The sequence below is a fragment of the Microbacterium sp. LB12 genome (genome assembly GCF_037150835.1).
GTDB lineage: Bacteria > Actinomycetota > Actinomycetes > Actinomycetales > Microbacteriaceae > Microbacterium.
Genome location: NZ_JBBCPF010000006.1, coordinates 224423 through 281385 on the forward strand (window position 1 = coordinate 224423; position 56963 = coordinate 281385).

Annotated in this window: 53 protein-coding genes and 2 tRNA genes (2 of these 55 running past the window's edge); 9 read left to right on the plus strand and 46 right to left on the minus strand. The window is 68.8% G+C overall.

Features of this window, described 5'->3' with window-relative positions:
- The 3 genes in view from WFM69_RS12680 to ileS are tightly spaced (each overlapping or abutting the next) and all read right to left on the minus strand, a layout consistent with a single transcriptional unit that may run on beyond the window.
- Positions 1–256, minus strand: partial view of a DUF4233 domain-containing protein gene (locus tag WFM69_RS12680; RefSeq protein WP_337005188.1) — the 5' portion only. 185 nt of this gene lie to the left of the window's left edge; 256 of the gene's 441 nt are visible here — the first part of the coding sequence; the start codon lies at positions 254–256; its stop codon lies off the left edge, out of view.
- Positions 253–1605, minus strand: coding sequence for a bifunctional folylpolyglutamate synthase/dihydrofolate synthase (locus tag WFM69_RS12685; RefSeq protein ID WP_337005190.1), 1353 nt, complete (start codon positions 1603–1605; stop codon positions 253–255). The genes WFM69_RS12680 and WFM69_RS12685 overlap by 4 nt, the downstream gene beginning before the upstream one ends.
- Positions 1602–4952, minus strand: coding sequence for an isoleucine--tRNA ligase (gene ileS, locus WFM69_RS12690; protein ID WP_337005193.1), 3351 nt, complete (start codon positions 4950–4952; stop codon positions 1602–1604). The genes WFM69_RS12685 and ileS overlap by 4 nt, the downstream gene beginning before the upstream one ends.
- A gap of 285 nt (positions 4953–5237) precedes the next feature.
- Here ileS and WFM69_RS12695 point away from each other — a divergent pair, with 285 nt between their 5' ends.
- Positions 5238–5888 carry a pentapeptide repeat-containing protein gene (locus WFM69_RS12695; RefSeq protein ID WP_337005195.1) on the plus strand — a complete coding sequence of 217 codons (651 nt, stop codon included), beginning with the start codon at positions 5238–5240 and terminating at the stop codon, positions 5886–5888.
- Here WFM69_RS12695 and WFM69_RS12700 read toward each other — a convergent pair.
- Genes WFM69_RS12700 through WFM69_RS12715 form a run of 4 tightly spaced genes read right to left on the minus strand, consistent with a single transcriptional unit; the run spans position 5878 to position 10775 of the window.
- Positions 5878–7386 carry an ABC transporter ATP-binding protein gene (locus WFM69_RS12700; RefSeq protein ID WP_337005197.1) on the minus strand — a complete coding sequence of 503 codons (1509 nt, stop codon included), beginning with the start codon at positions 7384–7386 and terminating at the stop codon, positions 5878–5880. The genes WFM69_RS12695 and WFM69_RS12700 overlap by 11 nt on opposite strands.
- Entirely contained in the window at positions 7383–8195 is an 813-nt protein-coding gene (locus WFM69_RS12705; protein WP_337005199.1) for an ABC transporter permease, read from the minus strand. Before WFM69_RS12705 ends, WFM69_RS12700 begins: the two co-directional genes overlap by 4 nt.
- Positions 8192–9142 carry an ABC transporter permease gene (locus WFM69_RS12710; RefSeq protein WP_337005201.1) on the minus strand — a complete coding sequence of 317 codons (951 nt, stop codon included), beginning with the start codon at positions 9140–9142 and terminating at the stop codon, positions 8192–8194. The genes WFM69_RS12705 and WFM69_RS12710 overlap by 4 nt, the downstream gene beginning before the upstream one ends.
- A gap of 25 nt (positions 9143–9167) precedes the next feature.
- Positions 9168–10775, minus strand: coding sequence for an ABC transporter substrate-binding protein (locus WFM69_RS12715; protein WP_337005203.1), 1608 nt, complete (start codon positions 10773–10775; stop codon positions 9168–9170).
- A 169-nt stretch (positions 10776–10944) separates the two neighbouring features.
- On the opposite strand from WFM69_RS12715, the gene valS reads away from it, so the two are divergent.
- Positions 10945–13548: a valine--tRNA ligase gene (gene valS / locus WFM69_RS12720; protein ID WP_337005205.1), complete on the plus strand. Its 2604-nt coding sequence runs from the start codon at positions 10945–10947 to the stop codon at positions 13546–13548.
- On the plus strand, positions 13548–13763 hold the full coding sequence (locus WFM69_RS12725) for a hypothetical protein (protein ID WP_337005207.1): 216 nt from the start codon (positions 13548–13550) through the stop codon (positions 13761–13763). The genes valS and WFM69_RS12725 overlap by 1 nt, the downstream gene beginning before the upstream one ends.
- 89 nt (positions 13764–13852) lie before the next feature.
- Here WFM69_RS12725 and WFM69_RS12730 read toward each other — a convergent pair whose 3' ends face one another.
- From WFM69_RS12730 to tdh, 4 genes are read right to left on the minus strand one after another with little or no spacing between them, the layout of a single operon-like run.
- Positions 13853–14071 (minus strand): hypothetical protein, encoded by a 219-nt coding sequence (locus WFM69_RS12730; protein WP_337005209.1) that lies wholly within the window; start codon positions 14069–14071, stop codon positions 13853–13855.
- A complete protein-coding gene (locus WFM69_RS12735) occupies positions 14068–14691 on the minus strand; it encodes an ArsR/SmtB family transcription factor (RefSeq protein ID WP_337005211.1) in 624 nt (207 codons plus the stop codon). Before WFM69_RS12735 ends, WFM69_RS12730 begins: the two co-directional genes overlap by 4 nt.
- A gap of 58 nt (positions 14692–14749) precedes the next feature.
- The gene (locus WFM69_RS12740; protein ID WP_337005213.1) at positions 14750–15928 is read right to left on the minus strand and encodes a glycine C-acetyltransferase; all 1179 of its coding nucleotides are present in this window, start codon (positions 15926–15928) and stop codon (positions 14750–14752) included.
- Positions 15928–16971 (minus strand): L-threonine 3-dehydrogenase, encoded by a 1044-nt coding sequence (gene tdh, locus WFM69_RS12745; RefSeq protein ID WP_337005215.1) that lies wholly within the window; start codon positions 16969–16971, stop codon positions 15928–15930. The genes WFM69_RS12740 and tdh overlap by 1 nt, the downstream gene beginning before the upstream one ends.
- Before the next feature lie 81 nt (positions 16972–17052).
- Between tdh and WFM69_RS12750 the strand changes: the two genes are divergently transcribed.
- From WFM69_RS12750 to WFM69_RS12760, 3 genes are read left to right on the plus strand one after another with little or no spacing between them, the layout of a single operon-like run.
- Entirely contained in the window at positions 17053–17970 is a 918-nt protein-coding gene (locus WFM69_RS12750) for a LysR family transcriptional regulator (protein ID WP_337005217.1), read from the plus strand.
- 32 nt (positions 17971–18002) lie between these two features.
- A complete protein-coding gene (locus WFM69_RS12755; RefSeq protein WP_337005219.1) occupies positions 18003–20054 on the plus strand; it encodes a M3 family metallopeptidase in 2052 nt (683 codons plus the stop codon).
- A 19-nt stretch (positions 20055–20073) separates the two neighbouring features.
- Positions 20074–20571, plus strand: coding sequence for a GyrI-like domain-containing protein (locus WFM69_RS12760; protein WP_337005221.1), 498 nt, complete (start codon positions 20074–20076; stop codon positions 20569–20571).
- Between the two features lie 36 nt (positions 20572–20607).
- Here WFM69_RS12760 and clpX read toward each other — a convergent pair whose 3' ends face one another.
- The 11 genes from clpX to WFM69_RS12815 form a co-directional block, all read right to left on the minus strand.
- Complete coding sequence (clpX, locus tag WFM69_RS12765) at positions 20608–21876, minus strand: ATP-dependent Clp protease ATP-binding subunit ClpX (RefSeq protein ID WP_337005223.1); 1269 nt, start codon at positions 21874–21876, stop codon at positions 20608–20610.
- Between the two features lie 130 nt (positions 21877–22006).
- Positions 22007–22540, minus strand: coding sequence for a hypothetical protein (locus WFM69_RS12770; RefSeq protein ID WP_337005225.1), 534 nt, complete (start codon positions 22538–22540; stop codon positions 22007–22009).
- Positions 22541–22640: 100 nt separating this feature from the next.
- On the minus strand, positions 22641–23492 hold the full coding sequence (locus WFM69_RS12775) for an aldehyde dehydrogenase family protein (protein WP_337005227.1): 852 nt from the start codon (positions 23490–23492) through the stop codon (positions 22641–22643).
- On the minus strand, positions 23489–24931 hold the full coding sequence (locus tag WFM69_RS12780) for an aldehyde dehydrogenase family protein (protein WP_337005229.1): 1443 nt from the start codon (positions 24929–24931) through the stop codon (positions 23489–23491). The genes WFM69_RS12775 and WFM69_RS12780 overlap by 4 nt, the downstream gene beginning before the upstream one ends.
- A gap of 13 nt (positions 24932–24944) precedes the next feature.
- Positions 24945–25913, minus strand: a complete 969-nt coding sequence (gene deoC, locus WFM69_RS12785; protein ID WP_442928391.1) for a deoxyribose-phosphate aldolase — start codon at positions 25911–25913, stop codon at positions 24945–24947.
- Positions 25914–25942: 29 nt separating this feature from the next.
- Positions 25943–26878 carry a sugar-binding transcriptional regulator gene (locus tag WFM69_RS12790; protein ID WP_337005234.1) on the minus strand — a complete coding sequence of 312 codons (936 nt, stop codon included), beginning with the start codon at positions 26876–26878 and terminating at the stop codon, positions 25943–25945.
- Between the two features lie 155 nt (positions 26879–27033).
- A complete protein-coding gene (locus WFM69_RS12795; RefSeq protein ID WP_337005236.1) occupies positions 27034–27675 on the minus strand; it encodes an ATP-dependent Clp protease proteolytic subunit in 642 nt (213 codons plus the stop codon).
- Between the two features lie 20 nt (positions 27676–27695).
- Positions 27696–28292 (minus strand): ATP-dependent Clp protease proteolytic subunit, encoded by a 597-nt coding sequence (locus WFM69_RS12800; RefSeq protein WP_337005237.1) that lies wholly within the window; start codon positions 28290–28292, stop codon positions 27696–27698.
- An 81-nt stretch (positions 28293–28373) separates the two neighbouring features.
- Positions 28374–28868, minus strand: a complete 495-nt coding sequence (locus tag WFM69_RS12805) for a tetratricopeptide repeat protein (RefSeq protein ID WP_337005238.1) — start codon at positions 28866–28868, stop codon at positions 28374–28376.
- A gap of 69 nt (positions 28869–28937) precedes the next feature.
- Positions 28938–30401, minus strand: a complete 1464-nt coding sequence (gene tig, locus WFM69_RS12810; protein ID WP_337005239.1) for a trigger factor — start codon at positions 30399–30401, stop codon at positions 28938–28940.
- Positions 30402–30464: 63 nt separating this feature from the next.
- Positions 30465–30538: transfer RNA gene (locus WFM69_RS12815), tRNA-Pro, on the minus strand.
- A gap of 123 nt (positions 30539–30661) precedes the next feature.
- Between WFM69_RS12815 and WFM69_RS12820 the strand changes: the two genes are divergently transcribed.
- Both WFM69_RS12820 and WFM69_RS12825 read left to right on the plus strand, forming a co-directional pair.
- Positions 30662–30732: transfer RNA gene (locus tag WFM69_RS12820), tRNA-Gly, on the plus strand.
- A gap of 123 nt (positions 30733–30855) precedes the next feature.
- The gene (locus WFM69_RS12825) at positions 30856–32091 is read left to right on the plus strand and encodes a hypothetical protein (protein ID WP_337005240.1); all 1236 of its coding nucleotides are present in this window, start codon (positions 30856–30858) and stop codon (positions 32089–32091) included.
- Positions 32092–32154: 63 nt separating this feature from the next.
- Here WFM69_RS12825 and WFM69_RS12830 read toward each other — a convergent pair whose 3' ends face one another.
- The 16 genes from WFM69_RS12830 to WFM69_RS12905 all read right to left on the minus strand — a co-directional run bounded on the left by WFM69_RS12830 (position 32155) and on the right by WFM69_RS12905 (position 48134).
- Entirely contained in the window at positions 32155–32508 is a 354-nt protein-coding gene (locus WFM69_RS12830; RefSeq protein WP_337005241.1) for an RNA polymerase-binding protein RbpA, read from the minus strand.
- Positions 32508–32756 (minus strand): preprotein translocase subunit SecG, encoded by a 249-nt coding sequence (gene secG, locus WFM69_RS12835; protein ID WP_337005242.1) that lies wholly within the window; start codon positions 32754–32756, stop codon positions 32508–32510. The genes WFM69_RS12830 and secG overlap by 1 nt, the downstream gene beginning before the upstream one ends.
- 81 nt (positions 32757–32837) lie before the next feature.
- Positions 32838–33629 (minus strand): triose-phosphate isomerase, encoded by a 792-nt coding sequence (tpiA, locus tag WFM69_RS12840; protein ID WP_337005243.1) that lies wholly within the window; start codon positions 33627–33629, stop codon positions 32838–32840.
- A complete protein-coding gene (locus tag WFM69_RS12845) occupies positions 33620–34834 on the minus strand; it encodes a phosphoglycerate kinase (RefSeq protein ID WP_337005244.1) in 1215 nt (404 codons plus the stop codon). Before WFM69_RS12845 ends, tpiA begins: the two co-directional genes overlap by 10 nt.
- A gap of 10 nt (positions 34835–34844) precedes the next feature.
- Positions 34845–35855 (minus strand): type I glyceraldehyde-3-phosphate dehydrogenase, encoded by a 1011-nt coding sequence (gene gap / locus WFM69_RS12850; RefSeq protein WP_337005245.1) that lies wholly within the window; start codon positions 35853–35855, stop codon positions 34845–34847.
- Positions 35856–35969: 114 nt separating this feature from the next.
- Complete coding sequence (locus WFM69_RS12855) at positions 35970–36596, minus strand: superoxide dismutase (protein WP_337005246.1); 627 nt, start codon at positions 36594–36596, stop codon at positions 35970–35972.
- Between the two features lie 186 nt (positions 36597–36782).
- Positions 36783–37760: a DNA-binding protein WhiA gene (gene whiA, locus WFM69_RS12860; protein ID WP_337005248.1), complete on the minus strand. Its 978-nt coding sequence runs from the start codon at positions 37758–37760 to the stop codon at positions 36783–36785.
- Positions 37761–37827: 67 nt separating this feature from the next.
- Positions 37828–38700: an RNase adapter RapZ gene (gene rapZ / locus WFM69_RS12865; protein ID WP_337005250.1), complete on the minus strand. Its 873-nt coding sequence runs from the start codon at positions 38698–38700 to the stop codon at positions 37828–37830.
- Positions 38701–38736: 36 nt separating this feature from the next.
- A complete protein-coding gene (gene uvrC / locus WFM69_RS12870; protein WP_337005252.1) occupies positions 38737–40641 on the minus strand; it encodes an excinuclease ABC subunit UvrC in 1905 nt (634 codons plus the stop codon).
- Positions 40641–43529 carry an excinuclease ABC subunit UvrA gene (gene uvrA, locus WFM69_RS12875; protein WP_337005253.1) on the minus strand — a complete coding sequence of 963 codons (2889 nt, stop codon included), beginning with the start codon at positions 43527–43529 and terminating at the stop codon, positions 40641–40643. Before uvrA ends, uvrC begins: the two co-directional genes overlap by 1 nt.
- 9 nt (positions 43530–43538) lie before the next feature.
- Positions 43539–44135, minus strand: a complete 597-nt coding sequence (locus WFM69_RS12880; RefSeq protein WP_337005255.1) for a hypothetical protein — start codon at positions 44133–44135, stop codon at positions 43539–43541.
- Positions 44132–45445: a DUF58 domain-containing protein gene (locus WFM69_RS12885; protein WP_337005257.1), complete on the minus strand. Its 1314-nt coding sequence runs from the start codon at positions 45443–45445 to the stop codon at positions 44132–44134. The genes WFM69_RS12880 and WFM69_RS12885 overlap by 4 nt, the downstream gene beginning before the upstream one ends.
- Positions 45442–46413 (minus strand): AAA family ATPase, encoded by a 972-nt coding sequence (locus WFM69_RS12890; RefSeq protein WP_337005259.1) that lies wholly within the window; start codon positions 46411–46413, stop codon positions 45442–45444. The genes WFM69_RS12885 and WFM69_RS12890 overlap by 4 nt, the downstream gene beginning before the upstream one ends.
- Positions 46410–46883, minus strand: a complete 474-nt coding sequence (locus WFM69_RS12895) for a hypothetical protein (RefSeq protein WP_337005261.1) — start codon at positions 46881–46883, stop codon at positions 46410–46412. Before WFM69_RS12895 ends, WFM69_RS12890 begins: the two co-directional genes overlap by 4 nt.
- On the minus strand, positions 46880–47629 hold the full coding sequence (locus WFM69_RS12900; RefSeq protein ID WP_337005263.1) for a DUF4129 domain-containing protein: 750 nt from the start codon (positions 47627–47629) through the stop codon (positions 46880–46882). The genes WFM69_RS12895 and WFM69_RS12900 overlap by 4 nt, the downstream gene beginning before the upstream one ends.
- 61 nt (positions 47630–47690) lie before the next feature.
- On the minus strand, positions 47691–48134 hold the full coding sequence (locus tag WFM69_RS12905) for a MarR family winged helix-turn-helix transcriptional regulator (protein WP_337005265.1): 444 nt from the start codon (positions 48132–48134) through the stop codon (positions 47691–47693).
- 45 nt (positions 48135–48179) lie between these two features.
- Between WFM69_RS12905 and WFM69_RS12910 the strand changes: the two genes are divergently transcribed.
- Positions 48180–48422, plus strand: coding sequence for a hypothetical protein (locus WFM69_RS12910; protein ID WP_337005267.1), 243 nt, complete (start codon positions 48180–48182; stop codon positions 48420–48422).
- 3 nt (positions 48423–48425) lie between these two features.
- Here WFM69_RS12910 and WFM69_RS12915 read toward each other — a convergent pair whose 3' ends face one another.
- From WFM69_RS12915 to WFM69_RS12950, 8 genes are all read right to left on the minus strand, one after another.
- A complete protein-coding gene (locus WFM69_RS12915; protein ID WP_337005269.1) occupies positions 48426–48776 on the minus strand; it encodes a TfoX/Sxy family protein in 351 nt (116 codons plus the stop codon).
- A gap of 15 nt (positions 48777–48791) precedes the next feature.
- Complete coding sequence (uvrB, locus tag WFM69_RS12920) at positions 48792–50864, minus strand: excinuclease ABC subunit UvrB (protein WP_337005271.1); 2073 nt, start codon at positions 50862–50864, stop codon at positions 48792–48794.
- Positions 50865–50946: 82 nt separating this feature from the next.
- A complete protein-coding gene (locus tag WFM69_RS12925) occupies positions 50947–52158 on the minus strand; it encodes an MFS transporter (protein WP_337005273.1) in 1212 nt (403 codons plus the stop codon).
- A complete protein-coding gene (gene coaE, locus WFM69_RS12930; protein WP_337005275.1) occupies positions 52155–52754 on the minus strand; it encodes a dephospho-CoA kinase in 600 nt (199 codons plus the stop codon). The genes WFM69_RS12925 and coaE overlap by 4 nt, the downstream gene beginning before the upstream one ends.
- Positions 52755–52786: 32 nt before the next feature.
- Positions 52787–53365: a CoA-binding protein gene (locus tag WFM69_RS12935; RefSeq protein ID WP_337005277.1), complete on the minus strand. Its 579-nt coding sequence runs from the start codon at positions 53363–53365 to the stop codon at positions 52787–52789.
- Positions 53362–54666: an O-acetylhomoserine aminocarboxypropyltransferase/cysteine synthase family protein gene (locus tag WFM69_RS12940; protein WP_337005279.1), complete on the minus strand. Its 1305-nt coding sequence runs from the start codon at positions 54664–54666 to the stop codon at positions 53362–53364. The genes WFM69_RS12935 and WFM69_RS12940 overlap by 4 nt, the downstream gene beginning before the upstream one ends.
- A gap of 7 nt (positions 54667–54673) precedes the next feature.
- A complete protein-coding gene (gene acs / locus WFM69_RS12945) occupies positions 54674–56686 on the minus strand; it encodes an acetate--CoA ligase (protein WP_337005280.1) in 2013 nt (670 codons plus the stop codon).
- A protein-coding gene (locus WFM69_RS12950) for an ABC transporter permease (protein ID WP_337005282.1) crosses the window boundary here: on the minus strand, positions 56677–56963 show its 3' portion. The gene runs 574 nt beyond the window's last position; 287 of the gene's 861 nt are visible here — the last part of the coding sequence; the start codon falls outside the window, past its right edge; it ends in the stop codon at positions 56677–56679. The genes acs and WFM69_RS12950 overlap by 10 nt, the downstream gene beginning before the upstream one ends.

Below are 56963 nucleotides of genomic sequence, written 5' to 3' on the forward strand. Positions count from 1 at the left end.
ATCCGGCCGTGATCGCCCACGGCTTCGTGATCATCCCGGCGATCGCGATGCACGCCAGGGCGAGGACCGCTCCGCCGACGATGCCCCACCACTGCTCGATGCCGTCGGGGAGCTGGCGCAGCCCGAAGATCGTGAGCCCGACGAGGAACACCACGATCGCCTCGAAGCCGAGCACGACCGGTGCGAGCTTCTGCACGAGGGTGCGCGGAGGTCGCGGAGGGCGCGGAGCACGCGCGGGGGTGGCATCGGCGCTCATGCGCGCCACCCCGCCTTCCAGTCCTCCTCTTCGGACAGCGCGATCGCCTCACCGGCGAGCACCACCGAACCCGCGATGATCACGGCACGACGATCGGAGGATGCCGCCCACTCGCGCGCCGCATCGGCAGCGTCCGCGAGCGAGTCGTGCACGGTGGCGCGCTGGCCGGTCTGCTCGACGAGGTCGGCGATCACGTCGGCGTCGCTCGCACGATCCGAATCCGGCGACGTGGCGAACACATGCGCGGCCGCGGGTGCGAGCGCGGCCACGATGCCCGCGGCGTCCTTGTCTGCGAGCACTCCCAGCACCAGACCCCACTCGTCGAAGTCGAAGCTGTCGTCGAGCGCCTGCCCGAGCGCCTTCGCGCCGTGCGGGTTGTGTGCGGCGTCGACGACCACGGTGGGCGCGATGCCGAGCAGCTGCAGCCGACCCGGTGATGTGCTCTCCTGCAGCCCCGCGGTGACGATGTCCGCGGCGATGGGCTGCGTGGCTCCGCCGATGAGCGATTCCACCGCGGCGACCGCGAGTGCGGCGTTGTGGCCCTGGTGCGCGCCGTACAGCGGCAGATACTCCTCGGTGTACTCCCCCGCGAGCCCACGGATCGTGAGCAGCTGCCCGCCGACCGCGAGCTTCTGCTCGGTGAGCCCGAACTCCTCGCCCTCGAACGCGATCGTCGCGTGGCGCTCGGCCGCGACACGACGCAGCACCTCCGCGGCCTCGGCGGGCTGCTGGGCCGAGACGACCGCGGCGCCCTCCTTGATGATGCCCGCCTTGACCTGGGCGATCTCGGCGATCGTGCTGCCGAGCCGGTCCGCGTGATCGATGTCGATGGGAGCGAACACCGCGACGTCGCCGTCGGCCGTGTTCGTGGAGTCCCACTCCCCGCCCATGCCCACTTCGAGCACGAGCACGTCGATCGGCGCGTCGGCCACCGCGACGAACGCCAGCACCGTGAGCAGTTCGAAGAACGTCAGCGGGGCATCGCCCGCCGCCTCGAGTTCGGCGTCGACGATGTCGACGAACGGCTCGATCTCATCCCAGGCGTCCGCCACGGCCTCGTCGGCGATCGGCTCGCCGTCGATCATGATGCGCTCGGTGAAGCGCTCCAGGTGCGGGCTGGTGAACAGCCCCGTGCGCAGGTCGTGCGCCCGCAGCAGGCTCTCGATCATGCGCGCCGTCGACGTCTTGCCGTTGGTGCCCGTGATGTGCACGACGCGGTAGGTGCGCTGCGGGTTGTCGAGGAATGCCAGGAAGCGCGCGGTGCGCTCCTTGCGAGGCTGCACCCAGCGCTCCCCTGCGCGACTCAGGAGAGTCTCGTAGACGGCGTCCGCCCGGTCCTTGTCGCTCATGCTCCGGCTCCGATCCTGGTGACGGCGATCGTGAAGGCCGCGCGGTTCGCGTACGTGCCCTTCGGGATGTCGGCGATGAACTCCGCACCGGCGACCGGCCGGTCCTCTCGGTGCAGCGAGTGCTCCACCGCCAGGGTCTCCCCCGCGACGTCGGCGACGTCGAACGCGGCGGCGACGGCGTCGGCATCCTCCTCGCTGGCGAACCGGAGATCGAGGCGGATGCGGTCGCTCACGTCGAAGCCGGCGTTCTTGCGGGTCTCCTGCACGGCGCGGATGACGTCGCGGGCAAGCCCCTCGGCCTCCAGCTCCGGCGTGGTGTTCGTATCGAGCAGCACGAAGCCGCCGGTCGGGACGATCGCCAGCGCCTCGCCCTCCGGACGCCCGGTGGTCTCGAGCACGAGCTCGTATTCCGCCGGCTCCAGGGCGATGCCGCCCGCGGTGACCACGCCATCCACCTCGCTCCAGTCGCCCGAGCGTGCGGCCTGGATCGCCTTCTGCACGTCCTTGCCCAGACGCGGACCCGCGGCACGGGCGTTCACGCTGAGCCGGTGGTCGATGCCGTAGTCCACCGCGGTGGACTCCGTGAGCGGCACGAGCTCGACCGACTTGACGTTGAGCTCCTCGCGCAGGATGTCCTCGAACTGCCCGAGGGACGCCGCGAGCGGAGAGACCACCGTGAGGAGCGCGAGGGGCAGCCGCACGCGCAGCTTCTCCTTCTTGCGCAGGGCGTTGCCGACGCTGGACAGCTCGCGGACCGCATCCATCGCATCGCGGATCTCGTCCGCCGTGGGGAACTGCGCGTCATCCGGCCAGTCGGTCAGGTGCACGCTGCGTCCGCCCGTGAGTCCCTGCCACACGCGCTCGCTGATCAGCGGCACCAGGGGTGCGGCGACGCGGGTGAGGGTCTCCAGAACCGTGTAGAGCGTGTCGAACGCCTCGCGGCTCTTCGGGTCGTCGGTCACACCGGTCCAGAAGCGGTCGCGCGAGCGACGGATGTACCAGTTCGTCAGCACCTCGGCGAAGTCGCGCAGGCGCGCGGACGCGGTGGTGGAGTCGAGGCCTTCGAGATCGGCGCGCACCTCGCGGACGAGATCGCCGAGGCGAGCCAGGATGTAGCGGTCGAGCACGTCGGTGGAGTCCGTGCGCCACTGCGCCTCGTACCCGTCGGCGCCCGAGGCGTTCGCGTAGGTCGCGAAGAAGTACCAGGAGTTCCACAGCGGCAGCAGGAACTCGCGCACCCCCGAGCGGATGCCCTCCTCGGTCACGGCGAGGTTGCCGCCGCGCAGCACCGAGCTCGACATGAGGAACCAGCGCATCGCGTCGGAGCCGTCGCGGTCGAGCACCTCCGACACGTCAGGGTAGTTGCGCAGCGACTTCGACATCTTGTAGCCGTCGCTGCCGAGCACGATGCCATGGCAGCTCACTCCCGTGAACGCCGGGCGGTCGAACAGCGCGGTCGACAGCACGTGCATGACGTAGAACCAGCCGCGGGTCTGACCGATGTACTCGACGATGAAGTCGGCGGGGGCGTGCGAATCGAACCACTCCTGGTTCTCGAACGGGTAGTGCACCTGCGCGTAGGGCATCGATCCCGAGTCGAACCACACGTCGAAGACGTCCTCGATGCGGCGCATCGTGCTCTTGCCGGTGGGGTCGTCGGGGTTGGGGCGCGTGAGGTCGTCGATGTACGGCCGGTGCAGGTCGATCTCGCCCTCGGGGTTGCGCGGCAGCGTGCCGAAGTCGCGCTCCAGGTCCTCCAGCGAGCCGTAGGCGTCGACGCGCGGGTACTCCGGGTCGTCGCTCTTCCAGATCGGGATGGGCGAGCCCCAATAGCGGTTGCGGCTGATCGACCAGTCGCGCGCGCCCTCCAGCCACTTGCCGAACTGGCCGTGCTTGACGTTCTCCGGCACCCACGTGATCTGCTCGTTGTTCGCGAGCATGTCGTCCTTGATGTCCGTCACGCGGATGAACCAGCTCGAGACGGCCTTGTAGATCAGGGGGTTCCGGCAGCGCCAGCAGTGCGGGTAGGAGTGCTCGTAGCTCTGCAGCCGGATCAGCCGGCCGTTCTCGCGGACCAGGCGCACGAGCGGCGTGTTCGCGTCCATCCACAGCATGCCCGCCACATCGGTGACGTTGGGGAGGAACTTGCCGCCGTCGTCGAGCGAGAGGATCGTCGGGATACCGGCGCCGCCGGCCACCCGCTGGTCGTCCTCGCCGTAGGCCGGAGCCTGGTGGACGATACCCGTGCCGTCGCTCACCGTGACGTAGTCGTCGACCAGGATGCGCCAGGCGTTCTCGGTGCCGTACGTCTCGGTGTCGGCGTAATAGTCGAACAAGCGGTCGTAGGTGACGTCCTGCAGCTCGGAACCGAGGACCGTGGCGTCGACCGCGGCGAGCGCGTCCTCGGTGCTCTCGTAGCCGAGATCCTTGGCATAGCCGCCGAGCAGATCACGGGCGAGCAGGTAGCGGTGCGCGGAGGCCTCGATCGCGGCATCCGCGGTACCGGCGGCCTGGTGCACGTCCGCGGCGCCGTTCGGTCCGGCCGGGAGCACCACGTACTCGATCGCAGGTCCCACGGCGAGCGCGAGGTTGGTCGGCAGGGTCCAGGGCGTGGTCGTCCAGGCGAGGGCGCGGACGCCGGTGAGCCCGAGGGCTTCCGCCTTGGCACCGGTCAGCGGGAAGGTGACCGTGACCGACGGGTCCTGGCGCGTCTGGTACACGTCGTCGTCCATGCGCAGCTCGTGCGCGCTGAGCGGCGTCTCGTCACGCCAGCAGTACGGCAGCACCCGGTAGCCCTCGTACGCCAGGCCCTTGTCGTACAGGGTCTTGAACGCCCACAGCACGCTCTCCATGTACCCGAGGTCGAGCGTCTTGTAGCCGCGATCGAAGTCGACCCAGCGCGCCTGACGCGTGACGTAGTCCTGCCACTCGTGCGTGTAGGCGAGCACCGAGCTCTTCGCCTTCGCGTTGAAGACGTCGATGCCCATCTCCTCGATCTCGGCCTTCTCGGTGATCCCGAGCTGCTTCATGGCCTCGAGCTCGGCGGGGAGGCCGTGCGTGTCCCAGCCGAAGACGCGGTCCACCTTGTGGCCGGTCATCGTCTGGAATCGGGGGAACACGTCCTTGGCGTAGCCCGTGAGCAGGTGGCCGTAGTGCGGGAGGCCGTTCGCGAACGGCGGGCCGTCGTAGAACACCCACTCGGGTGCGCCTTCGCGCTGCTCGATCGAGGCGCGGAAGGTGTCGTCCTGCTCCCAGAACGCCAGCACCTCCTCCTCGATCCGCGGGAAGCGCGGGCTGGGCGCGACGGAGTCGGCGGCGGGTCCGAAGGAGGAACGGGGGTAGGTCATCGTGTCTCGCAGTGGTCGTGGTGGCGGATGCTCCTGCGAGGACGATCCTCGCGGACCGCGGTACCACCTCGCGTGCCGCGCCCTGCGACGCGACCACTCTCACTGCGGCTGTGACGGGCCTGCCCCGCTCGGTTCTACTGACCGCGTCCCGAGGGATGCGGTGTTCTTCCGAGAGCTCCCCGGTGATAGCGGATCGATGCTCGTGCGTCCATTGTACGCGTGCGCGCAGGCCACCGTCGCGGGTGCGCTCGCGCGACTGTCGGCGGTGCGCCGTACTCTCGGAGCATGGTCCGCACTCCCGACTCCCCTGCCGCCCCTCGTGTCTCCGCTCCGGACCTCCCACCGACCTTCGAAGCTGCCGCTCCGGGGCGCAGCATCGACCTCATCGCGGCACGCCTCGATCTGCACGGCGCGGTCGATCTCGCGTACTCGACTCTCGAGCAGTGCACCGTGGTCGCCGAAGCCGAGACCGTCGACCTCACGGGCGCGACCGTGCTCGACGTCGAGATGACGGCGGTGCGCATCGCCTCCCTGCGCCTGCGTGATGCGGGAGTGCGGCGGCTGCGCATCAGCGGCGGCCGGATCGGCACACTCGACCTCAGCGAGGCCCGTATCTCCGAACTCGAACTGCGCGATGTGCGCGTCGACTACCTCAACCTCGGCGCCGCGCGGGCCACCGATGTCGAGATCGCCGACTGCACGGTCCGCACGATCGACATGCCGCAGGCGGAACTCACCCGCGTGCGCTTCACCGGCACCACGAGCGACGAGGTCGACCCGCGCGGCATGCGGGCGAAAGACGTCGATCTGCGCGGCCTCGACGCCCTCGCCTTCCTCGACGCGAACAGCCTGCGCGGCACCACGCTCACCTCGTTCCAGGTGCAGCAGCTGGCGCCGGTGATCGCGGCGAGCCTGGGCATCCAGATCAGGGACTGACCGGTCCGTTCGCGGCCAACAGCTCCCGCGTGAACGGGTGCTGCGGTGCGGCGAACACCGCCGCCGTGGCGCCCTGCTCCACGATACTGCCGTCCTGCATCACGAGCACCTCGTCGGCGACCGCCCCGACCACGTCGAGGTCGTGCGACACGAGGATCATCGTCAGCCGTCGTTCCTCCTGCACGTGCGCGAGCAGCCGCAGCACCCGCTCGCGCACGGAAGGGTCGAGCGCCGAGACCGGCTCGTCGAGCACCAGCACGTCCGGATCGGCGGCGAGCGCCCGCGCGATCGCCGCGCGCTGACGCTGTCCTCCGGACAGAGCGCTCGGACGCCGGTCGGCCGTCTCGGGCGCGAGGCCGACCTCGGCGAGGAGTTCGGCGACCCGCACGGCTCGCTGTGCCCGCGGTACCCCGCCGGCTTCGAGTCCTTCGCGGAGGGATCGGCCGATGCTCCAGCGCGGGTCGAACGCCCCGAGCGGGTTCTGGTGCACGAGCTGCACCCGATGCGTGCCCGCCCAGCGCAGCGCACCCGTGTCCGGGGCATCCACTCCCACGATCATGCGCGCGAGTGTCGTCTTGCCCGACCCCGACTCCCCCACGATGCCGAGCGTGCGCCCCGCCGGGACGGTGAACTCGGCCCGGACCACCGCGGCCGTGTCGCCGAAGCTCTTCGAGACCTCGGTGGCGACCAGGATCGGGGCGGCCTCGTTCGCCGCGACGGCCTTGGGCTCGTGGATGGTCGCGGCGATCAGCTGCTTCGTGTACTCGTGCCGCGGATCCCCCAGGACCTCGGCCACCGGCCCGGACTCGACGACCGCTCCGGCCTTCATCACGAGCACCCGATCGGCGAGCCGCCGCACGGCCGCGAAATCGTGGCTGATGAAGACCACCGCGGTTCCGGCGTCGGCGATCTCGCGCAGCAGCCCGAGGATGCGCGCCTGCACGGTGGCGTCGAGCGCTGTCGTGGGCTCGTCCGCCACCAGCACGGCGGGGTTCGCGGCGATGGCCGACGCGATCAGGGCCCGCTGCCGCAACCCGCCGGAGAGCTCGTGCGGGTGCTGCCGGGCACGCCGCACGACGTCCGGCATCCACACCCGCTGCAGCAGCTCCTGGACGCGTGCCTCTCGCGCGTCGCGCCCACGGACCGTGCGGTGCAGGAGCAGGGGCTCCGCGACCTCCGCCCCGATCCGTCGCAGCGGGTCGAGTGAGACCAGCGCGTCTTGCGAGACGAGGGCGATGCCCGCGCCGCGGAGTGCACGCCACCCGTGCTCCGAGAGTCCGGCCGCATCGGTGCCGTCGATCAGGAGCCGTTCGACCGTGACCGTCGCATCCGCCGGCGCGAGTCCCAGCAGGGCGCGGGCGGTGAGGGACTTGCCCGCACCGGACTCTCCCACGATCGCGACGCATTCGCCCCGGTCTACCGTGAACGAGACGCCGTCCACGACGGTGCGCGTGCCGAACGCGACCCCCAGCCCACGGACCTCGAGTGCCGCGTTCATGCCGTGCGTCCCTCCGCGCGTGCCCGGAGGATCCGGCCGACCACGGTCGCGGCCACCACCGTCAGCGTGATCGCGATTCCGGGGAAGAGCGAGATCCACCAGGCCTGGCCCAGCACGTTGCGTCCGCCGGCGAGCATGAGCCCCCACTCCGGCGTCGGCTCCGACGGTCCGAGCCCGAGGAAGCTGAGCCCGGCCGCGGCGAGGATGCTCGAGCCGATGCCGATGGTGGCCAGCACGCTCAACGCCCCCAGCACCCCCGGGAGCACGTGCCGTCGGAAGGCGCGCAGCGTCGGGACACCGAGGATACGGGCGGCCTCCACGTGCTCGGCGACCCGCAGCGTCTGGGTCTGCACCCTTGCGAGGCGGATGTACACGGGCACGGCGGCCAGCGTGACCGCGATGGCGATGTTCACAGGGCCAGGTCCGAGAACGGCGACGACCACGAGCGCCACGAGGAACTCCGGGAACGCCATGAGCACGTCGTTCACACGCATGACCGTGGTGTCGACGCCGCGCGGCGCCACCCCGGCCAGCGCACCGATCAGCAACCCGACCACGAGCGCGACCCCGGTGGCGAGCAGCCCGATTCCGAGGGAGCGCCCCGCGCCGAAGATGACGCGCGAGTACACGTCGCGCCCGCTCTGGTCGGTCCCGAACAGGTGTGCGGACGACGGTGGCAGCAGGGCCGATCGCACGTCCGTCTGCAGCGGATCGTGGGTCGCGAGCACGCCGGGCCAGAGCCCCGCGAAGACGATCACGGCGAGCACGACGATCGCCGCCGCCAGCAGCACCCGCTGCGCGCGCCTCACCGGACGCTCCGTGAACGGGCGGCGGCGGCAACCCGCGGGTCGATCAGCGGATGGACGAGCTCGACCACGAGGTTCACGGCGACGAACACGAGGGCACTCAGGAGGATGATCCCGGTGATGACCGGGAGGTCGCGGTCGCTGATCGCCGCGAGCGTGACACGCCCCAGACCAGGGCGGGCGAACACGGTCTCCACGAGCACGGCCCCGCCGAGCACCGACCCGGTGAGATACGCGGCCAGGGTGACCGCCGACGCGGCACCGTGGCGAAGGCCGTGGCGGAGTGTGAACCACGAGGGGCTCGCACCGCGCGCACGGACGGTCTCGGCGAACGGCATCCGCTCGGCCTGCACCAGTCCGTCGCGCAGCACCTGGCTGAGCAGGGCCGCGACGGGAAGAGCGAGCGTGATGGCAGGGAGGACGAGCGTGGCGGGGTTGCGCGCCCCCGACACGGGGAACCAGCCGAGCCCGAACGCGAACACGCTGAGCAGCACCAGTCCGATCCAGAACACCGGCGACGAGAGCACGACGAGCTCGATCCCCGCCGCCACCGCGCGACCGGCCTGCCCTCGCACGAACACCGCCACGGCGAGCGCGAGCACCACGGCGATCAGGAGCGCCAGCAGTGAGAGCTGCAGTGTCGCCCCGAGCTGTCGTCCGATCACCTCGGCCACCGGCATCCGGAGTTGATACGACTCCCCCAGGTCGCCACGCGCGAGCTGGCCGATGAAGCCGACGTACTGCTCGAATGGCGGCCGGTCCAGCCCGAGCTCGGCTCGGATCCCGTCCTTGACCGCCTCGCTCACCTGCGCCTGCGGACCGAGCATCACCGACACCGGGTCGCCGGGTATCACCCGGAACGCGAGGAACGCGACGGTCGCCGCACCCCACAGCACGATGATGACGGAGGCGAGGAGGCCGAGGATGCGGACGAGCGCAGCCTTCACCACTCGTGCCCTCCGCTCCGTCGGCGGTTCAGCCGACGGTCACATCGTAGAACAGCGGTCGTCCGTACAGGTCGTACTGGAGTCCGCCGACGCGCTCGCCGACGGCGGTGATCGCCGACGGGCTGTAGAGCGGCACGATGGCCGTGTACTGCGCGTTCCACTGCTGCAGCTCGGTGTAGAGCGCGTTCCGCTGCTCCTGGTCGCTGGTCGCGACGGCCTGCTCCAGCAGCGCGTCGATCGCGGGGTCGCTCACCTGCGAGGCGTTCTGGAAGCCGTCGGTGTGCAGGTGGGCGCGCAGCAGGTCGGGGTCGACTCCGGAGAAGCCCCAGTCCGTCAGATCGAACGTCTTCGGCTCGTACTGCTCGTTGTACGCCCCGGGCTCGAGCACGTCACGCTCGACCTCGAAGCCGATGGCCTTGAGGTCGGACTGGATCGCGTTGGCGAGGGCGGCACGATCGTCGGGGACGGGCGTCCAGGCGATCCATCGCACCGACAGGCGCTTGCCGTCCTTCATGCGGATGCCGTCCGCGTCGCGCGCGGTCCAGCCGGCCTCGTCGAGCAGGGCGTTCGCGGCGGCGGGGTCGAAGGGCCAGCTGCCCTCCAGCGACGCGTCGTATCCGGGCGTCGTCGAGCCGAGGATGCTCCATGCCCGCGGGAACTGGCCGAAGTAGATCTCCTCGACGGCCGCGTCGATGTCGACGCCGCGGGCGAACGCCTGGCGCACCTTCTCATCGGCGAAGACGCCGTACTTCTCGTTGAGGTACAGCGAGTACGGCAGACCGGGGTACTCGATCGAGTCGACCGTGACACCGTCGCCGAGGTCCTTGGCGAGGTTCGGCGGGATGTTGCTCGCGAGGTCGGCCTCGCCGCTCGTGACGACCCCGGTGCGCACCGAGGCCTCGGGCTGGATCTCGACGCGCAGGGTCTCGACCTTCGGGGCCTTCTCGCCGTGCGGGCCCCAGGCGTAGTCGTCGTTGCGGGTGTAGACGAGCTCCTGGTCGGGCGTGTACTCGGTGAGTTCGAACGGACCGGTGCCGACGGTGATCCCCGGACCGCCGGCCTTGAGCTTGTCGGCCGACTCCTTCAGCACCGCCGGCGAGTAGAAGCCGAGCTGCGGCGTGCTCGCCGCCTGCAGGAACGGGGCGTAGGGCTGCGTGAACGTGACCTTGACCGTGTGGTCGTCGATCACCTCGGTGCCCTTGTAGAAGTCGGCGCCGAGCATGCTCGCGGCCTGTGCGGACGCCGTGTCGGGGTCGACGATCCGGTCGAAGTTGGCCTTGACCGCGGCAGCATCGAACTTCTCACCGTCGGTGAAGGTCACATCGTCGCGGAGCGTGAACGTGTACTCGGTGCTGTCCGGCGACACGTCCCACTTCTTCGCGAGCCACGGCGTGAATGAACCGTCCGCCTCCTGGAACACGAGCGAGTCGAGCACCGCGCGCTGCACCATGCCCGAGACGTCGAGCTGGCTGACCTGGGGGTCCATGTGTCCGGCCGAGAGGTTCGCGCCCTCGATCGACCAGACCAGTTCGCCGTCGCTGCCGGACGACGGGGCGGAGCAGGCGCTCAGCACCAGTGCGGTGGCGGCGGCGAGCGCGGCGAAGGGCAGGAGGCGACGCACGGGTTTTGCGGGCATGACGATTCCTCAGGACGATCGGGTCGGGATGAATCCATCCTAGATCCGATTGTTGGACGGGGTCGATCTGTGACGACAGCCGCTGCCCGGAGCTCTCGGTAGACTGGTCGCACAACCCACACTCAGGCACGCTCACACGGTGCCGCATACATCGCTCGAGGAGACCTCCATGCCTGCGCAGAATCAGATTCCCGACAAGCCCGCACTCGAAGGCCTCGAAGCGAAGTGGGACGCCGCATGGGCGGAGCAGGGCACCTACCTGTTCGACCGCCTCCGTGCCGCGCAGTCCGGCCGTGAGGGCGTGTACTCGATCGACACCCCGCCGCCCACGGCCTCCGGCAGCCTCCACATCGGCCACGTGTTCTCATACACGCACACCGACGTGAAGGCGCGATACGAGCGCATGCGCGGCAAGACCGTGTTCTACCCGATGGGCTGGGACGACAACGGGCTGCCCACCGAGCGCCGCGTGCAGAACTACTACGGGGTGCGCTGCGACCCCTCACTCCCCTACACGCCCGACTTCACTCCCCCCTTCGAGGGCGGCGACAACAAGTCGAGCCGTGCCGCGGACCAGCTCCCCATCAGCCGTCGCAACTTCATCGAGCTGTGCGAACGCCTCACGATCGAGGACGAGAAGCAGTTCGAGGCGCTGTTCCGTCAGCTCGGTCTGAGCGTGGACTGGACGCAGACCTACCGCACCATCTCGGACGACACCATCCGTCAGAGCCAGCTCGCGTTCCTGCGCAACATCGAGCGCGGCGAGGCCTACCAGGCGCTGGCGCCGACGCTGTGGGACATCGACTTCCGCTCCGCGATCGCGCAGGCCGAACTCGAGGACCGCGACCAGCAGGCCGCGTACCACACGCTCGAGTTCCCCTTCGCGGACGGTTCCGGATCGATCGCGATCGACACCACGCGCCCCGAACTGCTGCCCGCGTGCATCGCGATCGTGACGCACCCGGAGGGCCCGCACAAGCACCTCATCGGCACCAAGGTCCGCACGCCGTTCTTCGGCGCCGAGATCGAGATCCTCCCGCACCACCTCGCACAGCCCGACAAGGGCACGGGAGCGGCGATGGTGTGCACCTTCGGCGACGTGACCGACATCATCTGGTGGCGCGAGCTGCGCGACTCCCTGGGGCGGTCGCTGCCCAACATGACCACGATCGGGCTCGACGGCCGGTTCCTCCCCGAGGCGCCGGACACGGTGGCCAACGCCGAGGCCCGCGCCTGGTATGCCGAGGAGCTGGCCGGCAAGACCGTTTTCAGCGCACGCAAGGCGGTCGTCGAGAAGCTGCAGGAGACCGGCGACCTGACCGCGGTCGGCAAGCCGTTCCAGCACGCGGTGAAGTTCTTCGAGAAGGGCGACCGTCCTCTCGAGATCGTCTCCACGCGTCAGTGGTACATCCGTAACGGCGCCCGTGACGGCGAGTTGCGCGACAAGCTCCTCGCCCACGGCACCGAGCTGGCATGGCACCCCGACTTCATGCGGGTGCGGTACGAGAACTGGGTGGGCGGTCTCACGGGCGACTGGCTCGTGTCGCGCCAGCGGTTCTTCGGCGTGCCGATCCCGCTCTGGTACGCCCTCGACGAGAACGGCGAGCGCGACTACGACCGCGTGCTGACGCCGGACGCCGCTTCCCTGCCGATCGATCCCACCACCGACGTACCGGCCGGGTACACCGAGGAGCAGCGCGGTGTGGCCGGAGGCTTCGACGCCGAGGCCGACATCCTCGACACCTGGGCCACCTCGTCGCTGACGCCGCAGCTGGCAGGTGGATGGCAGCGCGACGAGGAGCTGTGGCAGCTCACCGCACCGTTCGACCTGCGTCCGCAGGGCCAGGACATCATCCGCACCTGGCTGTTCTCCACCATGCTGCGCTCGACGCTCGAAGACGACCGCACCCCGTGGCGCAACGCCGCGATCTCCGGCTTCATCGTCGACCCCGACCGCAAGAAGATGTCGAAGTCGAAGGGCAACGTGGTCACCCCGGCCGACGTGCTCGACACCCACGGCTCGGACGCGGTCCGCTACTGGGCGGCATCGAGCCGCCTCGGCATGGACGCCGCGTTCGACCCACAGAACCCGACGCAGGTGAAGATCGGCCGCCGCCTGGCGATCAAGGTCCTCAACGCGGCGAAGTTCGTGTTGTCGTTCCCGGTGCCCGAGGGCGCGCAGGTCACCCACGCCCTGGATGCGTCGATGCTCACCGCCCTCGACGGCGTGGTGGTCGAGGCGACGAAGGCCTTCGACCGCTACGACGCCGCGCGTGCCCTGGAGCTGACCGAGGCGTTCTTCTGGACGTTCTGCGACGACTACCTCGAGCTCGTGAAGGAGCGCGCCTACAACCAGGCCGACGTGGGCCAGGCATCCGCCGCGCTCTCGCTCCGCCTTGCGCTGTCGACGCTGCTCCGACTGCTTGCACCGGTGCTCTCCTTCGCCGCGGAGGAGTCCTGGTCCTGGTTCGAGGAGGGCTCTGTGCACACGGCCGCCTGGCCGACGCCGCTCGACATCGACGGCGACCCCGCAGTGCTGGCCGCGGCGAGCGAGGCGCTGATCGGCATCCGCCGGGCGAAGACCGAGGCGAAGGCGTCGCAGAAGACCCCGGTCTCGCGCGCCGCGATCGCCGCACCGACCGCGAAGCTCGACGCCCTGCGCGCGGCCGCCGACGACCTGCGCGCTGTCGGACGCATCGCGGAGCTCGAGTTCAGCGAGGCCGAGGAGTTCGCGGTCACCGCGATCGAGCTCGCGCCGGTCGAGGCGTCCTGATGCAGCTCGGCACGCGCTGGGCCACCGGCTCCGAGCCGCCCGCGTCGGTTCCCGCCGCTCTGCGACCCGCCATCGCCGAGGTCGAGGCGAAGGGACTCGCCGGGCATTGGACGCTCACCTGGCTCGAGGGCCGCGCGATCGCGGAACTCGATGCCGGCTGGGAGGTCTTCCAGTCCGTGACGGGCGACGTGACCGCCCGCCCCTTCGACGACTGATCCGCGAGACCCCGCTTCACCGTCGAGACCCCCTGGTGCCGGCAACGGCAACAGGGGGTCTCAGCGTAAGACCGGGGTCTCGGCAGCGTCTAGAAGCGCGGGATGTCGAGCTGCGCCAGGGCCCGCGTGAGCTCGCGCGGATCCTGCGTCGGGGTCTGCTGCATCCGCAGCATCTCCAGTGACTGTGTGCGCTTCTCGGCACGACGAGCCACCCGGTGCTCGACGTATGCGGTGATGCGGTCCGCGAGCAGGAGCAGCGTGCGCTCGGTCTGCGTCGGTGCCGCGAGGCGAAGGGTCGCACTCGTCATGATTCCTCCTCGATGCCATCGGTGGGTCCCGACTTCGTCGTGTGCGGAGTCGGCAGGTCGAAGATCTCGGTCCGCAGCGAGACGCGCCGCACGTCGGGACCGGTCTGCCCCCGGTAGCGCTCCATGGCGCGCTCGACGATCCCCTCGAGCTCCTCGCGGAGCGACACCACCTGCTCCGGTGTCATGTCGAGGTGGGTCGTGACGATGCTGCCGGTGTCACGCCAGGCCTCGGGCACCTCCGACTGCGGACGGTTGATGTAGGCCATCAGGGTCTCGTGGCGCAGCCGGAAGAACTCCGAGTTCACGATCTGCGCGGCGGCACGGTTCGCCGGTGACGTCATGTCGTCGGGGCCGGGCACGTCGATGCGCCCCTTCGGACGCTCCCACCACCGCTCGCGTGCGGTACCCCGGCCCTCGACCTCACGGATGAGATCGTGGGCGGCGAGGGCGCGGAGGTGATAGCTGGTCGACCCCGAGGTCTCCCCCACGAGGGCGGCCAGCGAACTCGCGGTCTGCGGGCCTTGCGACGCGAGCAGGTCGAAGATCCTCACGCGCAGGGGATGCGCCAGCGCCTTGAGTGCGCCGGCGTCGAGCGTGCGGATCTGCGTCTCGTTCGTCATGCATGCAAAGATACCTCTGCAAAGACTTCTTTGCAAGCATTTCTTTGCAAGGAGGGTCTCACGCCACGGCGGCACGCGCCTCGACGAATGCCTGCACGCAGCGCTCCACCTGCTCCGGCGTATGCGCGGCCGAGAGCTGCACGCGGATCCTCGCCAGACCACGAGGCACGACGGGGAAGCTGAAGGCCGTCACATACACCCCGCGCTCCTGCATCTCCCGCGCGATCCGCGCCGTCTTCGCGGCATCGCCGAACATGACCGGCACGATCGGGTGCTCGCCGGGGAGCAGATCGAAGCCCTCGGCGGTCATCCGCTCCCGGAACGATGCGGCGTTGCGACGAAGGCGCGCACGCAGGTCGGCCGATCCCTCGACCAGGTCGAGGGCAGTCAACGTGCCCGCGACGATCGCCGGAGCGAGCGTGTTCGAGAAGAGGTAGGGCCGGGAACGCTGACGCAGGAGCGCGACGATCTCGGCGTGCGAGGCGACGTACCCGCCGGATGCACCGCCCAGCGCCTTGCCGAACGTCCCGGTGTAGATGTCGACCCGGTCCGAGACCCCGCAAAACTCGGGCGTCCCTCGACCGTGCTCGCCGACGAAGCCGACCGCATGGGAGTCGTCCACGAACACGAGAGCGTCATAGCGCTCGGCGAGGTCGCAGATCTCGGCGAGCGGCGCGATGTAGCCGTCCATCGAGAAGACGCCGTCCGTGACGACGACCCGGAACCGCGCATCCGCCGCCGACTGCAGCTGTGCCTCCAGGTCGGCCATGTCGCGGTTGCGGTAGCGCAGTCTCCGCGCCTTGGAGAGACGGATGCCGTCGATGATCGACGCGTGGTTCAACTCGTCCGAGATGATGGCGTCCTCCGCAGAGAACAGCGTCTCGAACACTCCCCCGTTCGCGTCGAAGCACGACGAGTAGAGGATGGCCTCGTCGGTGTCGAGGAAGTCGGCCAGCCGCCGCTCGAGCTCCAGGTGCTGCTCCTGCGTGCCGCAGATGAAGCGCACGCTCGCGAGGCCGTATCCCCACTCCTGCAGCGCGGAACTCGCGGCATCCAGGATGCGGGGGTCGTCGGCGAGCCCGAGGTAGTTGTTCGCGCAGAAGTTGAGCACCTCTGCGCCGTCCGCGGTGATCTCGGCGCTCTGCGGTCCGCGGATGCCGCGCTCGTGCTTGGTGAGCCCGGCCTCCTCGATTCCCGCCAGCTCCGCCGCCACATGCTTCTGAAAAGTCCCGTACATCACAGCTCCGTCCAGTCGAGGATGATCTTTCCCGTGCCCGCGGACTCCGCCGCAGCGAATCCGCGCTCCCAGTCGCGTGCCGGGATGACTTCGGCGATCACGCGGCCGATGGCATCCCGCAGGGTCGCGCTGGTCTGCAGCATCGCCCCCATGGCATTCCACGTCTCGAACATCTCGCGCCCGTAGATGCCCTTGATCGTGAGCATGTGGGTGACGAGCTTGCCCCAGTCGATGCCGAAGCCGGCGCTCGGCAGTCCCAGCATGGCGATACGTCCGCCGTGGTTCATGTTGTCGATCATGGCGGGCAGCGCGGAAGCGGCGCCGCTCATCTCGAACCCGATGTCGAAACCCTCGCGCATGCCGAGGGAGTGCTGCGCGTCGCGGATGTCGCTCACGGAGACGTCGACCACCTCGTCCGCGCCCATCCGACGCGCCATCTCGAGCCGGGGGGCGCTGACATCCGTGGCGACGATGAAGCGCGCACCCGCATGCCGGGCCACGGCGATGGCCATCAGTCCGATCGGACCGCAGCCCGTGACGAGCACGTCTTCTCCGACGAGCGGGTAGGTGAGTGCGGTGTGGACGGCGTTCCCGAGCGGATCGAATATCGCTCCGAGCTCCGGGGTGACCTCTGCGTGGTGCACCCACACGTTGGTCGCCGGGAGCGAGAGGTACTCGGCGAACGCGCCGTCGCGCTGGAGTCCGAGTCCGACGGTGCGGATGCACATCTGGCGGCGACCGGCACGGCAGTTGCGACACGTGCCGCACACGATGTGCCCTTCGCCCGACACCCGATCGCCTACGGCGATGTCGCGCACGCCGGGGCCGACCTCGACGACCTCTCCGTAGAACTCGTGTCCGGGGATCAGCGGTGCAGAGATCGCCGATGCCGCCCAGTCGTCCCAACGAAGGATGTGCAGGTCCGTGCCGCAGATGCCGGTGCGGAGCACACGGATCACGACCTCATCGGGGCCGGCTGTGGGGTCGGGGCGATCGACGAGCTCGAGACCGGAGCCGGGTGCGCCTTTGAACAGTGCCTTCATGCTTCGATCCCACCGCATCCAACTCTGTAGAACAATCGGGATCATCTGCATCATCCATGTAGCCACAGCTACACTTATCGAGTGGAGCTCCATCAACTGCAGATCCTTCGGGAACTGGGCACCCTCGGCAGTGTGACCGCGGTCGCCGACGCTCTCGCTGTGACCCCGTCGGCGGTGTCACAGCAGCTCGCGGCCCTGCAGCGTTCCTTTCCTACGCCTCTCACGCGACGCGTCGGGCGCACCCTGGCGCTCACCCCCGCCGGGGAGGTGCTGGCTGCCGCAGGTTCGGAGGCCATCGATGCGATGGCGGCCGCACGGCACGCCCTCGACGAGTTCGAAGGCGCCGCCACCGGCGTGGTCACCATCAGCGGGTTCCACAGCGTCGGCCAGGCGCTGTTCGGCCCTTTGCTGCGCGAACTGTCGCAGCTGTCCGACTCGCCCACCGTGCAGCTCACCGACGAGGACGTCGCCCAGAGCGAGTTCCCCGCACTCACCGCGCGCTACGACCTCGTGCTCGCACATCGCATGGAGCACACCGAGCCCTGGCCGACGCACGGCGTGCGCAGCCTCACGCTCGTCCGCGAGCCGCTGGATGTCGCCCTCTCACGATCGCACCCCCTCGCGACGCGCACGAGCCTCACGCCCGCCGAGGTCGCCGCCGAACGCTGGGCGACCAGTCGCATCGGCTACTCCCCCGACGATGTGCTGCGTGCCGTCTCGGCCGTCGCGAACCGCCCCATCGAGATCCTCCACCGCCTCAACGACTACGGCGCCGTGTCGGCCGTCGTCGCCGCCGGCGGCGTGCTGGGGATGCTGCCGCGGTTCACGTCACGCAGCGTCGACGATCGGGAGATCGTGCGGCTCCCGCTGACGGGTGTGAGCACGCATCGGATGATCGACCTGCTCGCTCGTCCCGAGAATCTGCGCCGCCGCTCGGTACGTGTCGTGGTGGACGCCCTGCGGCGGGTGATGACGCGCCTGAGCGACGACGGTTCCTGAGCGACGTCGGTGTGCATGGCTAGGCTCGGAGGATGACCGACGCCACGAATCCGCTGCTCCAGCCGTCGACCCTCCCGTACGAGCTCCCCGACTACGCCGCCATCCGTCCTGAGCACTACCTGCCCGCGTTCCAGGCCGGATTCGAGGAGCAGCTCCGCGAGGTCGCCCGCATCACCATGGTCCGCTCGATGCCGACCTTCGAGAACACCCTGGAGGCGCTGGAGCGCTCCGGCGCCCTGCTCGACCGGGTCGCGCATGCGTTCTACACCGTGAGCTCGGCGGATGCGACGCCGGAGATCCAGGCGATCGACGAAGAACTCGCCCCGCTCGTGGCCGCGCACCAGGACGCGATCACCCTCGACGGACAGCTGTATTGGCGCGTGCAGCAGGTCTACGAGCAGCGGGACGCGCTCGACCTCGACCCCGAGCAGCGCTACCTGGTGGAGCGCCGTCACCGCGAGATGACGCACGCCGGAGCAGGTCTCGACGACGAAGCGAAGACCCGCCTGACCGCGTTGAACCAGAAGCTCTCGACGCTGACCAACACGTTCGAACGCAACCTCCTCAACGACACGAACGACCTCGCCGTGGTGTTCGACTCCCCGGCCGAGCTCGAGGGGCTGAGCGCGGGCGAGCTGTCGGCGGCGGCGCGTGCGGCAGCGGATCGAGGGTTGGACGGCAAGCTGCTGATCACGCTCCCCCTCTTCACGGGGCACCCTGCTCTCGGCGAGCTGCGCGTACGGGACTCGCGTCGGCGCATCATGGCCGCATCGCTCGCACGCGGGTCACGCGGCAACGCGCATGACAACCGCGCCGTGCTGCTCGAGATCGTCCGGCTGCGCGCCGAGCGTGCCGCACTCCTCGGCTACGACTCGCACGCGGCGTACGTCACCGCCGACGAGACGGCGGGAACCCCCGACGCCGTCGAGCAGATGCTGCGGCGGCTCGCATTCCCGGCGGCACGCAATGCGGTCGCCGAGCGCGTCGCTCTGCAGGGCATCGTCGACGAGACCGAACCCGAGCCGTTCGCGATCGAGGCGCACGACTGGGCGTTTTACACCGAGCGTGTGCGCACGGCCCGCTACGACATCGACGCCAGCGCGCTGCGCCCGTGGTTCGAGGCGGAGCGCGTGCTGCAGGACGGGGTCTTCTTCGCAGCCACACGCTTGTACGGCGTCACCTTCTCCGAGCGCGACGACCTCGTCGCCTACCACCCCGGAGCTCGCGTGTTCGAGGTGCGCAACGCCGATGGCTCCCCCGTCGGGCTCTATGTACTCGACCTCTACACGCGTGACTCCAAGCGCGGCGGAGCCTGGATGAATGCGATCGTCAGCCAGTCGCGTCTGCGGGGCACGGCGCCCGTGGTCGTCAACAACCTGAACGTGCCGCTCCCCGCCGAGGGCGAGCCGACGCTGCTCACGCTCGACGAGGTCACGACGCTGTTCCACGAGTTCGGTCATGCGCTGCACGGCCTGTTCGCGACCGTCACGTACCCGCATTTCGCCGGAACGAACGTGTTCCGCGACTTCGTCGAGTTCCCGAGCCAGGTGAACGAGATGTGGATCCTGTGGCCGGAGGTGCTCGACAACTACGCCCGTCACCACGAGACCGGCGCGCCCCTCGACCCCGCGATCGTCGAGCGACTCCGCGCCACGGAGACCTTCGATCAGGGCCACGCCACCAGCGAGTACCTCGCCGCCGCGTGGCTCGATCAAGCGTGGCACCGGCTCTCGGTCGCCGCCGACATCACGGACGTCGCCGCGTTCGAGGCCGCAGCGTTGGCCGACATCGGACTCGACGATCCCGCCGTGCCCACCCGCTACTCCTCGACCTACTTCGCGCACGTGTTCTCGGGTGGCTACAGCGCCGGCTACTACTCGTACATCTGGAGCGAGGTGCTCGACGCCGACACCGTCGACTGGTTCCGGGAGAACGGCGGTCTCACCCGCGGCAACGGCGACCGGTTCCGCGAGCGGCTGCTGGGCGTGGGCGGCTCGAAGGATCCGCTGGAGGCATACCGCGACTTCCGTGGTCGCGATGCCGAGATCGAGCCGCTGCTCACGCGTCGTGGACTCGGCTCCTGAGTCGTGAGACCCTGAGCGCATGAACGCATTCCCCGACGCCCCGTTCGGCCCGATCGACCGCATCGAGCTCGACGCGGTCCCGCTCGCCGTCATCCGACACAAGGGCATCCGCCTGCCCGACATCCAGGCGGCCTTCGACGCCGGATATGCGGCGATCGCACTGCATTTCGCGGGCGGCGCGTTGACGCCGACCGGGCCGGCGCTGGCGGTGTATCACGGCGATCCGATGGGCGCGTTCGATCTCGAACTCGGTTTTCCCGTCGAGACCGTACCGGAGAATCCGATCCCGACGGCCAGCGGCACGGTCATCGTCGCCTCCGCTCTCCCCGCAGGCCCGGCCGTTGCGACGACGCTCTTCGGATCGTACGAAGAGCTCGGGGCGGCCTGGGCGGGTCTCGTCGCGCGCGCAGGCGCCGAGGGCGTCCACCCCGGGGGCATGTGGATCGAGGTCTACGTGTCCGACCCCAGCACCACGCCGGCAGAACTGCGCACCGACCTGCTCATGCCGATCGGCTGACCGTCTGACTTCGGCGCGTCCGCGGGCGCGCCGAAGTCACGCGCTCTTGCGCTTGCGCTCCATCACGATGGTGGGCGGAGCGCCCTCGTCGACGGCCGCGCGCGTCACGATGACCTTGGCCACGTCTTCGACGGAGGGGATCTCGAACATGATCGGCCCGAGCACGTCTTCGAGGATGGCTCGAAGACCGCGGGCACCGGTCTTGCGCTCGACGGCGAGATCGGCGATCGAACGCAGCGCGTCCTCCTCGAACTCGAGCTGCACCCCGTCGATCTCGAACATGCGCTGGTACTGCTTGACGAGCGCGTTGCGCGGTCCGGTCAGGATGTCGATGAGAGCGTCCTGGTCCAGCGGGGAGACGTTGGTGACGACGGGCAGACGCCCGATGAACTCCGGGATCAGCCCGAACTTGTGCAGGTCTTCGGGCAGCACCTCGCTGAACAGATCGAGGTCGTTGTTCTTGTCGTGCAGCGGGGCGCCGAAGCCGATGCCGTGCTTGCCGACGCGGGCCGACACGATGTCCTCGAGGCCGGCGAAGGCTCCCGCGACGATGAACAATACGTTCGATGTGTCGATCTGCAGGAACTCCTGGTGCGGGTGCTTGCGACCGCCCTGCGGCGGCACCGAGGCGACGGTGCCCTCGATGATCTTCAGCAGCGCCTGCTGCACGCCCTCGCCCGAGACATCTCGCGTGATGGACGGGTTCTCGGCCTTGCGGGCGATCTTGTCGACCTCGTCGATGTAGATGATGCCCTGCTCCGCACGCTTCACGTCGTAGTCGGCGGCCTGGATGAGCTTGAGGAGGATGTTCTCGACGTCTTCGCCGACGTAGCCCGCCTCGGTGAGGGCGGTCGCATCGGCGACGGCGAACGGCACATTGAGGCGCTTGGCCAGTGTCTGCGCGAGGTAGGTCTTGCCGCAGCCGGTCGGACCGATGAGCAGGATGTTGCTCTTCGCGATCTCGACTTCCTCGGCCTTCTGCTCTGCCGACTGCAGAGTGCTGTGCGCACGGATGCGCTTGTAGTGGTTGTAGACCGCGACCGAGAGCGAGCGCTTGGCGGGCTCCTGGCCGACGACATACTCCTCGAGGAACGAGAAGATCTCGCGCGGCTTGGGCAGCTCGAACTCGGCGACGCCCTCGGCGGAGGACTCGGCCATCCGCTCCTCGATGATCTCGTTGCACAGCTCGACGCACTCGTCACAGATGTACACGCCGGGTCCGGCGATGAGCTGCTGGACCTGCTTCTGGCTCTTTCCGCAGAAAGAGCATTTGAACAGGTCAGCGCTTTCACCGATGCGTGCCATGCGCGTCCTCCTATGGGGGATCAGAGATCGTTCTTCGAGCCTAACCGCTGCATACGACACAGGGCCGCATTGGAGCCGATCGCGTCACGCGGACCGGAGAGCGCACGCTCACGACGAGTGCGAGCGCCACTCACTGTGCCGGCAGACAGCCGCCGTCCATGATGTATCCGCCCGCCTCGACCTGGACGGAGTCGGGCCGCACCTCGCCGAACACGCAGCCGCCCTCCGGTGCGTCGACACCGAACTCCACGGCACGTTCGTCACCGCGGACCGCGTCGTCCGGAGGTCCGACCTCCCGCAGTGCTCCCTGAACGGCGTCGATCGTGATCGTGCCTCCCGTGCGCAGTGTTTCCAGACGCGCACGCAGATCGGACACCGACTCCCCCACGGCTTCCGCCGCCTCACTGGAGAGTTCCATGCGCTCCTTGTACCGGTCGTTCTGCGCCATAGCGTTGTCGGGATCGTACGGTGCGCACTCCGGGGGAAGCACCACGCCTTCGATCTGAGGGCACGCCGCGGTGGGCGTGGGCGTGGGCGTGGAACCGGAACCCATCCGCGCATCGCCCGTCTCCGCCGAGACCATCGCGCATCCTCCGAGCACCGCTGTCCCGGCGAGCACGAGCCAGAGGAGTGCGAACCGGGTGCGCAGTGGCGTCATCGACATGCCGCCATGAAACCACAGACCCGCGCGTGCGACGCCCATCCGCGAAGAAGGGCCCCACCACGCGATGCGCAGCAGGGCCCTTCTTCGGTCCAACAAACGGTCAGACCATGCTCTTGGTGTGCCAGACCGTCTTCACCTCGGTGAAGGCGCCGATCCGCTCCGGAGACGCGACGACCTCGCCGGGAGCGAGCACGCGCTTGAGCGTCTCGGCCGCAGCGATCTGCAGGTCGACCCAGTCGAGAGCTCCTGCACCGGCGAGGTCGAGGGCGTTCACGTCCTGGTGCGACGCGAGCCACGGCGCGATCTCGGCCGGCGATCCGGTGAGCACGTTGACGACACCTCCCGGGACATCGCTCGTGGCCAGCACCTCGGCAAGGCTGATGGCGGAGAGCGGGTGCCGCTCACTCGCCACGACCACGACCGTGTTGCCCGCGACGAGTGCCGGTGCCACGACGGAGACGAGTCCCAGGAGCGCGGAGTCCTGAGGGGCGACGATCGCGACGACACCGGTCGGCTCCGGCACCGAGATGTTGAAGTACGGGCCGGACACCGGGTTCGCGTTGCCGGCGACCTGCGCGTACTTGTCGCACCAACCCGCGTACCAGATCCAGAGGTCGATCGCCTCGTCGACCTGCGCGCCGGCGGCCGCGGTCGACACGCCCTCCTGAGCGACGATCTCGTCGATGAACTGCGCACGGCGGCCTTCCAGCACCTCTGCAACGCGGTAGAGCACCTGACCGCGGTTGTAGGCGGTCACTCCCGACCAGCCCTTGACCGCAGCGCGAGCGGCGACTACCGCATCGCGAGCGTCCTTGCGGGAGCCCTTCGCAGCGTTCGCGAGGAAGGCGCCCTTGGCGGTCAGCACCTCGTACGTGCGCCCGGACTCGCTCCGCGGGAAAGCGCCGCCGATCGCCAGCTTGTACGTCTTGGGGACGGTCAGACGCTTGCTCATGCTGCGGCTCCCTTGAGGTAGGCGGTGAGCCCCTGACGGCCGCCCTCGCGACCGAATCCGGACTCCTTGTAGCCGCCGAACGGGCTCGACGGATCGAAGCGGTTGAAGGTGTTGGCCCAGATCACGCCGGCACGCAGTCGATCCGCGACGGCGAGGATGCGCGAACCCTTGTCGGACCAGATTCCTGCCGACAGGCCATAGGGCGTGTTGTTCGCCTTCGCGATCGCCTCGGCCGGGGTGCGGAAGGTCAGGACCGACAGCACGGGCCCGAAGACCTCGTCCCGGGCGATGCGATGCGATGCCTCGACCCCCGTGAAGATCGTCGGCGCGAACCAGAAGCCCTGCTCCGGGATCGCGCAGTCCGCGGTCCACCGCTCGGCGCCCTCCGCCTCGCCGATGTCGCTGAGCTCGCGGATGCGGGCCAGCTGCGCGGCGGAGTTGATCGCACCGATGTCGGTGTTCTTGTCGAGCGGGTCTCCGAGGCGCAGGGTCGACAGGCGCGACTTGAGTCGGTCGACGACCTCGTCGTGGATCGACTCCTGCACCAGCAGGCGACTGCCGGCGCAGCAGACGTGCCCCTGGTTGAAGAAGATCCCGTTCACGATTCCCTCGACCGCCTGATCGATGGGGGCGTCGTCGAACACGATGTTGGCGGCCTTGCCGCCGAGTTCCAGCGTCAGCTTCTTGTTCGTCCCGGCTACGGCACGCGCGATGTCGCGGCCCACGCCGGTCGATCCGGTGAAGGCGACCTTGTCGACGTCGGGGTGGCGCACCAGGGCGGCACCGCTGGCCCCGGCACCGGTGACGATGTTCACGACACCGGCCGGAAGATCGGCCTGCTGCAGGATCTCGGCGAAGATCAGGGCCGTCAGCGGCGTGGTCTCGGCCGGCTTGAGGACGACCGTGTTGCCCGCGGCGAGAGCCGGAGCGAGCTTCCACGCGAGCATCAGCAGCGGGAAGTTCCACGGGATGACCTGCCCGGCCACACCCAGCGCCTGCGGGTTGGCGCCGAGGCCCGCGTGGTCGAGCTTGTCAGCCCAGCCGGCGTAATAGAAGAACCACGACGCGACGAGCGGCACGTCGACGTCCCGACTCTCCTTGATCGGCTTGCCGTTGTCGAGGCTCTCGGCCACGGCGAGCTCTCGCGCCCGCTCCTGCACGAGACGGGCGATGCGGAAGAGGTACTTCCCCCGATCGCGGCCGCTCATCTTCGACCAGGTCTTGTCGTAGGCGCGACGAGCCGCCGCGACGGCACGGTCGATGTCCTCGTCGCTCGCCACGGCGATCTCGGCGATCCGCTTCTCGGTCGCCGGGGAGATCGTGGTGAAGCTCGACCCCGAGCCGTCGACGAACTCGCCGTCGATGAACAGGCCGTAGCTGTCCTTGAGGTTCAGGATCGCGGTGGACTCCGGTGCCGGAGCGTATTCCAGAAATGACATGTTCGTCTTCCCGTCAGTCGATCGTGACGTAGTCGGGGCCCGAGTAGTGGCCGGAGCTGAGCTTCTGACGCTGCAGGAGAACGTCGTTGAGGAGGCTGGAGGCACCGAACCGGAACAGGTGCGGCTGCAGCCACTCCTCCCCCACGGTCTCGGCGACGGTGACCAGGTACTTCACCGCGTCCTTCGAGGAGCGGATGCCACCGGCCGGCTTCACACCGATCTTCTCGCCCGTACCCCGGTGCCAGTCACGGACCGTCTCGAGCATGAGGAGCGTCGTCGGCAGGGTGGCTGCGGGCTGCACCTTGCCGGTCGAGGTCTTGATGAAGTCGCCTCCGGCCAGGATTCCGAGCCACGAGGCGCGCTTGATGTTGTCGTAGGTGTTCAGTTCACCGGTCTCGAGGATCACCTTGAGCGACGCGGACGAGCCGTCGGCGCGGCGGCACGCCTCCTTGACCGCGGCGATCTGGTCGAAGACGAGGCCGTAGCGGCCGGAGAGGAAGGCACCGCGGTCGATGACCATGTCGATCTCATCCGCGCCGGCGGCCACCGCCTCGGCGGTGTCGGCGAGCTTGATCGCGAGCGATGCACGGCCGCTCGGGAACGCCGTCGCCACGGCGGCGACGGAGATCAGTCCCTCGTCGGGGTCGCCGTGCATGTCTCCGAGCGCGGTGACCGCATCGCCGACCATGTCGCCGTAGACGCACACCGCAGCGACCCGCGGCGTTGAGGAGTCAGCGGCATCGGGGTTCTTCGCCTTGGCGACCAGCGACCGCACCTTGCCGGGCGTGTCCGCGCCCTCGAGCGTCGTGAGATCGATGAGCTTGATGATCGTGTCGAGCGCCCACGCCTTGGATGTGGTCTTGATCGAGCGGGTCCCGAGCCCGGCCGCCCGCTGCTCCAGGCCGACGGCGTCCACTCCGGGAAGCCCGTGCAGGAACCGCCGGAGCGTGGCGTCGTCGGGTTCACCGCCGAGAACGTCCACCGCCGTCCTGCGGCTGAGTTCTGTGGTCGTCACTGTTCCTCCAACAATGCTCGTGCTGTGGTCTCATCGGTCACCAGTACGCCGCACAGGCCGCTGGTCACAACGGTACGCGCGATGTCGTGCTTGGCGGGGCCCGCCGTGACGAAGATCGCGTGGGCAGCCCCGCGCAGTCGATCGAGCGAGACCCCGACCGTGCGTGCGTCGAGCTGCGAATCGACGATGTTGCCCTCGGCGTCGACATAGCGCCCGAGGATGTCACCGACCGCGCCGCGCCGCGCGAGCTCTTCGACTTCCTCCGCGCGGAGGTAGCCGTTCTCGACGTGGGCCGACGACGCATCGCAGGGTCCGGCGGTGAAGAGGAATGCCTGCGCCTTCGCAGCCTCCTCGAGCACCGCGGCGACCGTGCGGTCGGACTCGATGGCCTGTTTCGTCTCGACGCGTTCCAGGATGGCCGGACTCGGCAACAGCGACACCTGACCCGAGGCGCGCTGCGCGATCGTGACGGCCAGTCCGGCTGCGCCACCCGAGCGTCGGTTGAGGCTGACGCCACCGTTGAGCTGCACGACGGTCACGCCGTTCGCCCAGCCGTCGGGCAGCGCCTCGGCGACGGCGCGGAGCGTGCGCCCCCAGCTCACGCCGAGCGTGCGGGGAACGGGCCGGAGAGCCGTCAGGAAGTCGGCGGCCGCCTGTGCCACGCGTTCGAGCGTGCCGTCGTCGCCGTCCGGAGCGGGCACCACGACGGCGTCCGTGAGTCCGAACTTCTCGACGAGAAGCCGCTCGAGGCCGAGCCGACGCGCGCGCGGATGCACGATCTCGATGCGCACGATGCCGCGTTCCCGCGCCTGCGTGAGCAGACGGCCCACCTTCCAGCGGGAGATCTTGAGGAGCCCGCCGATCTCGTCCTGGGTCTTGTCCTCGTCGTAGTACAGCTCGGCGACGCGAACCATGAGCAGATCTTCTTCCACGGCATCCTCCTTCCGACCCCAGCGTAGGCCCATTACTGCGTTCGCGCATCTGATTGCTCATATGCGCATGAGCTGGTGGGGTGGATGCACATACGCCGGAGACGACGAAGGGGCGCCCGTCACGATGACGGGCGCCCCTTCGGAACCGGACGGACTCAGGCGCGCTTGCGCGTGGTGAGGACCTGGTCGACGATTCCATACTCCTGCGCCTGAGCGGCGGAGAGGATGTTGTCGCGGTCGATGTCGCGGTTGATCTGCTCGACCGGCTTGCCGGTGTGCTTCGCCATGGTCTCTTCGAGCCAGGTGCGCATGCGGAGGATCTCCGCCGCCTGGATCTCGATGTCCGACGCCTGCCCCTGGCCCGCCTCACCCATCGCGGGCTGGTGGATCAGGACACGCGCGTTGGGCAGCGCGAGACGCTTCCCGGGCGCACCCGCGGCGAGGAGGACGGACGCGGCCGATGCCGCCTGGCCGAGGACGACCGTCTGGATCTGCGGCGCGACGTACTGCATCGTGTCGTAGATCGCCGTCATCGCGGTGAAGGAGCCACCCGGCGAGTTGATGTACATCGTGATGTCGCGCTCGGCGTCCTGGCTCTCCAGGACGAGGAGCTGTGCCATCACGTCATCCGCCGATGCGTCGTCGACCTGGACGCCCAGGAAGATCACCCGATCTTCGAAGAGCTTGTTGTACGGGTCCTGGCGCTTGAAGCCGTAGGCCGTGCGCTCCTCGAACTGCGGCAGCACGTAGCGGCTGGAAGGGAGGTTTCCTGCGGATTGGAAAGTGGGCGTGTACATGATGTCCTTTCGAATCCGGATTACTCTGCGTCGTCCGCGGTGCCGCCGCCGCCGGTGACGTCGCTGGCGTGCTCGCGGATGTGGTCGACGAAGCCGTAGGCGAGAGCCTCTTCCGCGGTGAACCAGCGGTCGCGGTCGCCGTCTTCGTTGATCTGCTCGACGGACTTCCCGGTCTGTGCGGCGGTGATCTCGGCGAGGCGCTTCTTCATCGAGAGGATGAGCTGCGCCTGGGTCTGGATGTCGCTCGAGGTGCCGCCGAAGCCACCGTGCGGCTGGTGCAGCAGCACGCGGGCGTTCGGGGTGATGTAGCGCTTGCCCTTGGTGCCGCTGGTGAGCAGCAGCTGTCCCATCGATGCGGCCATGCCGATGCCCACGGTGACGATGTCGTTCGGGACGAACTGCATCGTGTCGTAGATCGCCATGCCCGCGGTGATGGAGCCACCGGGCGAGTTGATGTAGAGGTAGATGTCCTTCTCAGAGTCTTCTGCGGCGAGAAGAAGGATCTTCGCGCAGATCTCGTTGGCATTCTGGTCTCGCACCTCTGAGCCCAGCCAGATGATGCGATCTTTCAGCAGTCTGTCGAAGACGCTCGTTGCGACGAGGGGTTCTGCAGCCATGTCAGCTCCTGATTCCGTGTTTCAGTGATTCGAATCTACCGGCGCGGTTGCTGTGCCCAGGCCGTGTTCGCCGTCGGCATATCAGGTGTCGGCGTCGGCGATCTCGTGGGCGTACGCGGTCATGGAGCGGTGGTACCGCGGAAGGTGCGGTACCAGCGCGAGAAGAGCCACCGACAGCCCCTGAGCGGGGCGTCCGGCACTCGCGAGGATCAGCGCATGGACGGCGGCCACGGCGTCACGGTACTGGCCGTCCGCGGACACCTCCTCCTCCGCACGGATGACCACGAGTGCTTCGTCGAACGCCCCCAGGTTGCGCAGCGAGCTCGCGAGCTGGATCACGCACTGAGGACGATGCTCCTCATCGAGCCCGAGCGCCAGCGCGCGACGGTAGAGCTCGACCGCCTCGGCCGGGCGTCCTGCCGAGTCACGCGCCCCCGCACGCTCGAACTCGGCACGCGCATCATCGGAGCCGCGCTCGGCCGCAAGAGCGTCGATACGGGCGATGGTGTCGTCGCCGACCTCCTCCCCGGTCGCATCCGCCCACACGTCATCGACGCGCTCATCCCAGGTCTTCATCGGTTCTCTCCCTCGAGACGAAAGAGGGCGGATGCCGCAGCATCCGCCCTCTTCACTGGATCGTGTCGATCACTCGGCCTTGTCGGCAGCCTTCTTGGCCGGTGCCTTCTTGGCCGCAGGCTTCTTCGCGGCGGGCTTCTCCGCAGCCTCTGCGTCGTCGGCCTTCTCGGCGGCCTTCTTAGCAGCGGGCTTCTTGGCAGGAGCCTTCTTGGCGGGCTTCTCCTCCGCCTCGGCCGACTCGGTCTCGGCCTCGTCGTCGGTGACGATGAAGTCGGACAGATCCACGGCCTTGCCGTTGCTGTCGACGACCTTCACCTTGCCGAGCGCGATCGCGAGGGCCTTGTTGCGGGCGACCTCGCCGACGAGCGCGGGGAGCTGGTTCGAGGACTGCAGCGCCTCGACGAACTCCTGCGGAGCCATGCCGTACTGCGCCGCGGACTGGATCAGGTACTGGCTCAGCTCTTCCTGCGAGACCTGCACGTCGGCCTGCTCGGCGATCGTGTCGAGCAGCACCTGCGTGCGGAACTGCTTCTCGCTCGCCTCGGTGACCTCGGCGCGGTGCACGTCGTCCTCGAGACGGCCTTCACCCTCGAGGTGGTTGTGCACCTCGTCCTCGATGAGCTGCGGCGGGACCGGGATCTCGATCTGCTCGAGCAGGGTCTCGACGAGCTTGTCGCGGGCAGCGGAGCCCTGCGTGAAGACGCCCTGCTGCGCGACGCGCTCGGCGAGGCTCGCGCGGAGCTCGGCGATCGTGTCGAACTCGCTCGCGATCTGCGCGAAGTCGTCGTCGGCCTCGGGCAGCTCGCGCTCCTTGACGGCCTTGACCGACACGGAGACCTCGGCCTCGGAGCCGGCGTGGTCGCCGCCCACGAGCGCGGAGCGGAACGTGGTGTCCTCGCCGGCGGTGAGCGACTCGATCGCGTCGTCGATGCCCTCGAGCAGCTCGCCGGAGCCGATCTCGTAGGAGACGCCCTCGGCGCGGTCGATCTCGGCACCGTCGATCGTGGCGACGAGGTCGAGCTCCACGAAGTCACCCTTCGCGGCGGGACGGTCGACGGGGACGAGCGTGCCGAAGCGCGCGCGCATGTTGTCGAGCTCTGCGTCGAGCGCAGCCTCGTCGGCCTCGACGGCATCGACCGTGACGGTGATGCCCTCGTAGGAGGGAAGCTCGATGTCGGGGCGGACATCCACCTCGATGTCGACGAGCAGGTCGCCGGAGAAGTCCTTCTCGTTCGGCCACTGGGTGATGTCGGCAGCCGGGCGTCCGACGACGCGCAGCTTGTGCTCGACCGTCGCGTCGCGGAAGAACTTGTCCAGGCCCTCGTTGACCGCGTGCTCGATGACGGCGCCGCGACCGATGCGCTGGTCGATGATCGGAGCCGGGACCTTGCCCTTGCGGAAGCCGGGGATCTGGACGTCCTGAGCGATGTGCTCGTACGCGTGCGCGATGCTGGGCTTGAGGTCGTCCGGGGTGACCGTGATGCTGAGCTTGACCCGGGTCGGGGTCAGCTTCTCGACGGTGCTGTTCGCCATGCTGGTGTGTTCTCCTTGTGATTTCCGCGCTGAATCGCGGCTGTAAGGTCCGTGGGGGCCGTGTCGGGGCGACAGGAGTTGAACCTGCGACCTCCCGCTCCCAAAGCGGGCGCTCTACCAAGCTGAGCTACGCCCCGGGGAATCCGCACGCAGATTCAGCCCCACCGAGTCTAACGGACGAGAGCACCCCCGACAGTCCGCTATGATCGATCACGTCGGAGTTCAGATTCCGACCGGATCTGAGGCTTCCTCAGAAATCCGGGGCTGTAGCTTAGTGGTAAAGCCTCTGTCTTCCAAACAGATGATGCGAGTTCGATTCTCGTCAGCCCCTCCGCTCACAAAGGCCCTCACCAGACGGTGAGGGCCTTCGTGCATCTGCGGTCCCGGGTCGCATACGCTGACAGCACCGACGCACACCGTCTCCGACCGGAAGGCTCCCTCGAATGGCCACGACGTGACCACCCCGCTCGGCGCCGCCCCCGCCGGTCCTCCTGCAGCCCCGTTCCCCGGCGGACATCACCTTCCGGCACGATTCCCCGCCGAGTCCGCCCTGCTCGCGCCTCCGTCGACTCCGCGCCGTCGCCGGACCGGATTGATCCTCGGACTTGTTGGCGCCGTTGTGCTCGTCGTCGCCGCCGGCCTGACGCAGTGGAGCGCGAACGTCGGCTACGACGACGCGTCACTCCGGGTGGACGATGCCTTCAGGACGGTCACCGCGCAGAGCGCGCAGGCACAGCACGCCACCACAGCTCTCATCGAGTCGACCGACGCCGGGCACGTCATCCTGGACGCCGGAGTCGCGCCGATCCCCGTTCCGGAAGATGCGGTCACGTCGCTCTCCACCGCGATCGCGGACGGTGAGGAGGCCGGAGCGGCCGCCGAACAGGTCATGGCGACCGAACGACCGACGCGTGCGGAGAAGCCTGTCTGGTTCTGGGAACTCTTCGCTGCCACCGCTCAGCTGTCCGACGACGAGACCGACCTCACCCACCTGGCCGGACGACTCGAATCCGTCTCAGGCGATGCACGGGCCGCGTCCGCAGCCGTCGACGAGAGCGGCGTCGCCGTCGTGACAGGAGCAGGGGCTGCGGCAAGGGACTTCGAGGCCGCACACATCTCCGCCCGCAACGACTCCGTGATCGCGCTGCGCGACGCCGCGGCCCGCGCCACGGCCGTCTCCTCCGTCGACGACACCGCGGCCACCGTCTACGCCGCACTCCAGGCGGCAGGTGCGCAGGTCATCGCGACCGAGAACGAGGAGATGGCCGAGAAGGCCGGGCCGCTGCTGAGCGCCCGCCTCGAGATCGAGGCCTTCGCCCGCTCGCTCGCGCCGGGAGTGCTCCTCGACTTCGACTGGGCGCCCGTGGTCAGCGGGGCGGGCTACAACGGCAGCATGGGCGGCTACACCACCTGGTGGTGGGGCTCCCCCGGACGCGCGACCATCGAGCTCTCGAACTCGGTCGCCGAACAGTGGCCCGCTGAACGGAGCCGGGCGCTCATCGCCCACGAGGTCGGCCACGCGATCAGCGTGAAGTGCCAGACGATGTACGACGCGTCCACGCAGGACAGCATCGAGAAATGGGCGACTGCCTGGGCCATCAGCATGGGGTTCACCGACGACGCCAACGGAGTCTGGGCGTACGGCTACCCGCCGCAGAGCTACATCGACGCCGCCGCCGGCTGCCGCTGAGCCACCGAGACGAGAGAAGCCGCCGCGATGACTCGCGGCGGCTTCTTGGATGTCAGATCGAGGTCACTGGCCCCGACGCTCGCGCAACTGCGTGAGCGCGTCGTCCAGGAGCTGGACGGCTTCCTCGTCGGTACGACGCTCCTTCACATACGCGAGGTGCGTCTTGTACGGCTCCGCCTTCGCGAGCGCAGGAGGGTTCTCCTTGTCGCGGCCGGCAGGAAGTCCGGACTGCGGGTGATCGATGATCTCCGGGATCTCTTCTTCGGGCAGGCCCGCCGCGAAGTAGCGCACGGTCTCGTTGCCGAGCCCGTCCCAGTACGAGACCGCGATGCGGTCGGCGTGGTAGCCGTGGTCCTGCTCGCCCATCGGGCCGGAGCCGACACGGGTGCCACGGATCGCGTTTCCACCGGTTGCCATCAGATGACCTCGAACTTCGTGATGAGGCCCAGCGCGACGATGGAAACGAACCACGTCAGCGCCAGGACGACCGTGAAGCGGTTCAGGTTCCGCTCGGCGAGGCCGGAGGAGCCGACCGCCGAGGTCATGCCGCCGCCGAACATGTCGGACAGACCGCCACCGCGACCCTTGTGCAGGAGGATGAGGAGAGTCAGCAGAACGCTGGTGATGCCCAGCACGACCTGCAGGACGAACTCGAGAATTTCCACGAGAGAGAGCCTTTCGCTGGGGCCGGAACGCCCCCGTAACGGTCAAGTATACGGTGCAGCGGGGCCGGAGCCCCGCTGCACTCACACGCCGACGTGCTTCTCGAAGCGGATGATCGCGGCGAACTCGTCCACGACGAGGCTCGCCCCGCCGACCAGAGCACCGTCCACATCGGGCTCACGCATGAAGCTGGCGATGTTCGCCGACTTCACCGATCCGCCGTAGAGGATGCGGGTACGCGCGGCCGCCTCGTCGCCGAGGACCTTCGCGATCACGGCGCGCAGCGCCGCGCAGACATCCTGCGCCTGCTGCGGTGTCGCCGCCTGACCGGAGCCGATCGCCCACACCGGCTCGTACGCCACGACGATGTCGGCCTTCGGGGAGACGCCCTGCAGCGCCGCCTCCAGCTGGGACACCGGGACAGCGCTGGCGCCGAACTTCTCCAGATCGCCCGCGGTCTCGCCCACGCAGATCACGGGAACGAGGCCGTGCTTGAGCGATGCCTGCACCTTCGCCGCCACGACATCGTCGCCCTCGGAGTGGTACTCGCGCCGCTCCGAATGCCCGATGATCACGTACTTCGCGTCGAGCTTCGCCAGGAACGCTCCGGACACCTCGCCCGTGTACGCACCGGAGTCGTGTGCAGAGAGGTCCTGCGCACCGAGCGCGAACGGGATCTTGTCCGCGTCGATCAGCGTCTGCACGCTGCGGATGTCGGTGAACGGCGGGAAGACCGCCACCTCGACCGAGCCGTCCTCGTGCTTCGCGTCCTTCAACGTCCAGTGCAGCTTCTGCACGAACGCGACCGCCTGCAGGTGGTCGAGATTCATCTTCCAGTTTCCCGCGATCAGCGGGGTACGGGCGTTCACACCCATCCGAGGACCTCCAGCCCAGGTAGTTTCTTGCCCTCGAGGAACTCGAGGCTCGCGCCGCCGCCGGTCGAGATGTGACCGAACTGCTCGTCGGAGAAGCCCAGCTGACGCACGGCAGCAGCCGAGTCGCCACCACCGACCACGCTGAGGCCGTCGACCTCGGTGAGCGCCTGCGCCACCGCCTTGGTACCCGCGGCGAATGCCGGGAACTCGAACACGCCCATCGGCCCGTTCCAGAACACTGTCTTCGATCCGCGGATCACCTCGGCGAACCGTGCAGCCGTCTCCGGGCCGATGTCCAGTCCGATGCCCGAGGCACCGAACGGCGTCGACTCGATCGCGTCGGCCGCGGCGACCTCGTGCGCGGCGTCCGCACCGAACGAGGCTGCGACGACGACGTCGGTGGGGAGCACGAGCTCCACGCCGCGCTCCGCCGCCTCGGCGATGTAGCCGCGGACGGTGTCGAGCTGTTCCTCTTCCAGCAGGCTCGACGCCACCGCGTGACCCTGGGCCTTCAAGAAGGTGAAGAGCATGCCGCCACCGACGAGGATCTTGTCGACCCGCGGAAGCAGGTGCGAGATGACGCCGAGCTTGTCGCTCACCTTGGATCCGCCGAGGACGACCGCATAGGGACGCTCCGGGTTCTCGGTGAGGCGGTCGAGCACGTCGAGCTCTGCCGCGATCAGCAGGCCCGCCGCGGACGGAAGCAGCTCGGCGAGCTCGTAGACGCTCGCCTGCTTGCGATGCACGACTCCGAACCCATCGGAGACGAGGACGTCCCCGAGTTCTGCGAGCTGCGCCGCGAAGGCTCCGCGCGTGGCATCGTCCTTCGCGGTCTCCCCCGGGTTGAACCGCAGATTCTCGATGACGACGACACCGCCGTCCTCGAGCGAGGCCACGGCCTCCCGCGCCGACTCGCCGACCGTGTCGCGGGCGAAGGCGACCGGTGCACCGAGCAGCTCAGAGAGCCGCTGAGCCACCGGCTCCAGGCTGTACTGCGGATCGGGCGCGCCATCCGGGCGTCCAAGGTGGGAGCACACGACCACGCGGGCTCCCGCGTTGATCAGTGCGTTGAGGGTCGGCAACGAGGCGCGGACACGGCCATCGTCCGTGATGATCCCGTCCCGGAGGGGGACATTGAGATCACAACGGACGATGACGCGCTTGCCCTCGAGCGACCCCAGCGTGTCCAGGGTGCGCAGAGTCATGCTTCTGAGCTTAGAGGCGCTCGGCCACGTACTCGGTCAGGTCGACGAGACGGTTGGAGTAGCCCCACTCGTTGTCGTACCAGCTCGACACCTTGATCAGGTTGCCGCTCACGTTGGTCAGCGTCGCGTCGAAGATCGACGAGTGCGGGTTGTGCACGATGTCGCTCGAGACGATCGGGTCCTCGTTGTACTGGAGGTAGCCCGCCAGGCGACCCTCGGCCGCAGCCTTCTTGTAGGCCTCGTTGACCTCGTCGACCGTCAGGTTCTCGCGGTCGGTGATGAGGGTGAGGTCGACGATCGAGCCGGTGGGGACCGGGACGCGGTAGGACGAGCCGCTGAGCTTGCCCTGCAGTGCCGGCAGCACCTCGCCGATGGCCTTGGCGGCACCGGTCGATGCGGGGGTGATGTTGATCGCGGCGGCGCGTGCACGACGCAGGTCGCTGTGCGGGCCGTCCTGCAGGTTCTGGTCTGCGGTGTAGGCGTGCGCGGTCATCATGAAGCCGCGGTCGATCCCGAACGCGTCGTTGAACACCTGCGCGAGCGGCGCCAGGCAGTTGGTGGTGCACGACGCGTTGGAGATGATGTGGTCCGTCTCCGGGTTGTAGGTGTCCTCGTTCACACCCATGACGAACGTGCCGTCGACGCCGGTGCCCGGTGCCGAGATGAGGACCTTCTTCGCGCCGGCCTCGATGTGCTTCTTGGCGAGCTCGGCCTTGGTGAAGAAGCCGGTGGACTCGATGACGATGTCGACACCCAGCTCGCCCCACGGGAGGTTGGCGGGGTCGCGCTCGGCGAAGGCCTTGATCGCCTTGCCGTTGACGGTGATGCTGTCGTCGTCGTAGCTGATCTCGGCGTCGAGGACGCCGCCCACCGAGTCGTACTTCAGCAGGTGTGCCAGGGTCTTGTTGTCGGTGAGGTCGTTGACCGCGACGATCTCAAGGTCTGCGCCCTGCGCGAGAGCCGCGCGGAAGTAGTTGCGTCCGATGCGGCCGAAGCCGTTGATACCGATCTTGACAGACACTCAGGTCTCCCTGTTTCTCGTGCGCGATGCGCAGCTTTGCAGCAGGCATGACGCGCTGGTTTTTTGGCTGAGAGGGCGTCCCGACGAGCCGATGCCCGTCGGGACGCAACCCGGTTACGACAGTACCAGCAGGCCGTTCGTCTGCTTGCGGGCGACGTCGAGGCGCTGGGCGACGTTCTCCCAGTTCGCGATGTTCCACGCGGCCTTCACGTAGTCGGCCTTGACGTTGAGGTAGTCGAGGTAGAAGGCGTGCTCCCACATGTCGAGCTGGAACAGCGGGATCGTGCCCTGCGCCGTGTTCGACTGCTGGTCGAACAGCTGCTGGATGATCAGGCGCGAGCCGATCGAGTCCCAGCTGAGGACGGCCCAGCCGGAGCCCTGGATGCCGGTCGCCGCCGCCGTGAAGTGCGCCTGGAACTTCGCGAACGAGCCGAAGTACTCGTCGATGGCCGCCTTCAGCTCACCCTCGGGCTCGCCCCCGCCGTTCGGCGAGAGGTTCGTCCAGAAGATCGAGTGGTTGACGTGGCCGCCCAGGTTGAACGCGAGGTCCTTCTCGAGCTTGTTGACGTTGGCGAGGTTGCCGCTCTCACGAGCCTCGGCGAGCTGGTCGAGGGCCGTGTTCGCGCCGGCGACATACGCCGCGTGGTGCTTGTCATGGTGCAGCTCCATGATCTTGCCGCTGATGTGCGGCTCGAGAGCTGCGAAGTCGTAGGGAAGGTCGGGGAGCGTGTAGGTCGCCATATCGCTTTCATCCAATCCGCGCCGCGCCGCGGCGCTTGCCGATCCTCCGCGCCGCCGATGTGCGGCGTAGAGCGGACGTTCTTCATCCTACTGACGACAACCCCGCAGGTGCCCCGAACCTTCCTTCACATGACGAAGACCTCGCCCCGGAAGTCGGGAACGAGGTCTTCGATGAGTCGCGGTGGGTCAGACGTCGAGTCCGACCGGGACGGCAGCCTCCGTGCCGGGGATGCCCTCCTGCTGAGCGCGCTTGTCCGCCATCGCCAGGAGGCGACGGATACGGCCGGCGACGGCGTCCTTCGTCAGGGGCGGGTCGGCGTGGTGGCCGAGCTCGTCGAGGCTGGCGTCACGGTGTGCGAGGCGAAGCTCGCCGGCGACCTTCAGGTGATCGGGCACGTCGTCGGCCAGGATCTCGAGCGCACGCTCGACCCGCGCGCAGGCGGCGACCGCGGCCTGCGCGGAACGCCGGAGGTTGGCGTCGTCGAAGTTCACCAGGCGGTTGACGCCGGCGCGCACCTCGCGGCGCTGACGCAGCTCCTCCCACGCGATGGCGGTCTTCTGCGCACCCATCTCGTTGAGGATCGTGCGGATCGCCTCCCCCTCGCGCACGACCACGCGCGGCATCCCGCGTACTTCACGGGCCTTGGCGGCCACACCCAGCCGGTGCGCGGCACCCACCAGGGCCATCGCGGCCTCGGACGACGGACACACGACCTCGAGCATGGCCGAGCGTCCCGGCTCGCTCAGCGACCCCGCCGCGAGGAACGCGCCGCGCCACAGGCCGGCGACCTCGGCGCGAGAGCCGGTGGTGAGGCGGTTCGGCAGTCCACGTACGGGACGCCGGCGCTGGTCGAGCAGACCCGTCTGGCGCGCGAGGGTCTCCCCCTGTGCGATCACGCGCACCGCCCATCGCGCACCCTCGTTCGCGGTGCTGGACTGGACCTGCGCGATCTCGGGCCGAACGCCGTAGATCTCGGCGAGGTCACGAGCGACACGACGTGCCAGCGTCTCCGCATCCACCTCGGCCTCCACGGCCACGCGACCGGCGATCGAATGCAGTCCACCGGCGAACCGGAGGATCGCGGTGACCTCCGCGACACGCACCGTCGGGGGTGCATTGCGGATGCTGACCAGCTCGGCCTTGACGTCGGTGGTTAGTGCCACGACACTCCTTCACGTTCACGCGCCGGATCGCGACGCAAACGTCCAGCTTACTCGGCCGGGCGGCCGACTACTCTCGGCCGAGGTCCCGGTGACGGACGTTCACGGCGACGCCGGGGACCGCGGCGAGTCTCCTCGCCAGCTCCTCCGACATCGCCACCGAACGGTGCTTTCCCCCCGTGCACCCGATGGCGATGGTGGAATGACTCTTGTTCTCGCGCTGATATCCCTCCAGAACCGGGACCAGAGCGGCGGAGTAGGCATCGAGGAACTCTCTCGCGCCCTCCCGCGAGAGCACGTACTCCCGCACAGTCTCGTCCTGGCCCGTCAGCCCGCGCAGCTCCTCGTTCCAGAACGGGTTCGGCAGGAACCTCATGTCGGCGACGATGTCGACGTCGGTCGGCAAACCGTACTTGAACCCGAAGCTGAGCAGGGTGACGCGGTGCCTCGCGGCGCCCTCCTCGGAGAAGATGTCCGACACCTGCGTCGCCAGCTGATGGATGTTGAGCGACGACGTATCGATCACGATGTCGGCGGCCTCGCGGATCGGAGCGAGCCGGGAGCGCTCGACGCGGATGCCGTCGAGCAGAGTGCCGTCGCCCTGCAGCGGATGCGGACGTCGCACCGACTCGAAACGACGCACCAGCACGTCATCGGACGCATCGAGGAAGAGCACCCTGACCGAGCCACGCGACCGCAACGCGCGCGCCACGCCCGGGAAGTCATCGAACAGGTTGCGCCCGCGCACGTCGACCACCGCCGCGACCTTGGGCAGGGCCGTGCCACCCATATCGGTCAGATCGAGCAGCGGGCGGAGGATCTGCGGGGGCAGGTTGTCGACGACGTACCAGCCGAGATCTTCGAGCGCGTTCGCCACGGTCGTCCGACCCGCGCCGGACATTCCCGTGACGATGAGGAACTCGCCCTTCTCGCCGTCAACCATTGCTCTCAGTGCTCCCTCTCCCCCTCGGCCTCCAGCCTAGCGAGTGGACAGGTGCGCGTGGATGTTCTGAGCAAGCACGGGCCCGATTCCCTGGACCTCTTCGATCTGCCCCGGCTCCGCCGCCCGCAACGCGGTGACGGATCCGAAGTGCTTGAGGAGCACCTTGATGCGCGAGGCACCGAGCCCCGGGACCTCGGCGAGCACCGAGGTGATGTCGTTGCGCCGACGCTTGCGCTGATGCGTGATGGCGAAGCGGTGCGCCTCGTCGCGGAGCCGCTGCAGGAGGTAGAGCGCTTCGCTCGTGCGCGGCAGGATCACCGGGAAGTCGTCGCCCGGCAGCCAGATCTCCTCGAGGCGCTTCGCGATGCCGCACACCGCGATCTCGGTATGACCGGCGTCACGGAGGGCCCGGGCGGCGGCCTCGACCTGCGGCTGACCGCCATCGACGAGGAGCAGCTGCGGCGGATACGCGAAGCGGGGCTTGCGCCGTGCCGTCGCCTCGCCGAGGTCCTGCCCGACGATCTCGTCGGTCGTCGGGTCGATGACCTCCGGTTCTTCCGGACGATCAAGGTACGCCAGCCGTCGCCGGAGCACCTGGTACATCGAATCGGTGTCGTCGGTGGTCTCGGCGATGTTGAAGGAGCGGTACTGATCTTTGCGCGGGAGACCGTCTTCGAACACGACCATCGAGGCGACCACGTTCGTGCCGCCCAGATGCGAGATGTCGAAGCACTCGATGCGCAACGGCGCCTCGCTCATCCCGAGCGCCTCCTGCAGGTCGGTGAGCGCCTGCGTCCGCGCGACGTAGTCGCTCGTCCGCCGCGTCTTGTGCCGGATGAGCGCCTGCTGCGCGTTGAGCGTGGCCGTGCGCATCAGGTCGGCGCGCTGACCGCGCTGCGCGACCGCGATCTCGACCTTCTTGCCCCGGCGTTCCCGCAGCCAGAGCTCCAGCTCCGCCGCATCGTCGGGAAGGGTCGGCACCAGAATGCGCCGGGGAACGTCCTGCGCCTCGCCGTACGCCTGCTGCAGGACCTGATCGACGAGCTCGGCGCTCGTGATGTCGATCTCCTTCTCGATCGTGAGGGCGCGCACACCGCGAACGCGACCACCGCGGATCACGAAGTGCTGCACGGCCGCGGACAGCTCGTCCTCGGCGATGCCGAAGAGGTCGGCGTCCTCGTCGCTCGGGAGCACGAGCGCGCTCTTGCCGAGTACGGCCTCGATGGCCGCGAGCTTGTCGCGGTACTTCGCCGCCGCCTCGTAGTCCATCGCCGCCGATGCCGCCAGCATCCGCGTGGTGAGCTCTCGGGTGAAGCGCTCGTCGCCTCCCGCCATGAAGGCGACGAAGTCGTCGACCATGGCGCGATGCTCTTCGATCGTCACGGTCATCGAGCACGGCCCGCCGCACTTGCCGATCTGGCCGGGGAAGCACGGGCGACCGGTCTGCATCGCACGCTTGTAGCTGGCGTCGCTGCAGGTGCGGATCGGGAACGCCTTGATCATCAGGTCGATGGTCTCGTGCACGGCCCAGACCTTCGGGAACGGGCCGAAGTACCGTGCGCCGGGGATCTTCCGGTTGCGGGTCACCAGCACACGGGGTGCTTCGTCGCCGAGGGTCACTGCCATGAAGGGGTAGGACTTGTCGTCCTTGTAGCGGACGTTGAAGGGCGGATCGAACTCCTTGATCCACATGTACTCGAGCTGGAGCGAGTCGACGTCGGTCGGAACGACGGTCCACTCCACCGATGCCGCCGTCGTGACCATGCGCCGGGTGCGCTCGTGCAGGGTCCGCAGCGGTGCGAAGTAGTTCGACAGGCGCTGGCGAAGATTCTTCGCCTTGCCGACGTAGAGCACCCGGCCCGCGGCGTCACGGAAGCGGTACACCCCAGGATCGGTGGGGATCTCCCCCTGCCGTGGCTTGTACGACAGCACATCGGCCATCAGCTGGCCTTCCGCGCGGAGCGCCCCTCACCCAGGATCTCGGCGAGGAACAACCCGGTGTGGCTTTCCTCGACGCGTGCGATCTGCTCCGGGGTGCCCGTGGCGATGATCTGGCCTCCGCCGGAACCGCCCTCCGGGCCGAGGTCGATCACCCAGTCGGCCGACTTGATCACGTCGAGGTTGTGCTCGATGACGATGACAGTGTTGCCCTTGTCGACCAGCCCGTTCAGCACCTCGAGGAGCTTGCGCACGTCTTCGAAGTGCAGACCCGTCGTCGGCTCGTCGAGCACGTAGATGCTGCGGCCGTTGCTGCGACGCTGGAGCTCGGTGGCGAGCTTGACGCGCTGTGCCTCGCCGCCGGACAGCGTCGTCGCCGACTGCCCGAGCCGCACGTAGCCGAGTCCGACGTCGACGAGCGTCTTCATGTAGCGGTGGATCGCCTGGATCGGCTCGAAGAACTCCGCCGCTTCCTCGATCGGCATCTCCAGCACCTCGGCGATGTTCTTGCCCTTGTAGTGCACGGCGAGCGTGTCGCGGTTGTAGCGCTTGCCGTGGCAGACCTCGCAGTCGACGTACACGTCGGGCAGGAAGTTCATCTCGATCTTGATCGTGCCGTCGCCGGAGCATGCCTCGCAGCGGCCGCCCTTGACGTTGAAGCTGAACCGACCGGGCAGGTAACCGCGGACCTTCGCCTCGGGCGTCTCGCTGAACAGGGTGCGGATGCGGTCGAACACGCCGGTGTACGTGGCGGGGTTCGACCGCGGCGTGCGGCCGATCGGGGCCTGGTCGACGTGCACGACCTTGTCGAGGTTATCGAGTCCCGTGACCCGCGTGTGCTTGCCCGGGACCGTCCGTGCGCCGTTGAGACGCGAGGCGAGCACCTGGTACAGGATGTCGTTCACGAGTGACGACTTTCCGGAGCCGCTGACGCCGGTGACCGCCGTCAGCACACCGAGCGGGAAGTCGGCCGTGACGTTGCGGAGGTTGTTGGCGCGTGCGCCCACGACGCTGAGCATCCGCTTCTTGTCGATCTTGCGGCGCTTCGTCGGCATCGGGATCTCGCGGCGACCGGAGAGGTACTCCCCGGTCATCGACGCGCTGTCGGCGAGCAGGGCCGAGTAGGGACCCGAGTGCACGACCTCCCCGCCGTTGACACCGGCGCCCGGTCCGATGTCGACGACCCAGTCCGCCGCCTCGATCGTCTCCTCGTCGTGCTCCACCACGATCAGGGTGTTGCCGAGGTCGCGCAGTGTGAGCAGCGTCTCGATGAGTCGGCGGTTGTCGCGCTGGTGCAGACCGATCGACGGCTCGTCGAGCACGTAGAGGACTCCGGTCAGGCCGGAACCGATCTGCGTCGCGAGACGGATGCGCTGTGCCTCGCCACCGGACAGAGACCCGGCCGAACGGCTGAGGTTGAGGTAGGACAGCCCCACCTGCAGCAGGAAGTCGAGCCGCAGCCGGATCTCCCGGAGGACCTGGGCGGCGATCTTCGCCTCACGCTCGCTGAGGGTGAGCGTCTCCATGAAGGCACGGGCATCGGCGAGGCTGAGATGGGAGACCTCGGCGATCGAGTGGCCGTGCACCTGCACGGCGAGCACCTCGGGCTTGAGGCGATTGCCGTCGCACACCGGGCAGGGGACCTCACGGAGGTACTCGCCCCAGCGATTGCGCTGGGTGTCGGACTCGGCCTGCAGGTACTGCCGCTCGATGTACGGGACCACGCCCTCGAACCCGGAGGTGTACCGCATCTCGCGACCGTAGCGGTTCTTCCACTTGACCGAGACCTTGTAGTTCTCGCCGCGCAGCACCGCGTTCTGGACATCGGAGTGCAGCTCCCGCCACGGCGTGTCGAGAGAGAAGTCGAGGTCGTTCGAGAGGCCTTCGAGCAGACGCTCGTAGTACTGGAACAGACCCTTGCCCTGCGTGGTCCAGGGGATGATGACGCCCTCACGGATGGAAAGGTCTTCGTCGCCGAGCATCAGGTCGACGTCGACAGACATGCGCGTGCCGAGCCCGGAACATGCCGGGCAGGCTCCGAACGGCGCGTTGAACGAGAACGTGCGCGGCTCGATCTCGGTGAGCGTGAGCGCATGCCCGTTCGGGCACGCCAGCTTCTCGGAGAAGGTCTGCCACGCGTCGTCGCCCTCACCGTCGACGTAGTTGATCTGCACCACGCCGCCGGCCAATCCCAGGGCCGTCTCGACCGAATCGGTGACCCGACCGAGGATGTCGCCGGAAGCGACCAGGCGGTCGACCACCACGGCGATGTCGTGCTTGTAGCTCTTCTTGAGCGTCGGCGGCTCGGCGAGCTGGATGAGCTCGCCGTCGACGATCGCCCGCGAGTACCCCTTCGCACCGAGCTCGCGGAACAGGTCGACGAACTCGCCCTTCTTCTGCGAGACGATCGGCGCCACGACCTGGTAGCGCGTGCGCTCGGGAAGCTCCATGAGCTGGTCGGCGATCTGCTGCACCGTCTGACGCTGGATCCGCTCACCGCACTCGGGGCAGTGCGGGATGCCGATGCGCGCCCACAGCAGACGCATGTAGTCGTAGATCTCGGTGATCGTGCCGACGGTCGACCGCGGGTTGCGGTTGGTCGACTTCTGGTCGATCGAGACGGCGGGGCTCAGCCCCTCGATGAAATCGACGTCGGGGCGGTCGACCTGACCGAGGAACTGGCGCGCGTACGCGCTCAGCGATTCGACGTAGCGACGCTGCCCCTCGGCGAAGATCGTGTCGAACGCGAGGCTCGACTTCCCCGACCCGGACAAGCCGGTGAACACGACGAGGGAGTCGCGCGGGATGTCGATGTCGACGTTCTTGAGATTGTGGACGCGGGCACCGCGGACACTGAGTTTTCCGGAGGAGGCAACGGGGACGATGGGCACCGGTCAAGTCTACGAGGGGCCACGGACATCGGCTCCGCGTGGCCGCTCGACCACCGACGGCGCGCTCTCGGATGCGGCGGTTCTCCGGGAATCGTCCGCCTTTCGCGCGGCCCTGAGCGCGAGCAGCACACCGACCAGGAGCGCGACCGCCGCCACGGGCGCGAGCCAGGCGACGCCGCGATCGACGTCGGCAGGCGCCAGCAGCCACACGCCGAACACCAACGGCTGCGCGATGAGCTGCACGACCAGGAACCGGGTAGCACTCGGCGCCAGCACGGCGAGGGCGACCCGCGAGGCGAGCGGGATCGTGAGCGCGAGCGCGCCCAACACGTGGATGGCATGGACGAGCAGCACCGCGAGCGCCGTCCGCTCCGGCGCGGGATCCGTGAGGAGCACCCCGAACACGAGGCACGCCGCGCCCAGCCAGGCCGCAAGGGAGCGGGGCAGCACGGTCGCGATCACGGAGGCGACCACTGCGATCCCCTGCCACAGCGGGAACGGGTTGAGCGCGACGGCCCCGAACCAGACGATCGCCACGAGCAGCAGGCGGATGACGAGTCCCGGGACCGCACCGGGCACGCGGAACGACCTGATGCCGCGCGTCATCGCCGTACCGCCCCCATCCGCTGCTGACGCACCGCAGCGAGCCGCATCGCGACATCGACATCGGAACTCGCCCAGGGCACGACCTCGACGCCGGCATGGCGCAGCTCGGCGAGGATGTCGGAGCGCTCGGCGAGCACCGTGCGCAGGGCGATGCCCTGTTCTCGGGTGAGCCTGGTCGTGTCCGGAGTCGGCAGCACATCGACGGCGACCACGGCGTGACCCGACGCGCGCCAGCCGGTGGCCACGCGGGCGGCCACGCCGTCTACGAAGGTGGAGAGGACGAAGACGATGGATCCGGCGGGCACGACCGGGGACCGAAGGTAGCGCGACCCGTCCTCCCCTCGGCCAGTGGCGGCGATCGTGTCACGCACCCGGGCGAGATGCCGCGCACCGCCACCGGAACGCACGCTTCGGCCCCCCGGCGACAGCGCGTGGTACGCCACGCGATCCCCGGCACCGATCGCCACTGTCGCGATCGAGAGGGCCGACTCGCGGGCGAGGTCGAGCGACGTCGTCCCGGAGCGGTCGGGGTCATCGACTCCCCATGCCGCGACGACCGCGCCGACGTCTTCCGCGGTGTCCACCGCGATCACCACCGAGGAGTCGCTGAGCGTGTTCGTGCGACGCACCAGAAGCTCACCCGGGCGACGGGCCGCGCGGGCCGTCGCGCGCCAATCGACGCGACGCAGCTCATCGCCGGGCGCGAAGGGATGGATGTCGCGGAAGTCGCCGCCCTGGCCCGGTCGCGCCCCCTCATGCGCGCCATGCAGACCCGCCAATCGCGGGGCGACCGGAAGGCGGCCGATCCGCACCGAGCGCGGCGGCGTGTTCCAGTCAAGGGCGACGCGCGGAGCCGTGTCCGACACCCACGCTCCGTCGAGCGCCGCACCGCGGACGGTGACCCCGAGCAGCTCGACAGGGCCCGAGTGCTGCAGACGGCTCCGTGAGCCGAAGACAGCAGATCCGGGACGCACCTCCGCGACGCCCGTCCGCCATCCCTCCTGATCGACCGCGACCTGCAGCCAGTCCGCATCGAGCACGATGTCCGCCTCCGCGACCGCGTTCGGCGATGCCTCTGCGCCGCCGGGGCGAGCGCGCAACTCTATCGACATCGCCGAGTCCTCCGGCCGGCGCAGCAGCATCCATGCGGTCGCGAGCGCGAGCGGGAGCCCGATCCCGATCACGTCCGGGCGCGAGAACACGAGCCCCACGGCAGTCAAGGCCGCTGCCCCGATGATCCCGATGGCGACCACCGGCGTCCGGTGCCACCGCACCGGAGCGCGGGCGCTGACACGAATCGGCTCGGTCACCGGAGCACGGCCACAGTCGGCGGAACCGGGGTCGTCGCCACCACCGTGGCGACGACGGATCGCGGATCCACGCCCTGCGCCCACGCCTGGGGCGTGAGGGTGAGGCGATGCGCGAGCACGGGTTCGGCGATGCGCTTGATGTCATCGGGGCGCACGTAATCCCTGCCATCGAGCGCCGCGAGAGCTCGTCCCAGCAGCACGAGCGCCTGCGAGCCGCGCGGCGAGGCTCCGACCGCGACGTTCACGGCATCGCGTGTCGCCTTCGTGAGATCGACACAGTAGCGTACGACGTCGGCATCGACGTGGATGCGCTCAACCGCTGCCTGGATCGCAAGCAGCCCCTCACCATCGACCACGGCGTCGACCGTGACGTCGGGGCTCTGGCGACGCACGCGGTCGAGGATGATGCGGGCCTCATCGTCTGCCGCGGGGTATCCCACGGCGAGCCGCACCATGAAGCGGTCGAGCTGCGCCTCGGGAAGCGCGTAGGTCCCCTCGTACTCGATCGGATTCGAGGTCGCGATCACGTGGAACGGTCGCGGCAGCGCGAACCTGTTGCCCTCCACGGTCACCTGATGCTCGGCCATCGCCTCGAGCATCGCGGACTGCGTCTTCGGCGTCGTGCGGTTCACCTCGTCGGCCAGGAGGAGTCCGGTGAAGATCGGGCCAGGCCGGAACACGAAATCGCCGGTCGCCGGCGCATACACGTACGACCCGGTCACATCGCCGGGAAGCATGTCGGGCGTGCACTGCAGTCGTCGGAAATCGAGCCCGAGGGCTGCAGCGAGACTCCGCGCCGCGAGCGTCTTGCCGAGTCCCGGGACGTCCTCGAAGAGCACATGTCCGCCCGCGAGGATCGCCGCGAGCGCGACCGTGAGGGGCTCGTCCATCCCGACGACCGCACCGCGGACGCTGTCCAGCACGCGGCGCCCGACATCGGCGATCTGCGTGGTGTCCTGACTGCTCATGCCGTCTCCTTCATGTCGTTCGGTATGCGTTCGATCGCGTCGAGCACGCGCTCGACGTCGGCACGCTGCACTTCACGTCGGTGGAGGGCGTCGCGCACACCCGCCCCGAGGAATGCGTCGATGCGCGCGTGCTGGTCGGGGTCGTCGAGGTCGAGGCCGCGGTGGACGAGGCGCCTGCGCAACGCGTTCTGCACACGGCGCACGACGAGATGACCGACGACACCCGTACGGGAGTTGATCCCCCACGCCAGCCGCGACACCTCGGACCCGCGCGAGTCCCGTCGCGGCTTCTCGGGCGGCCAGCTCGCGCTGTCGTCGAAGAAGACCTGCCGTGCGGCCAGGGCGATTGCGAGGATCAGGATCAACCAGGCCGCCATGAACGGCATCGGGAAGCCGACCTGTCCCAGGAGAACCACGACGGCAGCTGCGACCACGAGGCCGGCGGCGATCCCCAGGACCTTCGCCTTCATCGCCATCCCTCCTGGATGCCGCGCAGACACGTCGCCGCACGGGCACGGTCGTCATCGTCGGCCACGTGACCGCCGAAGCGGACCTCCTCGTACAGTCGCAGCAGCACGACGACCTCGTCCGCGATCCCCTTGCGTCGCCCGATGATGCGCACGGTGAACTCGGAGGGGGTCTCGTTCGCCGCACGACCGGCACCGGCATCGGCTGCCGACTCCTCCAGTCCGACCCAGGCCGCGACGATGCTGTCTCCGGGTTCCGGGCGTTCGTCGATCGTGCGCAGAGCCTCGTCGATGCCGCGACGGATCACCGCCGCGTCGGGGTCTGCGTCGGCGACGGGTGCGGCGACCACCTCGACCGCCACATCGGCTGCGCCACGACGTGCCAGAGGCCGGTTGCGCCACAACTGGAGGAGATACCGCACACCGAGGTACACCATCGCGAGCACGGCGGCGACGATGAGGGCGGCTGCCACGTAGCCGATGATCGCGAGGATCGCGGAGTCCGCCGGCTGTTCGGGAGGGGGCGGCGGCGGAGCGGACTCCATCGGCGCAGGCGTGTTGTCGACAGCCGTCGGCTCGGCGCCCTCGATCGGCCACGGGCCGAACTGCGGAGTCCCCTGCGCTGAGGCGGCGAACATGACCACCGCGAAGAAGCCGGCGATGCCGATCAGCGGGACCAGCAGCCGGTCGATTCGCGGCCGCGTTCCGACATGCTCCTGCTCCGGGGCCGGGGGCTCGGAGCGCGACATGCCTCCACCCTAGGGGGCACCTCCCCCGCTGCGACGTCATGGCCGCTGCGTGGAGGCGGCGTCAGCCGAGGTCCGGGCGTCGTCCGGCGAAGGGTCCGAGGCCGTCGCGGAGTGCGGCGATCTCGTCGATGTCCATACCCACGGCCGCCATCACCTGATGCGGCACCGTCACCGCCCGATCCCGCAGTGCCGCCCCGGCCTCGGTCAGGGCGATCTCCAGGCGCCGTTCGTCCTCGGTGCTCCGTTGCCGAGTCACCAGCCCCTCGACCTCCAGACGCTTGACGAGCGGCGAGGCGGTGGCCGGCTCCAGCGCCAGATCGACGGCGAGGTCGTTCAGCGTGCGAGGCGCCCGTTCCCAGAGCGCGAGCATGACGAGGTACTGCGGGTGCGTGAGCCCCAGCGGCTCGAGGATCGGCCGATACAGCGCGACGACGTTGCGCGCCGCCGTCACCAGGGCGAAGCAGAGCTGGTTCTCCAGACGGAGCAGGTCATCGGATGGTGTCACACAGGCGACTATACATCTGCACGAATCATTAGTACACTAATGAACATGTCACAGGACTCCGACCGCCCACCCCTCCGCACCCGCATCCGCGAAGCCGGCGGACTGTACTCCTGGGTGAACACGAACCTGATCCGGTTCGCCGGTCCGGCATCCGTCGGGCCCTATGAGACGACTCCCCCGCCCAGTGCCGCAGAACGTGCGGAGCGTGCGTGCCCGCTCTGCGGCGCTCCGATGTCGCAGCACGAGATCGACCGCTCTGGACCGAAGACGCTGGTGCACTGCCCCTGACGGTCAGTCCTGATCGGGCGTCTCGACAGCCGATCCCGTCGACTCTCGTGCGACATCGAGCCAGAACATCAATGCGGTGTCGTCCTCGATCGCACTCGGCACGACGTCCAGCCAGCCTGAACTCATCGTCCGCGCGCCCATCACCGCGCGAGCCGCACCGGGTTGCGTCAACAGGGCGGCGCCGTTCTCGTCATCGACGCGGACGAGGAGCACGCCGCCGGGACGCGCACCCACCAGGATGTGACCGCCGTCCAAGAACGCCCGCGTGCCGAACATCCGCCGCTCCTCGATCGCGGCATCCGCACCCAGCAGCGCGCGGACGCGATCGGCGAGCTCGTTCCCTGCAGCATCCATCGCTCGGCCCCCTGCCTAGGCGTGCCCGGCTCGCTCCATGGCGCGGAGCTCCTTCTTGAGATCCTGCACCTCGTCACGCAGACGCCCGGCGAGCTCGAACTTCAGCTCTGCCGCCGCCGCGAGCATCTGGTCGGAAAGGTCCTGGATCGTGGCCTCGAGCTGCTGAGCACCCTCGGCTGCGATCCCCGTGCGACGCAGGTTCGGCGTCGGTGACTTGCCCTTGCCCGTGGCGCGCCCGCGACCCGACATCATCTCGGCTGTGTCGGCGCCCTCGCGCGCCAGCACCTCGGTGATGTCGGCGATGCGCTTGCGAAGCGGCTGCGGGTCGATGCCGTTCTCCTTGTTGTATGCGATCTGCTTCTCGCGGCGCCGATCGGTCTCCTCGATCGCCTTCGTCATCGAATCGGTCATCTTGTCGGCGTACATGTGCACCTCGCCGGAGACGTTTCGCGCGGCACGACCGATGGTCTGGATGAGCGAAGTGCCCGACCGCAGGAAGCCCTCCTTGTCGGCGTCGAGGATCGCGACCAGGGAGACCTCCGGAAGGTCGAGGCCCTCACGCAGCAGGTTGATGCCCACGAGCACGTCGTACACGCCCGCGCGCAGCTCACTGAGCAGCTCGACCCGACGCAGCGTATCGACGTCGGAGTGCAGGTAGCGCACACGCACCCCGTGCTCGCCGAGGAAGTCGGTGAGCTCTTCGGCCATCTTCTTGGTGAGGGTGGTCACCAGCACGCGCTCGTCGCGCTCGACCCGCAGTCGGATCTCCTCGAGAAGATCGTCGATCTGCCCCTTCGACGGCTTCACCACGATGTGCGGATCCACCAGCCCGGTCGGACGGATGATCTGCTCGACCACCCCGTCGGCGATGCCCATCTCGTACTTTCCGGGGGTGGCCGAGAGGTACACGGTCTGCCCGATGCGGTTCTTGAACTCGTCCCAGCGCAGCGGACGGTTGTCCATCGCGCTCGGCAGGCGGAAGCCGTGGTCGACGAGCGTGCGCTTGCGCGACGCATCGCCTTCGTACATCGCGCCGATCTGCGGCACCGTCACATGCGACTCGTCGATCACCAGCAGGAAATCGTCGGGGAAGAAGTCGAGCAGCGTGTGCGGGGGTTCGCCGGGCTCGCGCCCGTCCATGTGCCGGGAGTAGTTCTCGATGCCGGAGCAGAACCCCAGCTGCTGCAGCATCTCGAGGTCGAAGGTGGTGCGCATGCGCAGTCGCTGCGCCTCGAGCAGCTTGCCCTGCCGTTCGAACTCCGCCAGACGCTCCTCCAGCTCGGCCTCGATCGTGCCGATGGAGCGCTGGATGACGTCGGTGCCCGCCACGTAGTGCGACGCCGGGAAGATGGGCACGGAGTCGAGCTTCTCGATGACCTCGCCAGTGAGCGGGTGGAGCGAGTACAGCGCCTCGATCTCGTCTCCGAACAGCTCGATGCGGATCGCGTGCTCCTCGTAGACGGGGATGATCTCGATCGTGTCGCCGCGCACCCGGAAGTTGCCGCGCGAGAAGTCGACATCGTTGCGGTTGTACTGCATCGCGATGAACTGGCGGATGAGCGCGTCGCGGTCGTACCGCTCCCCCACCTGCAGCGCGACCATGGCCCGCAGATACTCCTCCGGGGCACCGAGACCGTAGATGCAGGACACGGTCGAGACGACGACCACATCGCGCCGGCTGAGCAGAGAGTTGGTCGTGGAGTGCCGCAGTCGCTCGACCTCGGAGTTGATCGATGAGTCCTTCTCGATGAAGGTATCGGTCTGCGGCACGTAGGCCTCAGGCTGGTAGTAGTCGTAGTACGACACGAAGTACTCGACCGCGTTGTTCGGCATCAGCTCGCGGAACTCGTTCGCCAGCTGGGCGGCCAGCGTCTTGTTGTGCGCGAGCACCAGTGTCGGCCGCTGCACCTGCTCGACGAGCCACGCCGTGGTGGCCGATTTTCCGGTACCGGTGGCGCCGAGCAGCACCACATCGGTCTCACCGGCGTTGATGCGCGCCGCGAGGTCGGCGATCGCCTGCGGCTGGTCGCCGGCCGGCGTGTACGCTCTGATGACCTCGAAAGGACGGACACTGCGCGTGGGTTGCATACCTCCAGCGTATGCCGCCCCTCCGACATCGAGGCCGTCGAGGCGAGCGCCAAGGCTCACGGACTCCGGATCGCCACGGATCTCACGCCCGACCGGTCGGTGCCCCGCGCAGTGCGGACACGGCCGCGAGAGCCGCCGCCGCGCACATCGCGAGGATCACGGCCACGAACCAGCCCCAGCTCGCCCCGCCGAACACGAGGCCCAGCACCCACCCGAACAGGCTGGAACCCGCGTAGTAGGCGAAGTAGTAGAGCGACGACGCCTGCGCACGACTCGCCGGGCCGGCCGCGACCGGAGTCCACCCCGATGCCACCGCGTGCGCGCCGAAGAAGCCCGCCGTGAACAGCACCAGACCGGGGAGCACGATGGCCGTGACCGGCGCGAGCAGCAGTCCGGCACCGACGGCCATCACTCCGATCGACCCCAGGAGCACCGGGAAGCGACCGATCCGCGATGCGAGCGTTCCCGCCCAGGGAGAGGAGACCGTGCCGGCGAGGTACGCCAGGAACAGCAGCGTCACCACCCACACCGGCAGGGCGAACGGCTCAGCGGAGAGATGGAAGCCGAGATAGTTGTAGACGGCGACGAAAGCCCCCATGAGCAGGAAGCCCTGCGCGTAGAGCGCCCACTGCAACGGTGAGCGCAGGGGTCCGCGCAGCCGTTCCAGGATGCCGGGGCCACGGTCCACCCGCAGGCGTCCAGGTACGAAACCCCGTGCCCGCGGCGTGAGCCACAGGAAGAGCACGGCGGCCACAGCACACATCACCGCGACCGACAGGATCCCCGCGCGCCATCCGCCGACCTCGCCGACGATGCCGGAACCGATGCGGCCGAGCAGTCCGCCCACGGTCGTGCCGGCGATGTAGCTTCCGGCGGCGGCCGCGGCATGACGCGCCTCGACCTCCTCGCTGAGGTAGGCGAGCGCGACGGCCGGCACCGCCCCCAGCGCCACACCCTCCGCGAACCGCAACACGAGGAGCATGACGATCTCGCCACTGAGGGGTGCGGAGAGGCCGAACACCGTGGCCGTGAGCACGCCGGTCGCCATCGCCGGCACCCGTCCGATGCGGTCGGCGACGATCGACCAGGGGATGACCGCGAGGGCGAGTCCGAGCGTCGTGGCCGAGACGGTGAGGGCGGCTGTGGCCGGGCTCACCGAGAGCTCGTCCGAGATCTGCGGCAGCACGGCCTGAGCGGAGTAGAGCTGCGCGAAGGTCGCGATCCCGGCGAAGAACAGACCGATGATGAGACGCCGGTACTCCCGCGAGCCCGGCGCGTGGCCGGAGAAGGTCACTGCCCGCTGATCCGCTCCCAGAGGGCGTCCGTCTGCTCGTTCGTGCGCACGATCGTGTCGGACGTGTCGATCACGACGTCGGCGATGGCGAGGCGGCGCTCGTCGGACACCTGCGCGTCGATCCGCTCCTGCGCCGCACGCTCGTCCATTCCGCGCAGTTCGACGAGCCGCTGCAGGCGAGTCACCGCCGGTGCGTGCGCCACCACGATGAGGTCCCACGGGTCGTCCACGCGCGCCTCGACGAGCAGCGGGACGTCGTAGACCACGACCGCTTCGGGGTTGTCGGCCAGCGCTTCGTCGAACCGTCGCTGCGACTCCTCCCGCACGGCCGGATGCACGATCGCGTTCAACCGTGCGAGCAACTCGACGTCACCGAAGACCACGCCACCGAGCGCCGCGCGATCAAGCGCGCCGTCCGGGGAGATGACTTCCGCCCCGAACGTCTGCGCGATGCGATCCAGCACGGGCGACCCGGGGGCCTGCACGTCGCGCACGATCTGATCGGCGTCGACGATGACGGCACCGTGCTCGGCCAGACGCCGCGCGATGGTCGACTTCCCGGACGCGATGCCGCCGGTGAGTGCGATGAGGGGCATGCCGCCAGTCTAGGGTTCTCCCGGGGTGGCGCTCAGCGCGCCAGCAGCTGACGTCGCGAGCTGATCACGCCGGTGTCGAAGCCGGCGAGATGCAGTCCGCCGTGGAACCGGGCGTGCTCGATCTTGATGCAGCGATCCATGACCACCGAGAGCCCTGCACCCTCCGCGATCGCCGCCGCGTCCTCGTTCCAGGAGCCGAGCTGGAGCCACAGGGTCTGCGCCCCCGCATCGATCGCCTCCCGCGCGACACCCGGAAGGTCGTCGTGTCGCCGGAACACGTCCACGATGTCCGGCACGACGGGGAGGTCGCTCAGCGACGCATAGACGCGCTGGCCGAGGATCTCCGTCTCCCGCGGGTTCACCAGGTACACGTCGTAGGCCGTGCTGGAGAGGAGGTATGTCGCCACGAAGTACGAGGCGCGCGCAGGGTTATTGGAGGCCCCGACGATCGCGATCGACTTCGCGCGCCGCAGCAGCGCGAACCGCTCCTGCTGCGACGGCCCGATCCAGGTGCGTCCCGGCACGTCCGGCGCCGCACCCGGCAGCGCACAGGCCGCGGCATCCGTCACGGCGGGCAGGGCGCACACGTCGCCCGTGGTGGTCACGCTCATCGGTTCGCTCCTGTCGCGGTCGTGAGAGCCTGGTCGAGGTCCCAGATGATGTCGTCGGCATCCTCGAGACCGACCGAGATGCGGATCAGGTCCGGCCGCACGCCCGCCGCGACGAGCTGCTCCTCCGTGAGCTGACGGTGCGTCGTGGATGCAGGGTGGATGACGAGGGTGCGGGCATCGCCGATGTTCGCCAGGTGCGAGGCGAGCTGCAGGTTCTCGATCAGCGCCTCCCCCGCCGCTCGGCCGTCTTCGGCCGCGACGCCGAACGCGAAGACCGACCCGGGACCGAGCGGCAGGTACTTCGCGGCACGGTCGTGGTGCGGGTGCCCGTCGAGCCCCGCCCAGGTGACGTAGGCGACGCGCGGGTCGGAGTCGAGCCAGTCCGCCACGATGCGGGCGTTCGCGAGGTGCGCGTCGATGCGCTGCGGCAGCGTCTCGATGCCCTGCAGCAGGTTGAACGCCGATTGCGGGCTGAGCGCGGGGCCGATGTCGCGCAGCTGCTCGGAGCGGAGCTTGGTGAGGAAGCCGTACTCGCCGAAGTTGTCCCACCATCTGATGCCGCCGTACGACTCGACCGGCTCGGTCATCTGCGGGAACTTCCCGTTGCCCCAGTCGAACGTGCCCTTCTCGACCACGATGCCGCCGAGCGTGGTGCCGTGCCCGCCGAGGAACTTCGTCACGGAGTGGATCACGATGTCCGCCCCGTGCTCGAGAGGACGCGCCAGGTACGGCGTTGCGAGCGTGGCGTCCACCACGAGCGGCACACCGGCCTCATGGGCGACGGCGGCGAGACCTTCGATGTCGGCGATCTCTCCCGAGGGGTTGCCGATCATCTCGACGTAGACGACCTTGGTCTCGGGGCGGATCGCGGCGGCGAAGTCGGCCGGGTCGGTTGAGGCGACGAACGTGGTGTCCACGCCGAAGCGGCGCAACGTCACGTCGAGCTGGGTGACGGTGCCGCCGTACAGCTGTGCGGCCGCGACGACATGGTCACCGGCGCCGACGAGAGCCGCGAAAGTGATGAACTCCGCGCTCATTCCCGAGGCGGTCGCGACCGCCCCGATTCCGCCTTCGAGGGACGCGAGGCGCTCTTCGAGGGCTGCGACCGTCGGATTGCCGATGCGGGAGTAGATGTTGCCGTACTTCTGCAGCGCGAAGAGATTGCCGGCATCCGTCGCGTCGTCGAACACGAACGACGTGGTCTGGTAGATCGGGACCGCACGGGCTCCGGTCGACGCGTCGGGGGTGCCGCCGGCGTGCAGGGCTCTGGTGCGAAACCCGAAGCGATGTTCTTCCGTCATGGTGTCCTCAGTTCAGCGGTGGCGAGAGTTCGGTGGCGAGCACGTCGGCGATGTCGTCGACGGCCCAGGGGTTCTGCAGCGATGTGGTGTCTCCGAGCTGCTGCGGGGCGCGCCCGGCGCGGCGGTCCTGCTCCGCCTCCCACAACTGTGCCAGGAGTCGGCGCATGATCTTCCCCGACCGGGTCTTCGGCAGGTCGGGCACGACCACGATGTGCCGCGGCTTGGCGACGGATCCGATCGCCCGGGCGACCTGTGCGCGCAGGTCGGACGGCGTCACCTCGGCACGGCCGGATGGCGTGACGAAGGCCACGACGGCCTGCCCCGTCACCGGATCGGCGACGCCCGCCGAGCCTGCTTCGCCGACCGTGTCGTGGGCGACGAGGGCGGATTCGATCTCGATCGTCGAGAGCCGGTGGCCGGAGACGTTCACCACGTCGTCGAGCCGGCCGAGGATCCAGATGTATCCGTCGGCGTCCCGTGTCGCCCCATCGCCGGCGACGTAGAACCCGCCGGCGTCGCCGCGTCCGGCATACGTCGACCAGTATGCGTCCCGATACCGATGCGGATCTCCCCACACCGTGCGGGCCATCCCCGGCCAGGGCCGCCGGACCACCAGTGTTCCGGACCGACCGGGGGCGACCTCGTCCCCGTTCTCGTCGACCACCGCGACGTCGATGCCGGGCAGCGGAACGGATGCCGACCCGGGCTTGAGCGGGGTGATCCCCGGCAGCGGCGCGATCATCGCCGCACCGGTCTCCGACTGCCACCAGGTGTCGATCACCGGCAGCAGGTCGCAGCCGAAGTTCCGACGGAACCACACCCAGGCCTCGGGGTTGATCGCCTCGCCGACTGTGCCGAGCAACCGCAGCGAGGAGAGGTCGTGTCCGGCCGGCAGATCGGGGCCGAACCAGGTCATGAAGGTGCGGATGAGGGTGGGGGCCGTGTAGTACACGGTGACGCCGTAGCGCTCGATGATCTCGAGGTGGCGTTCCCGGTGCGGGGCGTCGGGCGTGCCTTCGTAGATCACCTGGGTCAGTCCGTTGGACAGTGGTCCGTAGATCTCGTACGTGTGCGCGGTCACCCAGGCGAGATCTGCGGTGCACCAGTGCACGTCGTCGGCCTTGGCGTCGAAATGCGCCCAGTGGGCCCAGCTCGCATGCGTCAGATACCCGCCGGAGGTGTGCACGAGTCCCTTCGGCTTCCCGGTCGTGCCCGACGTGTAGATGATGAAGAGCGGATGCTCGGCATCGAACGACGGCGCCGCATGGACGGATGACGCGGTGTCGACGACCTCGTGCCACCAGACGTCGCGCCCATCCGCCCAGGGCACATCCTGACCGGTTCGACGAAGCACGAGGATGTGTTCGAGTGCAGGGAGGCCCGCAGCGGCGATGTCTGCGGTGGACTTCACCTCGGTCGCGGCGCCGCGGCGGAACTGGCCGTCGCTCGTCACGAGCAGCTTCGCTCCGGTGTCCTCCAGACGGAAGCGCACGGCCTCGGCGGAGAAGCCGCCGAACACGAGGGAGTGCACAGCGCCGATCCGCGCGCAGGCCAGCGTGATCACGATCGTCTCGATCAGCACCGGCAGGTAGATCACGACACGGTCGCCGGGGTCGATCCCGAGCGCCAGGAGCGCGTTGGCGGCGCGGGATACGCGGTCCTGTAGGTCGGCGTACGTCACGGAGACGCGGTCGCCCGGTTCACCCTCGAAGTGCAGCGCGACCTTGTCGCCGCGACCGGCGTCGACGTGACGGTCCACGCAGTTCACGGCGACGTTGAGGCGTCCGCCCAGGAACCAGCGCGCGGCCGGAACGGTGTCGCCGAGCGGAGGCTCCCATTCATGGGCGGTGTGCCAGGGTTCCGTCCAGTCGAGACGGCGTGCGGCTTCCTCCCAGAACGCGATCGGATCGGCCGCCGCGCGCGCATAGGCCTCTGCCGTCACGTTGGCATCGGCGAAGCCGCCCGACGGCGCGTAGACGCGCGTCTCCTGCAGGCGCGCCTCAGCCCCGCTCACGTCCATCGGCGCAGCAGCAGCTTCTCCAACAGCGCCAGGACGCCGTTGGTGATGGTGCCGAGGAGGGCCAGCAGCACGATCGAGAGCAGGATGCGGTCGACCCGTCCTGTGCTCTGCGAGTCAGTCAGCAGGAAGCCGAGCCCCATCGACGAGGCGATCAGCTCGGCCGCGACGAGGAACAGCCAGGCCTGGGCGAGTGCCAGCCGCAGTCCGGAGACGACAGAGGGCACGACGGCGGGCAGCTGCACGATGCGGAAGAGAGACCAGCCGCGCAGGCTGAACG

What these genes read in the sequence shown, in the direction of transcription:
- WFM69_RS12755 (WP_337005219.1), top strand. Translation starts at nt 18,003, where the DNA reads ATGACCGACGCCACGAATCCGCTGCTCCAGCCGTCGACCCTCCCGTAC.
- WFM69_RS12890 (WP_337005259.1), bottom strand. Translation starts at nt 46,413, where the DNA reads ATGAGCAGTCAGGACACCACGCAGATCGCCGATGTCGGGCGCCGCGTG.
- WFM69_RS12935 (WP_337005277.1), bottom strand. Translation starts at nt 53,365, where the DNA reads ATGAGCGTGACCACCACGGGCGACGTGTGCGCCCTGCCCGCCGTGACG.
- uvrC (WP_337005252.1), bottom strand. Translation starts at nt 40,641, where the DNA reads ATGGCCGATGTGCTGTCGTACAAGCCACGGCAGGGGGAGATCCCCACC.
- WFM69_RS12880 (WP_337005255.1), bottom strand. Translation starts at nt 44,135, where the DNA reads ATGACGCGCGGCATCAGGTCGTTCCGCGTGCCCGGTGCGGTCCCGGGA.
- valS (WP_337005205.1), top strand. Translation starts at nt 10,945, where the DNA reads ATGCCTGCGCAGAATCAGATTCCCGACAAGCCCGCACTCGAAGGCCTC.
- tig (WP_337005239.1), bottom strand. Translation starts at nt 30,401, where the DNA reads ATGGCGAACAGCACCGTCGAGAAGCTGACCCCGACCCGGGTCAAGCTC.
- WFM69_RS12780 (WP_337005229.1), bottom strand. Translation starts at nt 24,931, where the DNA reads ATGTCATTTCTGGAATACGCTCCGGCACCGGAGTCCACCGCGATCCTG.
- tpiA (WP_337005243.1), bottom strand. Translation starts at nt 33,629, where the DNA reads ATGGGTGTGAACGCCCGTACCCCGCTGATCGCGGGAAACTGGAAGATG.
- acs (WP_337005280.1), bottom strand. Translation starts at nt 56,686, where the DNA reads ATGGACGTGAGCGGGGCTGAGGCGCGCCTGCAGGAGACGCGCGTCTAC.
- WFM69_RS12800 (WP_337005237.1), bottom strand. Translation starts at nt 28,292, where the DNA reads ATGGCTGCAGAACCCCTCGTCGCAACGAGCGTCTTCGACAGACTGCTG.
- WFM69_RS12895 (WP_337005261.1), bottom strand. Translation starts at nt 46,883, where the DNA reads ATGAAGGCGAAGGTCCTGGGGATCGCCGCCGGCCTCGTGGTCGCAGCT.
- rapZ (WP_337005250.1), bottom strand. Translation starts at nt 38,700, where the DNA reads ATGGTTGACGGCGAGAAGGGCGAGTTCCTCATCGTCACGGGAATGTCC.
- WFM69_RS12715 (WP_337005203.1), bottom strand. Translation starts at nt 10,775, where the DNA reads ATGCCCGCAAAACCCGTGCGTCGCCTCCTGCCCTTCGCCGCGCTCGCC.
- WFM69_RS12740 (WP_337005213.1), bottom strand. Translation starts at nt 15,928, where the DNA reads ATGTACGGGACTTTTCAGAAGCATGTGGCGGCGGAGCTGGCGGGAATC.
- WFM69_RS12830 (WP_337005241.1), bottom strand. Translation starts at nt 32,508, where the DNA reads ATGGCAACCGGTGGAAACGCGATCCGTGGCACCCGTGTCGGCTCCGGC.
- WFM69_RS12760 (WP_337005221.1), top strand. Translation starts at nt 20,074, where the DNA reads ATGAACGCATTCCCCGACGCCCCGTTCGGCCCGATCGACCGCATCGAG.
- WFM69_RS12845 (WP_337005244.1), bottom strand. Translation starts at nt 34,834, where the DNA reads ATGACTCTGCGCACCCTGGACACGCTGGGGTCGCTCGAGGGCAAGCGC.
- tdh (WP_337005215.1), bottom strand. Translation starts at nt 16,971, where the DNA reads ATGAAGGCACTGTTCAAAGGCGCACCCGGCTCCGGTCTCGAGCTCGTC.
- WFM69_RS12695 (WP_337005195.1), top strand. Translation starts at nt 5,238, where the DNA reads ATGGTCCGCACTCCCGACTCCCCTGCCGCCCCTCGTGTCTCCGCTCCG.
- uvrB (WP_337005271.1), bottom strand. Translation starts at nt 50,864, where the DNA reads ATGCAACCCACGCGCAGTGTCCGTCCTTTCGAGGTCATCAGAGCGTAC.
- WFM69_RS12725 (WP_337005207.1), top strand. Translation starts at nt 13,548, where the DNA reads ATGCAGCTCGGCACGCGCTGGGCCACCGGCTCCGAGCCGCCCGCGTCG.
- WFM69_RS12775 (WP_337005227.1), bottom strand. Translation starts at nt 23,492, where the DNA reads ATGAGCAAGCGTCTGACCGTCCCCAAGACGTACAAGCTGGCGATCGGC.
- WFM69_RS12730 (WP_337005209.1), bottom strand. Translation starts at nt 14,071, where the DNA reads ATGACGAGTGCGACCCTTCGCCTCGCGGCACCGACGCAGACCGAGCGC.
- WFM69_RS12915 (WP_337005269.1), bottom strand. Translation starts at nt 48,776, where the DNA reads ATGGATGCTGCAGGGAACGAGCTCGCCGATCGCGTCCGCGCGCTGCTG.
- WFM69_RS12735 (WP_337005211.1), bottom strand. Translation starts at nt 14,691, where the DNA reads ATGACGAACGAGACGCAGATCCGCACGCTCGACGCCGGCGCACTCAAG.
- WFM69_RS12940 (WP_337005279.1), bottom strand. Translation starts at nt 54,666, where the DNA reads ATGACGGAAGAACATCGCTTCGGGTTTCGCACCAGAGCCCTGCACGCC.
- coaE (WP_337005275.1), bottom strand. Translation starts at nt 52,754, where the DNA reads ATGCCCCTCATCGCACTCACCGGCGGCATCGCGTCCGGGAAGTCGACC.
- WFM69_RS12795 (WP_337005236.1), bottom strand. Translation starts at nt 27,675, where the DNA reads ATGTACACGCCCACTTTCCAATCCGCAGGAAACCTCCCTTCCAGCCGC.
- WFM69_RS12770 (WP_337005225.1), bottom strand. Translation starts at nt 22,540, where the DNA reads ATGTCGATGACGCCACTGCGCACCCGGTTCGCACTCCTCTGGCTCGTG.
- WFM69_RS12900 (WP_337005263.1), bottom strand. Translation starts at nt 47,629, where the DNA reads ATGTCGCGCTCCGAGCCCCCGGCCCCGGAGCAGGAGCATGTCGGAACG.
- ileS (WP_337005193.1), bottom strand. Translation starts at nt 4,952, where the DNA reads ATGACCTACCCCCGTTCCTCCTTCGGACCCGCCGCCGACTCCGTCGCG.
- WFM69_RS12805 (WP_337005238.1), bottom strand. Translation starts at nt 28,868, where the DNA reads ATGAAGACCTGGGATGAGCGCGTCGATGACGTGTGGGCGGATGCGACC.
- WFM69_RS12855 (WP_337005246.1), bottom strand. Translation starts at nt 36,596, where the DNA reads ATGGCGACCTACACGCTCCCCGACCTTCCCTACGACTTCGCAGCTCTC.
- clpX (WP_337005223.1), bottom strand. Translation starts at nt 21,876, where the DNA reads ATGGCACGCATCGGTGAAAGCGCTGACCTGTTCAAATGCTCTTTCTGC.
- WFM69_RS12685 (WP_337005190.1), bottom strand. Translation starts at nt 1,605, where the DNA reads ATGAGCGACAAGGACCGGGCGGACGCCGTCTACGAGACTCTCCTGAGT.
- WFM69_RS12700 (WP_337005197.1), bottom strand. Translation starts at nt 7,386, where the DNA reads ATGAACGCGGCACTCGAGGTCCGTGGGCTGGGGGTCGCGTTCGGCACG.
- WFM69_RS12910 (WP_337005267.1), top strand. Translation starts at nt 48,180, where the DNA reads ATGTCACAGGACTCCGACCGCCCACCCCTCCGCACCCGCATCCGCGAA.